Below are 57,671 nucleotides of genomic sequence, written 5' to 3'. Positions count from 1 at the left end.
ACTACTTTTAGGACGTCCAGCATATATTTAGAGTTAAAAGAAATACGAAGTGGTTCCCCTTTAAAGTCTACCACATCTAATTCTTCGCGTACTTTACCAAGTTCTGTCGAACTCGAAGATATTTCAATTCCCCCATGATCTAGGGTTTGTAACCTCACGATGTTCGTTTTTTCTTCTCTAGACAGCAAATAAGCCCGATCAATGGATTCACTTAATTTTTTTGTGTCGATGATTAGTTCTGTTTTGTAGGACGTTGGAATAATCCTAGATGTATCTGGATATATGCCTTCCAGAATTCGAGAATAGAACAAAACATTTTCAATTTTGAATAAAACCTGATTGTCAGATACAAGAATATCAACAAGTGTATTCTGATCCGGCACGATTTTACTTAATTCGCTTAGGGTTTTACCTGCAATAACGACATTGTTGAATTTAACATCTCCGCCATTTAACTGTGCTGATCGGGTTGCCAGACGGTGTCGATCTGTTGCCGTAAATTTCAACTCGTTATCTTCTAAGTTCCACAGGATACCTGTCAGAATAGGCGTTGTTTCATGTGTTGATATAGAAAACCCTGTCTGTTTGATCATATTTTTTAATAGATCTCCAGGAATAGATAACGTCTGATTTCCTTCAATTGCCGGTAAAATGGGGAATTCTTCTGGATCTAGACCTACCATCTGAATCTCTGTTGCTCCGGAAGAAATAAAGGTTTGAAAATGATCTTTAACTTCCATGACAATTTCTTGTGAAGGCAGCTTTTTAATAATTTCTACAAAGAACTTAGCAGGGAGTACGACACTACCTGTTTGCTCCACTTGGACAACCGTCTGGTTATCATCCTCAACGGGTATAAAGGATTGAATTGAAATATCGGTGTCACTTGCAGTAAGGGTCACACCTTGATGATTCACATCCAGTTTAATACCGGTCAGAATCGGAATCGTAGTTCGACTTGATATGGCCTTGTACACCTGTTGGATGGAATCGTTCAAATAGTTTTTAAGAATGCTGATCTTCATATTTTCACTCCTTGCAAGTATTCGGTAAATTGGGTAAACAGATGACCTTTTTAACCCTCTTTATAGATGATTATTCTTTATAGATTTTATTAGTAATAGTAATAGGCGCAGTGGATATGTGGATAACCCTAAATTTATTAATAAAATCAAGCCTATCCACATGTGTATAGATTGTGCATAGGCTTGAACTTGTTCAGGATGGATTTTTGATTTTTTCTATGAGGTTATTTACCACTTTAAACAGATCTTGATCCACCTTAAGTAACTGAGTTATTTTGTCATGGGCATGAATGACGGTTGTATGATCTCTTCCACCGAAAGCTTCTCCAATTTTGGGTAATGAGAAATCGGTTAATTCGCGTGAAAGATACATAGCAATTTGTCTAGGGAATGCTACTGCCTTTGTACGCTTACGAGCTTTGAAATCTTCCATGCGTAGGTTGTAGTATTCTCCTACCTTTTGCTGAATATCCTGCATCGTGATCATCTTAGGACGGCTTGAAGGAATGATATCCTTAAGTGCTTCAGCTGCTAAATGCGTGGTGACATCTTGATTCGTAAGGGATGAATAGGCCACTACACGGATCAAAGCGCCTTCTAGTTCACGAATGTTGGAGTCAATGTGGTTCGCGATATATGTCATCGCTTCATTAGGAATATCCAAGTTTTCAGCCTTGGCTTTTTTGCGTAGAATTGCAGTCCGAGTCTCGAGATCCGGAGGTTGGATATCCGTAATCAAGCCCCATTCAAACCGCGAACGTAAACGTTCTTCGAGTGTTGGGATTTCTTTTGGTGGTCTATCGCTGGAAATAATAATTTGCTTACGCTCTTCATGAAGTGCATTGAACGTATGAAAAAATTCTTCCTGTGTAGACTCTTTACCAGCAATGAATTGTATATCATCTACAAGTAGAATATCAACACTACGGTATTTGTTACGGAAATTCTCCGTTCGATTATCACGAATAGAGTTAATAAATTCGTTCGTAAATTTCTCTGAAGAAAGGTAAACGACCTTACTGTTTGGATTATGCTCCAATACATAATGACCGATCGCATGCATTAAGTGAGTCTTTCCGAGTCCAACACCGCCGTATAGAAACAGTGGGTTATAGGCCTTTGCTGGCGCTTCAGCGACAGCAAGCGATGCTGCATGAGCAAACCGGTTACCTGATCCAATAACGAAGGTGTCAAAGGTATACTTCGGATTAAGCATGTGAGTCATGGATTCTTCATGAGACAATTGCGGTTGGGAAGACGATAGTGAAGGAATGGGATCCTCAATGACAGCTTCTTCAATCACAAATTTGACATCAAGCTGCTTTCCAACAACCTCAAAAAGAGTCGAACCCACTAATTTGGTGTAACGACTTTCCAGCCACTCGACAGCAAATGTTGTTGGAGCTGAGATCACAATGGAATGATCGTTCATCCGTGTCGCCTTTGTTGCTTTAAACCAGGTATCAAAGCTGGGCTTGCTTAATTTGCTTTGAATAATAGATAAAATTTGTTGCCATAATTCAGAAGTATGGCTTTCCACAGATTGTCACTCCTTTAAATCATCCAAATGTGGCGAGAGCCATGAGAGGAAATGTCGAAATATAATGAATAATGTTACATTTATCCCCAAAACTCAGAAAGGTGGAAACATAAAAAAATGGATAAATTGAAATTGTTCACAACTTTATCCACAGCTTGTTGATAATATTGAGGTTTAAATCATGTATACACAACCAAAAGTATTATCATCATAGCAAAATAATGGTGTGATATCAATGATTCAGGCTAATTTATCCACAAACTCAATAACTTGTGTATAGATTTTATTCACAACACAACATATTGTTTATAAAATGTTAAACTTTCGACAGCATCTTGTAAATTCCAATATAACTTATACACAGGTTGTGCCTTAAAAAATCGAAAACTTGACTATTGTGTACAAGTGGATAAGTTGAATTCACAAGTAAAACTTTTTGAAACCTGTGGAAAACTTTTTATGAACCCCTTATATAAAGAGGGAAGAAGAAAACGCATGGATCAGTTGACTTTTGTCCGTCTACATGGTTAAATGTATAGAGGCATTTTCTGTGAATATGAAAATGGTTAATCTATGTTTATAATTCCTGTAAGGGGGTGCAATACATGAGACCGACTTTTAAACCAAATGTGAGCAAACGCGCTAAGGTTCATGGTTTCCGTAAAAGAATGAGCACGAAAAACGGCCGTAAAGTGCTGGCTGCTCGTCGCTTAAAAGGCAGAAAGATTTTGAGTGCGTAATCTACGTGCATGAAGACCACCGCGGTGGTCTTTTTTTCTGTTAATAATGGAAGAAGGGCAAATAGATAGATTGAACTAAAGTTTGCGCTCACCAGTTCAATCATTTCTAAAGAAGATAATGAATATGGCGTTTCGCCTTTAGTTCGTTCTATATAGATCAGTTTAGTTTAGAGGATCTGGATGCTGCCTATAATATATATATGAAGTAATAAATAAATCGCATTGAAATTTGAAGTGAAATTGGGAGAAACTCGTGCAAAAAACTTTACGTTTAAGAAACCGTGCTGACTTCAGTCGCGTATATCGCCATGGAAGGTCATTTGCCAATCATCAATTTGTTGTCTATTGGTTCCGGAAGAAAGAAGTAGAGCAATTCAGAGTTGGGATTTCAGTTAGCAAAAAGGTCGGTAATGCAGTTGTACGCAATCGCATGCGAAGAATGGTGAAGGAAATTGTTCGTCATCATGATTCTGAGCTTATCGAACACGTGGACCTTGTATTTATTGTTCGCAAGGGCGCGATAACTATGCCATATAAGGATATGGAAAGAAGTGTGTTGCATGTGTTACGGAAAGCGTCACTTTTGAAGACTTCAAACCGCTGAGGTCAGGTTTCCTTGTCTATTTGAATATGGTATGATTTAGTATGAAATGGAAGTGCTAAGAGAGGGGTAATAAAGTGTCGCGATTTAAGACTAGCCGAGGAAAGAAATGGATCCTCCTCACCATTGTGATGATGTTCGCAATGACCATACTATCGGGGTGTGGAGCACCTGCTGCTACTAAAACCCTTGCAGATTTACAACAAGGGGGCTTTTGGCAGAGTAATGTAGTTTATTGGTTCGCTAAAGCACTCGATACCTTCGCCAATTGGTTCGGTGGACAATACGGACTAGCCGTATTAGTAATGGTTATTATTGTTCGTACACTTATTTTGCCATTAACGATTAAACAAGTAAAAAGTTCTAAGGCAATGCAAGCCATTCAACCAGAGCTCGCGAAGCTAAAAGAAAAGTTTAAAGACAATCCAGAGCAACAGCAAAAAGAAACAATGAAGTTGTTTCAAGAGAATAAGGTAAATCCTTTAGCAGGTTGTTTACCGTTGATTGTGCAGATGCCTATATTTATTGCTCTCTATAACTCTATATATGGAAATGAACTATTGCGTCACGGTACATTCCTATGGATGCAGCTAGGAGAACCAGATAACAAAGTTACTTTATTTGGAGTTCCCCTTCCTATTCTTCCTATTTTAGCTGCACTTACGACATTTATTCAGACTAAAATGATGATGAAGATGAATCCAACGCCAATGCAGGGGCCTATGCAGTTCATGATGATGGTTTATCCAGTATTAATTTTCTTCATGTCATACAATTTCCCAGCGGCATTGCCGTTGTACTGGTTCTTCAGTAACGTGTATACGATAGTACAGAATTATTTCCTTTATCGTAGTAGTGATAAGACAGCCAACGTTTCCGGTGTTGCCTTAGCAGGTAATGCCCAAGGAAATAAAAAAGGAAACAAAGGTAAAGGTAATAACTCGAAGGGGGCTAAACGGTCTAAATGAGCAACGTCATCGCTTCAGGAAAAACCGTTGAAGTAGCTGTTAATAAGGGACTTGCTCAACTAGGGGTAAGCCAAGACCGTGTTACGGTTAACATACTTTCGCAGCCGTCAAAAGGATTCCTGGGACTGATTGGTGTCAGGGAAGCGAAAGTAGAACTTACTTTGCTTCCAGAAGTCACACCAGAGCCAGTCGTGGGGACAATGATTTCATCCTCTGTAAGTAATGAAGCAGTTGATGGAGATCCATACGCCGCAGCAGTGAAGTTCATTTTAGATGTAGGCAGAAGCATGGGACTGGAAGTAGAGGTGGAAGTGCAGCATACGAAAGATGCTACAACGCTGCATATCTTTGGTCCTGACTTAGGCCTAATGATTGGAAGGAGAGGGCAAACGCTCGATTCTCTTCAATATTTAGCCAACATTGTAGCTAATCGTGTATCGACTAGTTACTTGAGAATTATACTAGATGCGGAGAACTTCCGTGAACGCCGCAAGAAGACATTGGAAGAGCTAGCAGATCGCTTGGCAGGACGTGTAATTCGTTCCCATAAAGAGGTCGTGCTAGAGCCGATGTCGCCTCAAGAGCGTAAGGTGATTCATGCCAAATTACAGGATCATAAAGTGGTTAAGACCTACAGCAAAGGTGAAGAACCGAACAGGCGTGTAGTCATTTCGTTAAGGTAAACGAGATGAAATAGATAGAATGAACTAAAGACGAACCTTAAGGTGTATGAACTTTAGTTCAATCTATATAGATAGAAACAATTAAAGACTAAAATAAACTTTAATTATTTCTATATAGATGCAATGACTCTCTGATACGTGTGCAGGAGTCATTGTTTTTTTATATTTTAGAAGAGAGAGAGTGAATTTAGATTATGTTGATTAGTGATACTATTGCAGCGATTGCTACAGCCGTTGGAGAAGCGGGAATTGCCGTTATCCGTGTTAGTGGTCCAGATGCGATTCCTGAAGTGGATCGAATTTTCAAAAGTCGTATTAAGCTGTCTGATGCTGAATCTCATACGGTTCACTACGGACACATTATAAACCCTCAGACAGAAGAACAAGTAGAAGAGGTACTTGTGACAGTGATGCGGGCCCCACGTTCTTTTACGATGGAGAATGTCGTTGAAGTCAGTGTTCATGGTGGAGTGATCTCCGTTACTCGAGTGATGGGTATTCTGTTGCAGCAAAATATTCGCCTGGCTGAACCAGGTGAGTTCACAAAGCGTGCATTTTTGAATGGAAGAATAGATTTGTCGCAAGCTGAGGCAGTTATTGACCTCATTCGGTCTAAGTCTGATCGAGCGTTTTCTATTGCATTAAAGCAGGTTAAGGGTGATCTATCCCAACAAATTAAGAAACAACGATTTACCTTGATTGAGACGATGGCACATATTGAAGTGAATATTGATTATCCAGAGCATGATGTGGATTCACTCACGTCCTCTTTTATAAAAGATAAATGTGGCGAGGTCATGGAAGGTATTACGAAACTGTTAAAGACAGCGGAGGAAGGTAAAATTCTTCGTGAGGGGATTACAACGGCCATCATTGGTCGTCCTAATGTAGGGAAATCTTCTTTATTGAATACATTGGCGCATGATAATAAAGCGATCGTTACGGATATTCCAGGTACGACACGTGATGTCATTGAAGAGTTTGTTACGATCAACAATATTCCATTGAAGTTGTTAGACACGGCCGGTATTCGTGAAACGCTTGATATAGTTGAGAAGATTGGAGTAGAACGCTCCAAGAATGCGGTAAATGAGGCGGACCTGATTTTGCTTGTATTTGATGCTAGTCAGCCTTTACATGAGGATGAATTGGTATTAATGGAACAAATCCGCGGTAGACAATGCATTGTGATTATGAATAAAATAGACTTACCGTCTATGATCGATATGGATGTTATTAAGCGTTACTTCAATGAAGAGAGTATCGTACAGATGTCTGTAAAGGCTCAAGAAGGAATTGATGCATTGGAAGATGCCATATCACAATTATTCTTCAGTGGAAGTCTTGAGTCGAATGACATGACATATGTAAGTAACGTTCGACATATTGCTCTATTGAATAAGGCGAAGCAATCATTGCAAGATGCGTATGATGCTGCTGATCAATATATCCCGATTGATATGATTCAGATCGATGTTCGATTGGCATGGGAACAACTTGGAGAGATTATTGGGGATACTGCAGGGGATACGTTGCTTGATCAAATCTTCTCGCAATTTTGTTTGGGTAAATAGAGGCTTTTTGTGATTAATTAGTCATTAAAGCTTAATGTTAATAGATAACATAGATACAAATGATACAATTATTTAAGGGAGGTAAGACCATGAGTTATGCAGGTGGAAATTACGATGTCATCGTAATTGGTGCAGGTCATGCCGGTGTTGAAGCTGCGTTAGCTTCTGCTCGGATGGGTTGCACAACATTAATGATTACGATCAATTTAGATATGGTGGCATTTATGCCATGTAACCCTTCAATCGGTGGACCTGCTAAAGGTCATGTCGTGCGTGAAATCGACGCGCTTGGTGGCGAAATGGGTCGAAATATAGATCGGACATTTATTCAAATGAGAATGCTGAACACAGCAAAAGGTCCTGCTGTACATGCTCTTCGGGCACAAGCGGACAAATTCTCTTATCAGCATACAATGAAGGAAACGATGGAGAAGGAATCAAATCTAACGATGCGTCAGGGTATGGTAGATGAGCTCATCGTTGAAGATGGCCATTGTGTCGGCGTAATTACGAAGACGGGTACCGAGTATCGTGGTAAATCGATCGTGTTAACGACAGGGACCTATTTGCGCGGGAAAGTTATCATGGGTGAGTTAGCTTATGAAAGTGGCCCGAATAATCAACAACCTTCTATTAAATTAGCGGAAAATTTGCGTGAGCACGGGTTCGATCTTGTACGATTTAAAACAGGTACGCCTCCACGTGTGCATAGAGATACGATTGATTTCTCCAAGACGGAAATTCAACCAGGGGATAGTAAGCCTAAGTTCTTCTCGTATGAGACAGAATCATCGATGAATTCGAATGAGCAGCTTCCTTGTTGGTTAACCTATACTTCAGTAGATACGCAGCAGATTATCACTGAGAATCTCCATCGTGCGCCTATGTTCTCCGGGATTATTGAAGGAACAGGCCCACGTTATTGTCCATCTATCGAGGATAAAATCGTTCGTTTCAGTGATAAACCGAGACATCAGATTTTTCTAGAGCCAGAAGGTAGAAACACGGCTGAATATTATGTACAAGGCTTGTCAACGAGTATGCCAGAGGATGTTCAATTATCCATGTTACGTTCTATCCCAGGGTTGGAAAAGGTAGAAATGATGCGTAATGGTTATGCGATTGAATACGACGCCATGGTACCTACACAATTATATCCGTCACTTGAGACTAAGAAAATGCCTGGATTGTTCACAGCGGGTCAAATTAATGGTACTTCAGGGTATGAAGAAGCTGCTGGACAAGGGGTTATTGCAGGAATTAACGCAGCACGTAAGGTTCAAGGGAAAGAACCCGTCGTTCTTAATCGCTCGCAAGGGTATATTGGTGTATTGATCGATGACTTGGTGACAAAAGGAACGAATGAACCTTATCGTTTGTTGACTTCACGTGCTGAATATCGTTTATTACTTCGCCATGATAACGCTGATTTACGTCTTACTCCGATTGGACATGAGATTGGTTTAATTACTGATGATCGCTATAAAAGATTCTTAAATAAAAAGAATACAGTTGAACTTGAAGTTGAACGCCTCACGGTTGAGAAGGCGAAACCTAAAGAAGTGAATGCACTTCTAGAAGAGTCCGAGTCCACTCAAATTCAGGATGGAACTACGATGCTGGCACTTTTACGTCGACCTGAAATTAACTATAGTGTCATTGAACAACTCTCACCTTCTCCATATGAATTAACCGATGAGATGAAAGAGCAAGTCGAAATTCAAATTAAATATGCAGGGTATATTGAGAAGCAATTGATTCATGTGGAACGTCTACAGAAGATGGAGAAAAAGAAAATTCCGGATTCTATAGAGTACTCCGAAATTCATGGATTGGCGATCGAAGCTCGCCAGAAACTTGCTAACATTCGTCCGATATCGATTGGGCAAGCATCACGGATCTCAGGTGTTACACCTGCGGATATATCTGTTCTACTGGTATATCTTGAACATTATAACCGTGTAACTGCGGCAAGGGGTTAAGCTATGGATGCTATACAACAGTCATTTACTAGTCGCCTACAGGAGCATGGAATTTCGTTGAGTGAAACACAATTGAACCAATTTGAAATTTATTTCAAAGAATTGGTGAGCTGGAATGAAAAGATGAATTTAACTGGTATCACGGAGAGGGATCAGGTGTATACGAAACATTTCTTTGATTCCGTTTCCCTTGCTTTTTTTGTAGATATGAAGCATGTGAAGACACTAGCGGATATTGGTTCTGGAGCGGGATTCCCTGGAATCCCACTCAAGATTTGTTTCCCAGATATTCAGTTGACGATTATCGATTCGCTTAACAAAAGAATATCTTTCCTCAAAAATATCGTTGAGCAGTTAGACCTCACGGGTGTTGAACTGATTCATGGAAGAGCAGAGGAATGGGGACAGAAACAAGGGTACCGAGATCATTATGATCTAGTAACGGCGAGAGCCGTTGCGAAGTTAGCACTGCTTAACGAATTTTGTTTACCTTTTGTACGCGTGGATGGAACATTCGCCGCTATGAAGGGTAGTGATCCTGCAGATGAATTGAAAGAAGCTTCGTATAGCTTCAAACAATTAAAAGGCAAGCTTACCAAAGTTGAAAAATTCACACTTCCGGTGGAAGATGCTGAACGTCACATTATCATTGTACAAAAGAGAGCAGCTACACCTCAAAAATACCCAAGAAGTCCAGGGGTAGCAGCTAAGTCTCCTCTAATATAGGTTGTACCACACAATGTTTCACGTGAAACATTGTGAATCATAAAGACTTTGTGTCCCAGATCATTGGGATAACAAAGTCTTTTATTTATATTTAGGAATAAACAATATATAGAAATTAATGAGTATGATAGAATAGGATTATATGAAAAATAATGATAGAATAGGATAGGTAGAATTTCTTACAACATGTGATGAAAAATCATCATTTTTTCAAATAATAGAACAACAGATTTTGGGTGTATGGAGCATTATTTTCTACGTTGAATGAAAGCGAATGGTCCATAAATGTACAAAGTGAACTAAACGGTTTTTACTTTGTATACCGATTAGAAGGTGCTGGCATTGCATGGTGGAATGTACTCGATTGAAGTAATCCACTTTGACTCGGTACTATTATGAAACTAGGTGGTAATATACGGAATGAAAGAACAATTTTCTAAGTTATTTGGCCTAACCGAGCGCACTAATGGGGATGAAGTGAAACAAATTCCAGTTGACGACATTGTAGGAAGCCCCTTTCAACCGCGCACTATTTTTGATGATAATAAGATTGATGAACTGTGTCAGACGATTAAAACTCATGGTGTGATTCAGCCTATCGTTGTTCGTTATCGCAATGATAAGTATGAGATTATTGCAGGTGAACGTCGTTGGCGAGCAGTTAAGAAGTTAGGACTTGAAACGATACCTGCTATTGTCCGTGATTTCAATGATTCACAAGCAGCTTCCATTGCATTGATTGAGAATTTGCAACGTGAGGGATTAACTTCTATTGAAGAAGCAGTTGCTTATCAGAAACTCATTGACTTACATCAATTAACACAAGAGAGTCTAGCTCAGCGCTTGGGTAAGAGTCAATCTACGATTGCTAATAAGATTCGATTACTACACTTGCCAGAAGCGGTGAAGCAAGCTCTAATGGAACGAAAAGTCACTGAGCGGCATGCACGCGCGCTTTTATCTTTAAGTCCTGAAGCACTGCAACTGAAGTTACTAGCTGAAGTCATTGCTAAAGAATTAAATGTGAAGCAAACCGAAGCAAGAGTGGCCTATTATAAAGAATCATCTATAGTAAAGAAATCAAAAAGAATCTCATTCACCAAAGATGTTCGTCTCGCTTTGAATACCATTAGACAGTCTATTGATATGGTATCTGGATCAGGATTGTCAATTAAAACAACTGAGAAGGATCACGAGGATCACTATGAAATTGTAATTCAAATTCCCAAAAGATCATGAAGCGGGGGAAGATGGAAGTGGCAATTTAAGCTGCTTTTTCTTAAAATATAAGAAAGTATAAGTTTCACTTGATACTCTATTCCTTATATGTCCGCTAAAACGAGTGCTGTCCTTGAAAAAGGGCGGCACAGCCGTTTCTACTTGTGAAGTAGTTAGGATTCAGTCCAACTAACTCAATAAACCAATTTCGATACCGTATAACCATATCTCACGAACTACACGAAGAGTCAATAATATATTGAGGTGAATTGAGTGTCTAAAATTATTGCCATAGCTAATCAAAAGGGCGGGGTAGGTAAAACAACGACCTCCGTTAATCTGGGTGCTGGCATGGCTTCTTTAGGGAAGAGAGTGCTTCTAGTTGATATAGATCCGCAGGGAAACACAACAAGTGGTGTTGGAATTAATAAAGCGGATGTTGCGAATTGTATATATGATGTCATCATAAATGAAGTTCATCCCAAAGATGCTATCATTCATACAGAAGTAGAGGGTTTACATATTATTCCTGCCACAATTCAATTGGCTGGAGCAGAAATAGAATTGGTGCCTACCATATCTAGAGAACTACGTCTTAAGAAATCGTTACAATTGGTAAAAGACAAATATGACTACATTTTGATAGATTGCCCACCATCCTTAGGGATACTAACCATTAACTCACTTACGGCTGCAGATTCTGTCATTATCCCAATTCAGTGTGAATATTACGCTTTAGAGGGTTTAAGCCAGTTACTTAACTCGATCCGATTGGTTCAGAAACATCTAAATACTTCTTTGCAAATTGAAGGTGTTCTATTAACGATGTTCGATGCCCGTACGAATCTAGGAATTCAAGTTATTGAGGAAGTTAAGAAATATTTCCAAGATAAAGTGTACCGTACTGTAATTGCAAGAAATGTTCGATTGAGCGAAGCTCCATCACATGGTAAATCGATCATAACGTATGACCCTCGCTCTAAAGGGGCTGAAGCGTACCTAGAGTTGGCAAAGGAAGTGATCTCATATGAGTAAGCGATTGGGTAGAGGGCTAGATGCTTTAATCCCGTCACTATCTATTAATGATGATGACAAGATTGTTGAAATTTCACTTGGTCAATTACGTGCGAATCCTTATCAACCTCGTAAGGAATTTAAAGAAGAGGCAATACAGGAATTAGCAGAGTCTATTCGCCAACATGGTGTCATTCAACCGATTATCGTACGTAGTGTTATTAAAGGTTATGAAATTATTGCTGGTGAACGTCGTTTCCGAGCATCTCAATATTGTGGAAAGGCAACTATTCCGGCGGTTGTTCGTAACTTTACTGATCAGCAGGTCATGGAGATTGCATTAATTGAGAATTTGCAACGTGAGAACTTAAACGCTATGGAAATTGCTGTTGCATATCAAGGGCTCATGGATCAATATTCTTTAACACAAGAAGAGCTTTCACTTAAAGTGGGTAAATCAAGATCTCATATTGCTAATTTCTTGCGGTTACTGGCATTGCCTGAAGAAGTTAAGGATTATGTTTCACGTGGAACATTGACTATGGGTCATGCGAGAGCGATCGTAGGGATTAAGGATCCAGTAGTCATTAAACAATTAGCAAAACAATGCGTAGATAATGAGTGGAGTGTAAGAGAGCTGGAGGAAACGGTGAAATACTTGGACCGTAAACCAGTAGAAACTCAAAAACCGACGTCTAAGAAAACGGATCCATATATTGATCATCTAGAAGAGTCACTTCGGGATCGATTCCATACAACGGTGAAGATTAAACATAATAAAGAAGATAAAGGCAAGATTGAATTGAATTATTACAGCAAACAAGATTTAGAACGATTATTGGAACTGTTGCAACAAGCATAGAGGGACAGACATTTCTATGATAATTCGATCATGAAAAATAGTGGTTGAGAGAGGGCATATCTGGTTTGTTTTCCATCATAGGAAAAGGATATGCTTTTCTGCTTTTAGAGGAGGGTTCTGATTGGATTCAATTATTTACTTAGATCATGCGGCTACCTCTTGGCCTAAACCTCCTGGTGTACTCGAAGCAATGCAGATCACTATGGAACAGTCAGCCGCTAATCCCGGAAGAGGAAGTCATACGATGGCTGTTAAGGCCAGTCGAGTGCTCTTCGAAACTAGGTTGCAACTATCGAAATTATTTCATATCAGGAATGCTAATGATATTGCGTTTACACCTCATACGACGATGGCACTGAATATGGCGATTAAGGGATTGTTAAAAGAGGGTGACCATGTCGTTGCTACGATGGTGGAACATAATTCTGTTCGACGTCCACTAGAATATTTGAAGAGAACACTTGGAATAACTGTTGATTATGTAAAGGTTAACGACAAAGGTGAATTGAACCTTAAGGATGTAGAAATGGCATTGAAACAACCAACATCATTAGTCGTGTGCAATCATAGTTCGAATTTATTAGGAAGTATCCTGCCTGTGGAGGAAATAGGTAGATTAGCTCATCATCATGGAGCTGTTCTTTTAGTAGATGCCGCACAAAGCGCAGGAATCCTTGATATAGATGTAGAACGCATGAATATCGATCTATTGGCTTTTCCAGGGCATAAAGGTTTACTAGGGCCTCAGGGGACGGGAGGGCTCTATATTGCCCCTCATATGGATCTGGATCCGTTGTTACATGGTGGGACTGGGAGTCAATCTGAGGAGAAGGAACAACCTTCTGTTCGACCTGATCGTTATGAAGCAGGGACACCCAACACTGCTGGAATTGCCGGGTTACGAGCAGGGGTGGAAAAAGTGATTGAGCTAACTCCTAAATGGATATATACTCATGAATGGAATCTTACACAGCGGCTTTTAGAGGGGCTAGAGCCCATCACTGGCATCTCTTTATTAGGACCAGACAAGGGAATGCCGCGCACGGGTATTGTTTCTTTCGTAGTGGATAATCATGATTCATCAGAAATTGCATTTCGGTTAGATCGTGAATTTGGAATTGCTGTGCGAGCAGGACTTCATTGTACGCCATTAGCCCATTATGCTGTTCATACAGAACAAAGTGGTGCAGTGCGTGCAAGTGTAGGGGTTAATACAACAGAAGTAGAAGTGGATTCTCTAATTAGAGCCATGGAAAGAATTATGTAAACGAGAATAGACTAGAACTTTAATATGTATAGCCTAGTCTAGATTAAGGAAAGGAAATGAATCATCAATGTCGGAACTTAACGGTTTAATTGAGGAACATTTGGCTATATTTATTGGAGTCATCATGTTTGTGGTGTTTATGTTGTTGATCTTGATGTTATCGCAATTATCCAAATTAAAAAAATTGCGCCGTAGATACGAAATGATGATGTCAGGTAGTGGAGTAGAAAATCTAGAGTCACTGCTGATCGATCTGAAAATGCAATTAGATAGCATGGAAGACGATCATAAACAACAGCGAGTGATATTGGATAGTACCGTGAATAAGCTACATTCCGTAAAAGGACATGTGGGTCTAATTAGATATAATGCATTTGGAGAAAGGGGTAGCGATCTAAGCTTCTCTGTGGCAATCATGGATGATCATTCTGATGGTGTCGTACTTACTTCAATATATAATCGGGAGAATTCCTATATCTATGCTAAATCGCTTGAACAAGGTGAATCTAAACACGCTTTATCGACGGAGGAGAAGGAAGCTATTACTCTCGCAAAGCAAAATATGTAGAGTGAGACTTCCATTCCTTAATCGCGGAGTATAGACTTGTTGCGATAATTTCAGATAAGCGCATCACTAGACTTAAACGTGTGTTTTGCAATACGAAATATTCCATGAAGCCGCCGACGTTAACGATGCCAGTCAGATGGATATCGCCGATCGGCGGTAATTGTTTATTTACACCCGCACCGGGCTTCAGAGGCCCATCAGCTACTTGTATACAGCCTATACTAGAGGATTGACCTAAACAGGCGTCTATACCGATGATAAAGGGTTGATGAAACAATTCATGAATAGAAGATATGGTGTCTTGTAAGTTAACGGCATGAACGGGTTCATCCAATGTGCCATAGATGCGGAAGAGATGACTATTAAAGCGAGATAAAGAAGTGCCTACGAGCGGACCAAGGCTGTCTCCTGTAGATCGATCGGTTCCAATACACACAATAATAACAGGCTGGCCCTCTTTGACTTGTGAGAGATGGAATAACAACCGATGAATGATAGCAGAATGGATTTCAGGGTCCGTATGTGGTATTTTTAAGCAAGAAAGCTGTTGTTGCGAGAATGGGTTGGTGAGAGGGCTCATATGATCTTCCTTTCCAGTATGGATCGTAGTACTAGTATATGGATGAAATGATTTATTTATACTCAGATCCCATGTATGGATATGGTAAGCGTAGAATAATGTCTATTTAAACCTATTGAATGCATAAGCGGACACTATTTAAGATAAAACACAGGGGGCTGTATGATGGAGGAATGGCTTCTCATTGCATTTGACTCCACTCAGCAGGCACTGAGAGCTGAAATGCTACTGGAGTATGCAGATATTGAAATTGACTTATTTCCTACACCCAAAGATGTTACTGCAGGCTGCGCACTATCTATTCTCTTTCCAGAGAAGGATTTGATTGTCGTGCAGAGCATCATTGAACAAGAGCGGGTAGAGATTCGTGGCATCTTTACAAAAAACAACTTAGAGCATTATGAAATCATCGAGATGTAAGGAGGAGGAATCTTGCAGAATTCAGGGACTGAAACTGAGAATGCGAAGAAAGTCATAGAGGAGGCGCTGAATTTTAAAGACAGGGCGTGGAATTGGCTAACGGATAGTGATATGTGGATGGTTGTTCTCTTAGCAGCCGTAAGAATAATTATTATATTTGTGCTGACTCGTTTGGTTATTAAAATCGTATATAAAGTCATAGACAAAACGTTGTCACATCAGGAGAATAGTAAGCTAAGAATGAATCCTCGACGCTTCGTGACGGTAGGGGGGCTGCTTAAGAACACCATAACGGTGGTATGTAATTTCGTTATGTTCTTGATCGTATTATCCGAGTTTAACTTTGACCTTGCGCCGCTGCTTGCTGGAGCGGGTGTGCTAGGTTTAGCTATTGGATTCGGGGCTCAAAGCGTGGTGAAAGACGTGATTACAGGGTTCTTCATCATATTAGAAGATCAATTCGCGGTTGGAGACGTCATTCAGACAGGCACCTTCAAAGGTACCGTGGAGATGATAGGAATTCGTACGACAAGAATCGTAAGCCATACGGGTGAAGTATACGTATTACCGAATGGAGCGATTACAACTGTTACAAATTATTCGTTATCGAATGCATTAGCGATTGTAGATATCCCTATTAAGAATGAACGTAATCTTGAGCAGAGCATCACACTTATACAACAAGCTTTAGTAGATACCTATGAGAAAACTCCTGAAATGATCTCTTCACCCAATGTGTTAGGTGTCCAATCATTAAGTACAAGTGAATATGCGCTTCGGATTGTGGCAGAATGCTTACCAGCGACTCGTGAAAGGGTAGAACGTCAAATCCAGATGGATGTAAGGCAAGCCATTGAGGATGAGGAAGCGTTACAATTAGAAATCATGAAACGTGAGGAGGGTACTGGGGATGGAACGTAAGGTATTTCAATTAGGTGATGTTGTACAAATGAAGAAGCAGCATCCGTGTGGAAGCAATGAAATGGAGATTATTCGTATGGGAATGGACATTCGAATTAAATGCGTCGGGTGTCAGCATAGTGTACTCATTCCACGTGTGAAATTTGAAAAAAATATGAAGAAGGTCCTTCGTTCCACGTTGCCACCAGATACATCAATAGAATCGTTGAATTGAGGTTTAATAGAGGGGATATGAGGGGAATGGAAAGCATTCCATTATTATTGATCTTTAAGAGTGCTTAATCTGGATGATGCCTAGATGCCTGACTTAAAAGACTTGCTACAGATTACTGTAGCAAGTCTTTTTTGTAAATATAAGAGGTTATAAGTTTCACTTGATAATCTAATTCTTATATTTCCGAAGAGATGGATATCCGCCTTCGGAACCGATGTAACTGTTTCTTCTTGTTTGAGAATAGGGTAAGTAATGTAAAAAAAACAAACGGATGTTGTTAATGTAATTAATGCATTAACCTAACAATAACATGACATTATACGTCATTTATTTGTTAGGTATGTTGTAGAAAGTAATCAAATACAGTGAAGTGTTAATACATTAACGTAGTCTTACGTTAACAAAGTTAATAAATCTAGATAGATTTGTTATCGTTTAGTAAAATATCTAAACGAGATGGGTCCTAGTAAAAGAAATAAGATTTGTCTGGTTGTGTAGAAGTATGTTGAATTAGACACACATCCAAGGTAAAATTATACAAGTAAAGAATGGATAGAGTTCATAGATTCCATTATATATGAGAGTTATGTCAATGTTTGAGGCTATTTGGCTGTTCAATTACAATTGAAAACATAATCATATTTTTACATAGAAGTTGAAGTAAGCTACATATAATGTAGCTTCTGATCGCTTCATGGATCAGGACAGAGATTGACTAGACTTGTAGTGTCATGATTTCAGTATGACCCTCATCCTAAAGCACATAGGCTTTAGGAGTACTGAAGAACACATAACAACGGAGAAGTGAGTGAGAATGAACCAATTAGAGGTCAAAAAGAAATGATTTAAGAATTAAGCGCGACCATAGACGGAAGCAGTTAGTCCTTTAATTTATAAGGCGATGTTCAGTGACGTATTGAAATTATTGATACGTGAATGTACCAAAGAGGGCACAGACAATTCAAAGGTAATTAATTTCTGTGTCTGTCTCAAGGTTTAGTCAATAATATGGTGTTGATAATTTTAAAGTGTGGTGTACTAGGTTAAGTATGAACATGAACGACGTTTGATCGTTTGCAATCAGTCATAAGCGGCTAATGTTATGACATCCTGAATTACGTCTGAGTAGATAAGGTGATAGAAAAGAAGCTGAAGCATGAGCATACTTTTTTGGATTATTAGTCTGCTTAAAGAAATATGAACATATTATAAATTAAAATGCTTGGAATATTATGAGATTTGGGTTATATTAATAAATAAATTGATTTTATTGTGTTAATATACCTTACATAAAAAATATACAAGGGACAAATATTTCCTTAAATTGACCTGTGGTCATTATTGAAATGTGTATATTGTTTCAGGGAAGTAATTATTGTTTACTAGCTTGTTTGCTTCAGTTAACCGAGTTGGTTAATGACAATTGGGGGATATATTATATTTATAATATATATTAGAAATTATTAAAAGGAGGAGAATTTGCATGACAAAAAAATGGAACTTAATGTTAGTGCTTTTGTTAGCGCTAACGGTAGTACTCTCCGCATGTTCAGGGGACAACAAAAAGGCGACCGCCCCTGAAACAAATAAAACAAAAGAGACGGTGGATACTACAACACCTGTTGAGACTCCAGCTGAGGGAGAGCAATCAAGTGGCTTAATCAAAGCAACTGATGCATCTCTAAATCCAGAATTGGCTAAGAACCGTAAAGATACACTGATTGTTGGTATGACAGATCCAAAAGGGGTATTCAGCCCACTGTTTATGGAAACGGCTTATGACTATTATGTAAACTATTCAGTTTTTGATTCTTTCCTACAAGTAAAAGCTGACGGAAGCTATGTGAACAGCTTGGCTGAGAAAATTGATGTATCTGAAGACGGATTGAAATATACGTACCATCTTAAACCGGGTGTTACTTACACTGACGGTAGCCCAATGAAAGCTAGCGATTACTTGTTTACAATGAAGTTGCTCCTTGATAAGAGCTATGATGGTGAATCTGATCCACTAAGTTATCATATCGTAGGTGCTAAAGAATACAACGAAGGTAAATCAAGTGACATCTCTGGTATCAAAGTAATCGATGACAATACAGTTGAAGTAAGTCTTACAGAATATTCTGCGTTGAGTCCAGTTGAATTGGGCACTGTATACATTTTGCCTGAATCTTACTATGGTAAGGGATACAAACAAGGTGATTTGTCATCTGTAAAAGAATTTAATAGTAAGCCACTTGGTAGTGGTCAATACAAAGTTACAAGTTACAAAGCTGGTCAAGAAATTGTATTGGCAGCTAATGAGAACTACTTCAAAGGAACTCCAGTAATTAAGAATGTTATCTTCAAAACAACAACAGATTCGACGAACATGGCGATGCTACAATCTGGTGAAACAGATATGGATAACATCAACGTTTCCGAAGATAACGTTGATGAATTGAAAGCTCTAGGATTCTTAGATATCAACATCCTTCCAAACAATGGTTATGGATACATTGGATTTAACCATAAGCTTAAGAAATTCCAAGATCCAAAAGTACGTCAAGCACTTACTTATGGTTTGAATCGTGAAGAAATTGTAAAAGGCATCTACGGACCTTACGCGGATGTAATTAACATCCCTGAGTCGAAAGTATCTTGGGCATTTACTGATGAGAATATCGAAAAGTATGACTTCGATATAGAAAAAGCAAAAGCATTGCTAGACGAAGCAGGATGGGTTGTTGGAGCAGATGGCCTTCGTGAGAAGGATGGAGAGAAATTCAAAATCAACTTCTCCGCTACTGCTGGTAATCCAGTTGTAGAAGCATTGCTTCCAATCATGACCGCTAACTACAAAGAGTTAGGAATTGAAATTGTTGCAGAAACACTAGACTTCAATGCAATCACCGATAAGAAAACTGCTGGCAATTTCGATATGTACTTCGCTGCATGGGGCTTGACACCAGATCCTAACAACACAGTGTACATTACAAAAGGTGCACAAAATGATGTTGGGTATTCTAATGCCAAAGTCGATGAATTGATGGCTACTGGTAAGAAAGAAATGGATACTGAAAAGCGTAAAGATATTTATAAAGAAATGTATCAAGAGATGAACAAGGATATTCCTGTAATCTTTATGTACCAAAGAACAAACATGACAGCGGTGAATGCTAGAGCACAAGGATTCGATATTTCGCCGTACAAGGATTTCCCTTTCAGCTTACACCAAGTTGAATTGCAACAATAAAGTATGTCAGATATGCTCAGCTCATAAGAGCTGAGCATATCCACTTATAGCCAGGGGGAATAGGAATGAAGCAGTATATCATTCGACGGCTGTTGCAGATGATTCCTACGCTAATTGGCATTTCTATCATTATTTTTGCCATTTCAGCGATGGTTCCAGGGGATTACATTACAGCGCGAGCGAATCCGAATATGTCTATTGAGAAGCAGGAGCAACTTAGAAGCATATACGGACTGGATAAGCCAGATTATCAACGTTATTTTATATGGGCAGGAAATATGGTTAAGGGGAATTTCGGGGATTCTATGCAGCACAAACAACCCGTAACGACTGTTATTAACACATATGTATGGAATTCATTTATTATCGGAATCTTCGCGTTGTTCTTTAGTTGGTTTATTGCGATGATCACCGGTATATTTTCTGCTAAATTTCAGTATTCTTTCTTCGATAAGATAGTCACACTATTAGTATTTATATGTATGTCACTACCTTCCTTTTTTATAGGTCTATTGCTTATCAAGTTCTTTGCACTAGATATGAAACTGTTTCCGGTTGGAGGAATGATTACATCCGGGTTAAATGCTAGAGGATGGGAATATTTCATTGATGTACTTAAACATAGCTTCTTACCGATTATGGTACTGACTATGCTGTCTACAGGTAGCTTAACACGCTACTTCCGTACAAGTATGTTGGAAGTCATTCGTCAGGATTATATACGTACTGCGAGAGCTAAAGGTCTCAAAGAACGGACAGTTATATTTAAGCATGCATTTCGGAATGCGATGATTCCTGCGATCACTCTACTTGGGTTTGAACTGCCAGGACTGTTTGGTGGAGCTATGATTCTAGAGCAAATATTTGTTTGGCCTGGTGTCGGTCACATATATCTTAATTCTATTAATATGAGAGATTATCCCTTTATGCTCGGGTTTACAATCTTTCTAGCTATGCTGACCTTGTTGGGTAATTTGCTCGCCGATGTGCTCTATGGAATTGCAGACCCCAGAATTCGTTTAAAGTAGGAGGAGATTGCGTTGTCTGCTGATGTTATGCCTATAACGGAAAATAAAAATACCAAAGCTAAGGCTGTTGATACACCGTGGAAAACGGCAATGCGCCGCTTTACCCGAAATAAGCTTGCGGTAATTGGATTTATAATGATTGTGTTCATGTTCATACTTTGTTTTATAGGGCCTCTTTTCTCACCACATAATCTCTTCGACTATAGTTTGAAGAATAAGAACTTGGCACCTAACGGTACTTATTGGTTGGGTACAGACAAGCTAGGTCGCGATATTCTGCTTCGTATGATGTTGGCCGGTCGAATTTCTTTATTAGTTGGACTTGTTGCTACGTGTATTACGGTTATGATCGGTGCGACATTGGGTGCAGTAGCTGGTTTCTATGGAAAATTGGTTGATAATTTGATTATGCGTGTTGCTGATATTTTCATGGCTCTTCCATCGCTACCGATCTTGATTATTCTTGGAGCTGTTCTATCGGATCTGAAGGTACATCCTTCTAGTAGAATATACTACTTGATGGTTATTATCGGGGTTCTAAACTGGACAACTCTAGCACGGCTTGTACGGGGACAAATTCTAACACTTCGTGAACAAGAATTTATGCAGGCGACTGAAGCGCTAGGTCTAAAGGACAAACGTAAAATATTTAAGCATCTTTTACCGAATACGATCCCGGTCATTATCGTGGCTGCAACGCTTAGTGTAGCTGGTGCGATTCTATCGGAGTCAGCACTGAGTTTCTTGGGTATTGGTGTCGTACCACCTACGCCATCTTGGGGTAACATGATCTCTGCAGCGAACAATCTGATTGATTTCCGGAAGAGACCGTGGTTATGGATTCCGCCAGGTATGTGTATTCTGATCACATCTGTAGCGATTAACTTGATTGGTGATGGACTACGCGACGCACTGGATCCTAAAACAAAGAAATAATAATTTAATGGATAAAAAGTACAAGTGATGGATGCAAGCAGCGTGAGCTGCTTCCTTGAACAACGTCGGTTGGCGCCAATAAAACCGATATCTTCAAGATGGGAGATGCAATATGGCAAAAGATTTAGTAGAGTTCCGTAATTTGGAGACACACTTTCAGACAACAGCAGGTACAGTAAAGGCTGTAGATAACGTTAGTTTTATCATTCGTGAGGGCGAAACATTATGTGTTGTCGGTGAGTCAGGTTGCGGCAAGAGTGTAACAGCGATGTCACTTATGCAATTAATTGAATCACCACCCGGGAAAATTGTCGGGGGCGAGATTTTATTCGAAGGTGAAGATCTACTCAAATTAAGTAAGAGGGAAATGTCCAGAATTCGTGGGAATCAAATATCTATGATTTTTCAAGAGCCGATGTCCTCATTAAATCCGGTACTTACCATTGGAAATCAAATTAGCGAACCGCTGATGTTGCATATGCTGTTAGATCGTAAAGCAGCTAAGAAACGTGCGATTGAACTGATTAACCTTGTAGGCATTTCACGTCCTGAAAAAATATTTGATTCGTATCCACATGAATTAAGTGGTGGAATGCGTCAGCGGATTATGATCGCCATTGCTCTAAGTTGCGATCCTAAGTTGCTCATTGCTGATGAGCCAACAACTGCACTTGACGTAACCATTCAGGCACAAATACTAGATCTTATGCGTGATATTAAGCAAAAACTCAATACGTCTATTTTGTTGATTACACACGATTTGGGTGTAGTTGCTGAGATGGCTGACTATGTTGTTGTTATGTATGCAGGTAAGGTGATTGAAGAAGCACCAGTCTTGGAACTGTTTCAAGACCCTCAGCACCCTTATACGAAGGGATTGCTTAAAGCGAAGCCGATTATCAATCAGAAACAAGAGCGTCTTTATTCAATACCAGGTCAAGTTCCCAATCCAATTGATCTTGAAGATAATTGTCATTTCCACGATCGCTGTGAATTTTGCATGGATATTTGTAAAGTTAAGCAACCACCATTTAGATCGCACGGCAAAGACACCCATAAATCAGCCTGCTGGTTATATGAAGAAGAGAGGGAAGTACTTTGAAAGAAGTCTTAATGCAAGTAGACAATTTGAAGAAATACTTCCCAATCACTGGTGGGGTCTTTCAGCGTACGGTTGGTCATGTTAAAGCGGTTGATGATGTATCTTTTCGTATTCATAGAGGGGAATCACTTGGTCTAGTAGGTGAATCTGGCTGTGGAAAGAGTACCATTGGTAGAACGATTCTTCGCTTGAATGAAAAGACGGAAGGAACAGTTCTATTTCAAGGGAACGACATCTATAGCCTTCCAAAAGAGGAATTACGTCGGATGCGTCCGAAGATGCAAATTGTGTTTCAAGATCCATTTAGTTCACTGAATCCTCGGATTAAAGTTGGCCAAGCGATTGGTGAAGCTTTGTATGATCATGGCGTTACCGATTCGAAGATAATACGCGAGCGTGTATTAGAGACGATGAACATTTGTGGTCTTGCTAGTTATCAGTATGATCGTTATCCTCATGAATTCTCTGGTGGACAAAGACAGCGTATCGGGATTGCTCGTGCATTGATCATGAATCCAGAGTTTATTGTAGCGGACGAGCCTGTTTCTGCTTTGGATGTATCCATCCAAGCGCAAATTATTAACCTGCTTAGTGATTTACAACGTGATAAGCAATTAACGTATTTGTTTATTTCCCATGATTTGAGCGTGGTTGAGCATTTATGCGATCGAGTAGGTGTCATGTATCTTGGCTCCATGGTAGAGATGAGTAGTACGGAAGAGCTCTTCCGTAATCCACTACATCCTTACACAAAAGCATTGATGTCTGCAATACCCATTCCTGATCCAACGTATAAGAGGGACCGGATTGTTCTACAAGGGGATATCCCGAGTCCAGCAAATCCGCCATCTGGATGCAAATTCCATACACGTTGTCCTATTGCATCAGATATTTGTAAACAACAAGCACCGGAGTACCGTGATGTTGGTAATGATCATCTAGTTGCATGTCACTTCGTATAAAGTGGCAACATTGGTATGTTGGATTGATATCATAAAACTAGAAAACCGTCAGGGAATCGTATTTCTTGCGGCTTTCTAGTTTTGGCTTTAGAACTATTGTTCGAGCTTACCAGCTGAAGAAAACCTTGGATACGACTAAGGGGTTCTGATGATGTATTATTTGTGATTAGACCTTCTACAGTAGCCTGTAGGAGGTCTTTTTATTATGGAGAGGCGAAGATGAACTAGTGGTAAAAGGAGAAGATTAATATGATATATAATGTTGTTGAGAGGAAAGACTCCAAAACCTAATCAAAAAAAAGACAACCATCAATTCAAAAATCAAATTGAAAGTCGTCATTTCAAAACTAAAAGGCTATGCTCCGAAAGGATGACATAGCCTTTTATGCTTACATATACTACTATTCAGTAGTGTATGGTAACAATGCGATTTGACGGGAGCGTTTGATAGCAATTGTCAATGCACGTTGATATTTTGCACTAGTACCTGTTACACGACGCGGCAAAATCTTTCCGCGTTCGCTAACAAATTTCTTGAGCAAGTCAATATCTTTATAGTCAATGTGAGTAATTTTGTTGGCAGTAAAGAAACACACTTTCTTACGTTTATTACGTCCACCACGGCGTGCCGGTCTCTTATCGTTATCGGCGCCTTCTCTTGGTTTAAAAGCCATGCTAGTCAGTCCTTTCCGTTATTAAAATGGCAAATCATCATCCGAAATATCTATCGGTTTTCCGTCATCGGAAAAAGGATCCTGATTGTTGTTTTTATTGCGTGAGGTTTGATTTCCACGTGTTTCGCCTCCATAAGAAGGTTCTTCACGTGTAGCATTACTATTTCCAGCACTTCCACTATCGCCTTTGGATGATTCCAAGAATCGAACATTATCGGCAATAACCTCAGTAACGTATACACGTTTACCTTCATTATTCTCGTAATTCCGAACTTGAATGCGTCCTTCGACTGCAGTTAAGCGGCCTTTACGTAAATAGTTAGCGCAAGTCTCTGCAAGTTGTCTCCAGGTTACGACCGGAATGAAATCCGCTTCGCGCTCCCCGCCTTGTGCCGTAAACGGACGGTCTACAGCGAGCGTAAATTGCGTTACTGCCACCCCTGAAGGTGTATAGCGCAATTCAGGATCCTTAGTCAATCGGCCGATCAGTATGACACGATTCAACAATTTAAGTCCCCCTCCCTCAAGCGATTTAACTACAAAACCGAAAATGAATTAAGCTACGTCATTGGTAATGAGATAACGAATTACTTCGTCAGAAATCTTCATTAGACGTTCAAGTTCGTTAATAACTTCTGGTGTACCGTTGAAGTTAACCAAAACGAAAGTTCCGTCATTGAATTTCTTGATCTCATACGCAAGACGGCGTTTACCCATTACATCATGCTTTGTAATTTCTCCACCGTTGGAGATAATGCCTTGGAATTTTTCGACTGTAGCTTGAACGACATCTTGTTCAATGTCAGGACGAATAATGTACATCACTTCATATTTGCGCATATTTTTTCACCTCCTTATGGACTCACGGCCCCTGATTTGACTCAGGAGCAAGGAACGAGCGTAAACTCGCACCTGATTAATATATCAAATAGTCGTGTTATAAGCAAGCTTTGCTTTCCGCTTCGCCCCAAACCCAATAGATGGACACATGATTCTCCCTCGCTGGTACACACTAATGGAGCAATACATTTTCAAATTCAAGGGAGGATGCACAAATGGGCGAAGGAACAGAATTTAAACCTGGAGACAAGGCACCAAACAATGGACATTACATGGAGTTTGGAGACATTGGTCTAGAGACTACAATTGTTGACCCGAAGCACGTAACCTTACGTAAAGGTGAACGATTCCCTGAGACGAGCAACAAAGATCGGATATGGAAAAAGAAACACAAAGGGAAATCGCATTAACAATTAATTATGATGATCATGTATAAGAAGGACTTAGCTGGATCATACTATTTTCCAAGCGGTGCAATGAGAGAGGTGTGGTTCCGTTGGACTTCAGAGTCAGTGGATATAACGCCTTACCCTTCAAAGGGCGGTAGTTATTCCGCGAGAAATATGCAACTTGTTATTTAAAACGTAACTTTTGTTATATTTTTGAACAAATCACCGGAAATCTATAAACGCTACATTAAAGGGGCGCTGGCCAATGATGGCAATTCACATTAAGCAAGCACGCGGTTTGCTTCAGGCGTAAGTTTTTACCTTAATTGTATTTGTAGAAGAATTCCAAATCATCTAGCACCGCTGTCAAGAGGGATCCGAAAGGGTCCCTCTTTGGCTTGTAACTATGCAATAAGAAAAAGCATCTATTTACCAAACGATGCCGTTCCTCAGCCTAGAGTCTTCAATCGGGTGTAATAATATCGTTGCAAACAAAAAATCTCCCACATAAATGTAGGAGATTTGAATTAGTTACGTTATTTGAATAAAATAGTAATGGCGGAAAGAGTGGGAGTCGAACCCACGCACGCCTTGCGACGCCTAACTGATTTCGAGTCAGCCCCCTTGGACCACTTGGGTACCTTTCCGCAGCAAAAATAATATTAACATAGCCGTTGTAAGTACGCAAGGGATGGATGCATTTTATTGTTTTTCTGTTCAGTTCGTGTTCACTTTTTAGAATGGTCCAATATAAGATCGTATTCTAATCGGGAGAAGCTGTACTATTTTTAATAGAAGAAAGACCTCAACAAGGATACCGCAATCCTGTAAAGTAAGAGAGGGAGGAAGGGCGAAAACGTAGGGAATATCTAGTCTTCAGGGTAAGTATGTGACACTCATTCACTAATGAAAATAATGGGGCAAGGCGAGTACTGGAAGCATATAAAAGTTTCTTTTTATACATTTAACGTATACAATAGTTGGGTATACCCTATTAATTGTATATTACTAGATTCGATAATGAGTGAACCTGTTTAATGCGGAAGGGAGGCTTGAGCTCAGCTATTGCTTCAAGAGGTTTTATTAACAATCACGCTATTTATTTATACTCCACATAGAGAAGGAATTAGATTAATGAAAAAGAGAACCAAAAAAATGGTCATAGCAGCGGTAGTGCTAGTCTTAATCGCATCAGGGGCTTTTGCATTCCGTAAACCGTTGGCTATGCTTGCATTTGATATATTTCTATCTGATCAGGTAGAGCATGCGCTCGAAGAGAAGTCATATAAGCCGTTAGAAGGGGATCCAACCACTCCTAAGGCAGAGACGATTGCAGTTCAGACTAAACCGTTCTCTATATTACTATTGGGTACAGACCAGCGTGAAGATGAACCGGCGCGTTCAGATACGATGATATATGCGGTGCTGAGACCTAAAGAATCAAAAGTATTATTGGTTTCCATTCCACGGGATACCTATACGGAGATTATAGGCAAAGGAAAGAAAGATAAGATCAATCATGCCTTCGCTTTTGGTGGACAACAGATGGCGAAGGATACGACAGAGGCCTTGCTCGATCATACGCTAGACTACTATGCTACAATTAATTTTATTGGATTAAGAGATGCGGTGGATGAACTTGGTGGCGTAGAACTTCCAATTCAGAAGGATATCGTCAATAAGGGTGCAGACCACGAGAAATTTACAATCAAAGCTAATCAGTCTATTTATAATGGTACAGATGCTTTGAATTATGTACGTTATCGTGAGGATAGTGATTTCAATCGTACCAAGAGACAACAGGTCTTCTTAGATCAGGTAGCTAAAAAGATGATGAATCTGAATCAAGTCACTAAGATTCCTCAATTACTAGATATCATGGGTACTAACCTACAGACGAACATGCAACCTAAGTTCATCATTGACTTAGGTAAACAACTGCTAACAGGAAGCGAAATGGAGATTACAAGTTTTACAGTTATGGGAGAAAGCATGCGATTGAACGGGATTTCCTATGATCGTGCAGACGAAAAAGATCTTAAATTTGCGCAAGACTTAATAGATAATTGGATGAATACCTCCACACCAACATATCAGTTGCTGATGCCAGAAGATCAGGATAAATCGCAGTAACTTACTTAAACCAGCAGCCCAGCCGAGAAGGGCTGCTGGTTTAGCGTTATAATGGAACATTTAAGGGTTAGAAACGTATCAAGGAAGAGGACTCTGTATCAAGACCTAGGGAGGAATAGTTTCATATGAATATTGCATTTTTTCTGCTTCCTAAACAGGACGTAGTATGTTTGACGCTTGAATCGACGCTAAGGCAGACGTTGGAGCGCATGGAGTTCCACAGATTTACTTCTGTACCGATGTTAGACAATAATGGCGAGTATGCTGGCACCATTACAGAGGGCGACTTATTATGGTATATGAAAAATTCAGAGGGGAAAGTTACTTTTGAGAATGCTTCAAAGTTCCTGATCAAGGATATACCTATTAAAATGAGTAATAAGCCCGTATCGATAGATGCCAATATGGAAGACTTGATTAATCTAGCCAAAGTTCAGAACTTTGTCCCTGTAGTGGATGATATGAACCGGTTTATTGGCATTGTACGCAGAAGTCAGATTATTGAATATTGCGAAAAATTTGTATCTAAAGAATCCATGAATTTCAATTCTTAATACACATAACTTCGAAGATGTATGGCATTCCTGCCAGAACCCTTGGGTGTAGCGAATACCTTTTTGTGATATAATCGAGAATAAAGCTTTTTCTGGGAGGTTAATGTGTCCAACATGCCAAAGGATTTGGATGTAGCCAAACGTGCTAAAGTGATTGAGTGGCTAAAGACCGAGGTGGTCGATCATGTATCCCGACTATTTAAGGCGTTATGGGAAGGTAGTACAGCCCGTGTAGGTGACAGTATAGCTAGCTTGATTATGAGCTCGTACATTCTGGGACGAAGGCTTGGCGTGTCATATCGAGAGATCGATGAGCTGCTGATTGACAAACTCAAAAAGCATAAGCAAGAAGGACATCAGCTAGAAGATTGGTATCAAGATATTTCAACACTTGAAGAACATTTGCGTAAGAGGTGAATTGATTTGAAATCGCGTTCTACAGCGTTACTATGGACGGGAGCTTATTTACTCCTCATCCTCTCGTTACTTACTAGCTTATCGATGATCACAGCGTTTTTATTAATTGTACCAGTGATCGTATTGTATAACATATTGAGCATGAAAAAGTTCCTTACTCACGTCGTTCCGGTCTGGTTGATAGCTTTCATTATTCATCCAGTATACTTATTATTAGCTTTGTATTTTGTCATTCCAGCCATAGTTATGGGTAGATGTTATAAGAAACGTGCATCCGCTTTACGGACGATTGTCATTGGAGCAGCTACGATCCTCGTGGAGATGCTCTTGTTACTCTTTATTGGCACGGTGTTGTTCCAATTCGACTTGTCAGGGTATGTGCAGGATATGGTGAATGTGGCTGTGAAACCGATGCAGGAAATGGTTGGAAATAGCGCGCTCACGAAAGATTTTGTGTTGACGAAAGAATATATGGATAGCCTGATGAATATGACTGTGCAAAGGATTCCATTCGCATTGATTCTTAGCTCCTTCATGATCTCGATCATTACACATGCTATAGTCCGTCCTATTCTGGGACGTATGGGTTATACTACGACGAGGTTAAAGCCTGTAAGAGAATGGATGTTTCCAAGATCGTTGATCTGGTATTATTTGCTCGGTGTTATTATTGAGATCATGGCGTTGAGCTCAGAAAGCAGTTATTTAACGATGATATCTGCAAACTTGGTTCCCACGTTGAATATATTCTTTTGTATCCAAGCCATGGCGTTTTTCTTTTTTGTAACGTATCACCGCAAGTGGCACCCTGTTGTTCCATTTTTATTAGCTATTCCTGTATTTTTGTTCCCACCGATGGCGATTATCGGTATTATAGATATCGCATTTCCACTGCGTCAGATGATGACGAAATCAAAATGATAGGATGAGAAGTCATGCCTAAATTTCTACAAAAACGCTGGCACGGCTACCATAGCGTCTGGGCGTTCATGCTTCTACTTCTGCTTGTCATCTTTGTAACATGGTACAATTGGCCACTTGGCATTATCAGTCTGTGCATCGTAGGGGTACTCAGCTATTTGATGTTAAAGACAGAAATGGCGTTTCGCAAAGATTTACTCGAATATATCAATGGCCTGTCTTTCCGTATTAAAAGAGTGGAAGGCGAAGCCGTGAGTATGCTCCCATTTGGAATTATGCTGTACAGCGAGGATCGTACAATCGAGTGGAGTAACCGTTACGTAAACGTAATGTTTGGTCGTAAGTCATTGATTGGTTCTGCTCTGCAGGATGTTTTCCCTCAATTTCCTACATCATTTGGTGATAAGAAAGAGGGTAGTAAGGATCACCCTTACAAGGAACATCAGATGGAAGTATTGATTGAAGATCGATATTATCAACTGACTGTCATCCCTGATGAACGTCTTATTTATTTAGATGAAATATCAGAGCTTGTTGTACTCAGAACGCGGTATGCGAATGAGAAGCTGGCCTTGGGTCTCATTAATCTAGATAATCTTGATGAAGCATCACAAGGTATGGATGATCAACAACGTACGGCTCTAATTGCCAAGGTTGCTAACGAGATAACAGCTTGGGCTAAGACCTATAAAGTATATTTACGGCGTCTCTCATCCGATCGGTATCTTATGATGTTAAGTTATAAGTCCCTTCAGGAGTTAGAGAAGAGCCGGTTCGTCATTCTAGACGAGGTACGAGAAATGACTGCTGATCTGAAAGTGCCAATGACGCTTAGCGTGGGCCTTGCCTTTGGACCTGAGGATATTTCCGAACTTGGAGAACTTGCTCAGACCAGTCTTGATATGGCGCTCGGACGTGGTGGCGATCAGGCAGCTGTGAAGGCAGAACAACGCTTATCATTCTATGGTGGCAAATCAAACGCTGTAGAGAAACGGACGCGCGTTCGTGCTAGGGTTATTGCCCATGCTCTTCGTGATCTCATGCAAGAGAGCGACAAAGTGATCATTATGGGGCATAAAATGCCGGATATGGACGTCATAGGTGCTTCTATAGGGGTGCTTAAAGCCGCACAGATGTATAATGTTGATGCTTATATCGTACTATCTGGAAGCAATCCTTCGATTGAACAGATGCTAATACAAGTTGAGAAGAATGAGAAGTTAGCTGAGCGATTTATATCGCCAGAACAAGCTTTGCAGATGCTTACAGAGCACAGCTTATTAGTAGTGGTGGATACGCACAAAGCGTCCATGACGATGGAGCCAAGGCTCGTGCATAATGCTACCCGGATTGTGGTGGTGGATCACCATCGCCGTAGCGAAGAATTTATTAACGATGCCGTACTATTCTATATGGAGCCTTACGCTTCCTCGGCTTGTGAATTGGTAACGGAGTTACTTCAGTATATACATGATAAAGTACAACTTAGTCCGCTAGAAGCTACGATGTTGTTAGCTGGAATTATTGTGGACACGAAACATTTTGCACTTCATACGGGTTCGCGAACCTTTGAAGCTGCTGGATTTCTACGCCGAAGTGGTGCAGATACAGTGATGATCGAGCGGATGCTCAAAGAAGACCTTCAGGAGTATCTGGCTAAGGCAGAAATCATCAAGAAAGCCAAGATAGTCTATGGACACATCGCAATTGCGGTGACAGAAGCAGGTGTTGTCATCCCTCAATTGTTAATAGCGCAGGTGGCAGATACACTTCTGACGATGACAGATGTGGTAGCCTCCTTTGTGATCAGTGAACGGCCAGATGGTGTGATTGGTGTAAGTGCTCGTTCGCTTGGACGGATGAATGTTCAGGTGGTTATGGAAATGTTGGGTGGTGGCGGTCATTTGACGAATGCTGCTGTACAACTGAAATGTTCTGTAAATGAAGCTGAAACTCAATTAATGAAAGTACTAATGCAAATTGAAGAGAAAGAGGGTCTATTCGAATGAAAGTTATATTTATGAAAGATATTAAGGGTCAGGCTAAAAAGGGAGACGTGAAGGAAGTATCAGAAGGATACGCAGCGAATTTCCTATTTCCTCGTGGATTAGCACGTTCAGCAACAGATGGCAACATGAAGACGCTTGAGAATCAAACGTCCGCAGAGCAAAAACGTAAACAACAGGAAAAAGATGAAGCATCCGCACTAGGTAAGAAGCTTGAGGAAATGATTATTGATCTTAAAGCTAAAGCGGGAGAAGGCGGTCGCCTTTTCGGAGCGATCACAAGTAAGCAGATCGCAGAAGTGCTTGCAACTAAAGGTGTAAAGATAGATAAACGTAAAATAGAGTTAAATGACCCTATTCGTACCTTGGGTGTAACTCAAGTGCCTGTGAAGCTTCACCCAGAAGTGAAAGCTACACTCAAGGTTCAAGTAACGGAGGGTTAAGATGGGCGGAGAGGGCTTTTACGATCGAATACCTCCTCAGAATCTGGAGGCAGAGCAAGCTGTTATAGGTGCGATACTGCTGCATGATGAAGCTATCATTACTGTGATGGAGCGTGTACGCACGGAGGATTTCTATGATAAGCCACACCAACTAATCTTTGAAGCCATGTTACAGCTTGGAGAGAGCAATCAACCGATTGATCTCATCACGCTGACTTCGTTACTCCAAGACCGTGGGCAACTTGAGGAAATCGGTGGCGTTAGTTATCTAGCGAAGCTTGCTCATGCTGTGCCTACGGCAGCCAATGTGGATTATTACGCTCAGATTATTGAGGAGAAATCGATGTTACGTCGATTAATCCGAACTGCGACTCAGATTGTCAGCGAAGGCTACACGGGTGGCGAAGATGTCTCTGGCATGCTCGGGGATGCGGAACGTAAGATATTGGAGATTTCCAATCGACGTAGCGGAAGCGGGTTTGTCTTAATTAAAGACGTGCTTATGGAAGTATTCGATCGCGTGGAAATGTTGCATGAGAACAAAGGTGGCACGTCCGGTATCCCAACAGGGTTTGTCGATCTAGATAAAATGACGAATGGTTTTCAGCGAAATGACCTGATTATCGTAGCGGCTAGACCTTCGGTTGGTAAAACCGCATTTGCCCTTAATATAGCGCAGAATGTTGCTGTTCGTGCCAAAGAAACGGTAGCCATATTCAGTCTGGAAATGTCAGCGCCCCAGCTTGTACAGCGTATGATTTGTGCCGAAGCCAATTTGGATGCGAATGCTATGCGGACTGGGGAATTCAAAGATGATGATTGGGCGAAACTTACGATGGGCATTTCGTCATTGTCCGATGCACAAATCTTTATCGATGATACACCAGGGGTGACCGTGGCAGACATTCGGGCCAAATGCCGTCGATTGAAGAAAGAAAATGGCCTTGGTATGATCGTGATTGATTACCTTCAGCTTATTCATGGCCGCGGTAAGGCTGGCGAGAACCGTCAACAGGAAGTATCCGAGATTTCTCGTACATTGAAACAGATAGCTCGTGAGCTAGAGGTGCCTGTGGTGGCATTGTCTCAGTTAAGTCGTGGTGTTGAGCAGCGTCAAGATAAACGCCCGATGATGAGTGATTTGCGTGAGTCTGGCTCGATTGAGCAAGATGCGGATATTGTCTCTTTCTTGTATCGCGATGATTACTACAATGCGGATACGGAGAAAAAGAATATTATTGAGATTATTATCGCGAAGCAACGTAACGGTCCTGTAGGAACCGTTGAACTCGTATTTCTCAAGAATTTCAATAAGTTCGTTAATTATGAGCGAGCCCACTCTGACTCTTTTGCAGGATAATATCGTAATGCGGTCAACAGCTTGCCAATATAACAATCCATTTCCGAACAATCGCACTTATCAACGTGCGATTGTTCGTTTTTAATTTGACTTTAAAAATGAGGGCTGTTAAACTATTATTGCTGTTAGGTAGACTGAAACTAAAAAGGCGAACCCTTATATATTCATGATTTTCTCTAGACATGATGGGGGACTGCAAACTGTAGGTTAAGCTATGTTTAGTGCGGAGAATGGTTTGGGATAATTAATCATATGCTAAGCCCAATAAGAATAATAATAGGTGTATTAGCACCAAAAGGGGAATGAATATGTCAACAGTAGTCGTTGTGGGAACACAATGGGGAGACGAAGGCAAAGGCAAAATTACGGACTTTCTGGCGGAGAGCGCAGATGTAGTAGCTCGATATCAGGGAGGAAACAATGCCGGCCATACCATTCTGATTGACGATAAAAAATATAAGCTGAGTCTAATTCCATCTGGCGTATTTTATGAAGATAAAATCTGCGTTATCGGTAACGGAATGGTCATTAATCCAGCTGCTCTTATTGAAGAAATCACATACATCCATGATAATGGATTCACAACAAATAACTTGGTAATTAGTGACCGTGCACATGTCATTATGCCGTATCATATGGTTCTAGATGCACTAGAAGAAGATCGTAAAGGTGCCAATAAGATCGGTACAACACGTAAAGGGATTGGCCCTTGTTATATGGATAAAGCAGCGCGTAACGGTATTCGTATCTCTGACTTGCTAGATGCAGAAGAGTTCGAATTAAGACTTCGCCACATGATGCTTGAGAAGAATCATGTACTTGAACAAGTATATGGTGCGGAAGCTCTTGATGTGGAAGAAGTACTGAAACAGTATCTAGAATATGCAGAGTTCATTCGTCCTTATGTAACGGATACATCTGTTGTATTAAATGATGCCATTGATGCGGACCGTAAAGTATTGTTTGAAGGTGCTCAAGGTGTCATGTTGGATATTGACCAAGGAACCTATCCTTATGTTACTTCTTCCAACCCATCTGCTGGTGGTGTATGCATCGGTTCCGGTGTAGGTCCATCTAAGATTCAACAGGTCATTGGTGTAGCTAAATCCTATACTACGCGTGTGGGCGATGGTCCTTTCCCTACGGAATTAAACAATGAAGTTGGAGACTATATCCGCGAAACGGGTCATGAATATGGAACAGTTACTGGACGTGCGCGTCGTGTAGGTTGGTTCGATAGCGTTGTTGTCCGTCATGCTCGTCGTGTGAGTGGTATTACAGGGTTATCTCTGAATTCACTTGATGTATTGTCCGGTCTTGAGACGGTTAAGATTTGTACGGGATATAAATTCCGTGGAGAAGTCATTACTACTTATCCTGCTAGCTTGAAGCAGCTTGCTGAATGCGAAGCGGTATATGAAGAGTTGCCAGGCTGGAGTGAAGATATTACAGGCGTTAAGACGCTTGAAGAACTTCCAGAGAATACACGTAATTATGTTACTCGCATTGCAGAACTTACTGGAATTCCGATTGCGATCTTCTCGGTAGGACGTAATCGTGACCAAACGAATCAAGTTACGCCAATTTACGAATAGAAAATATAAGACGGATTGTCATGCCATATGAATGGGTTTGGTAATTCGTCATAGAGAATAAGATTTTATGAGCCTGCTTGTCACTTCTGTGATATGCGGCTTTTTTTGTGCACGAATAAGGAAAAATATGGGTTAAATGAGGTCCTTCTGGTCAATACTATCAATGAGAATGAAATCAAGGATATCGGATCATGGGCAGTAAGGAGGACTAGGGATGAAATTTATGAGTTGGTTGGGTAAGATGGTACTGATCGTCGTCATGGTCAGCACGTTGACTGTGTTCACGACAGGCTTGGTTGTGAATGCCTATATAAAGTCAATGTTAGCGAGCTTTAATATACAACTTGAGGGTCAACCTTTTGCTTGGGGAAGTGTGCTACAAGGTCTGATGGGAAAGAAAGATGCAGTTACCGAAGTAGAGGATAAAGATAGTAAGGAACAGGTCACTAAGGAAGACAACGATAAGGTTGCGGGATCGTCAAGTATAACTAAGGAATCGGATACGACGAACAAGAGTGAATCAACTGGGAATGGTGAAAATCCCTCAGAATCAGATAAAAGGGAATCATCCGTAGATGAAGAGGCACCTGTCGATGCACTGCCAGTGATGGGAGAGTCCCAAACAGAGGTCGCAGGTGTAGGGGTAGGGCAAGAGGATCAACAGGTTATCGTGTCACCAGATGATCTTGTTCGGAAGAAAGATGACTTACCGGTGGGAGAAAAGGAAGAGATATTCAACATATTAATGACCAAGCTTCCACAAGAGAAAGTACAAGAGATTACCGTCGCTATGGAGAATGGTCTGACTGAACAAGAACTTAAGCAAGTGGAAGAGATTATTTCTAAGTATTTAAGTGAAGATGAGTATGCCAAGTTGATGAAGCTACTGAAATCATGAAAATAGTGGAAAGGATCACGAAATTGTCATAAGTTAATCTTTAATGTAAATATAGGGAAATGACAAAAAACTCGCTTAAACCGCGGGTTTTTTGTCATTTCTCAAAAGTTGAAATGATTGTAAATGTTATGTTAAAGTAAACAAGTAGTTCTAAAGGTTAAAATTTTGAAACCTTTTTACTTAATATATTTTACAATACATTACTTAGAATTCATTTTATTGGGTATTATAAGCATTTGGAAATGATGCAACGCTTTTTGTAAAGGAGAAAAATCATGAAGGATTTCAACGGTATACGCTGGATAGGGAAGATGTGGGACAAGTTCATACCTATTCAAAAAGATGAGAACACCATGAAGTCACCTACCGAACATTCTACATGGTTACGAGATTTGATTGGGAATAAGGAAAAGAGAAAAAAATGGATTACGATAGTCGTATCTGGAGTCCTCCTCATTGTAGGGCTTGTTTTCGCAGGTAATCAATATGTAACTGCGAACAAGATTGCTTATTACAATGTGTATGTTCAGGATCAAAAGGTCGGAAGCGTGCAGAATCCAACAGAAGTTGAACAATTATTCAGCCAGAAGAGGCAGGAATATAAGAATAAATATCCTGATGTAGAAATGACACTGCAGACAGAAGGTATTACAGTTAAGGCTGAACAAGCCTATAAAGCTAAAGTGGATAGCAAGGAGACTCTCAAGAAACTTGATGGGATGTTAACGGGTTATGCCACAGGGGTAGAGCTTAAGATAGACGGAAAAGTCGTAGGTATTGTTAAGGATCAGGAAACGGTAGACGACATATTGGAACAGGTGAAACAACAGTACGTGCCTGCTGCTGAGGTGAAGCCACTACAACTTAAAAATATGAGTAGAGCTGTTATGGCATCGACGAGGAGTGTAGCGGATGAACCAGAATCGACTATGAAGTCGGTCAAGATTGCAGAGAAGATAGATGTTGCGTCAGTTAACACAGATCCTACTAAGTTACTTAGTGCTGACGAAGTAACTAGTCTCCTGACGAAAAGTAAAGACGCGCCTATCGTTTATACGATAGCTGAAGGAGATACGCTCAGTTCCATCGTTAAGCGATATAATATTCCGGAGAAGAAGATCTATCTAAACAATCCGGGTATTAAGGAGAAGTACCTCAAAATTGGAGATACGTTAAAGCTGACCGTGCCGAAACTTCCGGTGACAGTTAAAACCGTTGAACAGGTATCTGAAGAAATTGTAACGGCTCCTGAAATGGAAATCAGAAAGACTTCTGAGCTTCCGGCCGGTAAATCAAAAGTTGTTCGTCCTGGGCAAGATGGGCTTAAGGTCATGGAATATCTAGTGACTAAAGAGAACGGCGAAGTCGTAGACGAGCAATGGCTCGGTCAAGAAGTAGTAAAAGATTCCGTTACCGAAGTTGTGTTGCAAGGAACGAAGATTGCGGGTCAAGGATCGGGGCAATTCTCTTGGCCTGTGAGCGGTGCAACCATTTCGAGTACGTATGGTTCACGTTGGGGAAGACAGCACAAAGGAATTGATATGGTGTCAGGTAATCGTAAGATTATGGCAGCTGATGAAGGTGTCGTTACCTTCACAGGTAACATTAGTGGTTACGGTAATGCTGTTATTATTAACCACAGCAACGGGTACACAACGCTATATGGTCATATGAGCAGGATCACCGTGACGCAAGGTCAGACAGTAGATAAAGGTGATGGTATTGGCGTTATGGGTAACACGGGACGCTCAACAGGTACTCATTTGCATTTTGAAATCAAGAAAAATAATGTGGCCCAGAACCCTATGAGATATTTGAATTAACAAATAGATAGATTGAACTAAAGTTTGCGCTCACAACTTCAATCATTTCTAAAGAAGATCATGAATATAAGGGTTCGTCTTTAGTTCAATCTATATAGATAAGCTTTGTTTAGGATAGCGGAAAGAGCATGACCCTACGATTGGTATGGTGGGGGATGCTCTTTTTGCTCAAATATAAGAAATTAGTTGTTACTAACGCTTATATATCAACGTTAAACGTCGCTATGCCGCTAAAGGACGGCATAGCTGTTTATGCTTGTTTATGTGCTGATACTTATGAGGTGTGACGGGCTATCAGGTGTGGTAAAATAGGAAGAGGATTGACAATCAATGGTTGAAATATGAGGTGGGATACATTCATGCAAGGAACAATTCTAGTAGTAGATGATGAACAACCCATTGCTGATATATTGAAATTCAACTTAGAAAAAGAAGGATATGACGTCATATGTGCTTTGGACGGCATTACGGCCGTTGAATTGGCTATATCAAAGAAGCCGGATCTGATGTTACTCGATCTCATGCTACCAGGCAAAGATGGGATGGACGTATGTCGGGAAATTCGGGCAGCTCATTTGCATTTCCCTATCATTATGCTTACGGCTAAAGATGGAGAAATTGATAAGGTGCTCGGATTAGAGATGGGTGCGGATGATTATGTGACGAAACCTTTTAGCACACGGGAGTTGTTAGCCCGCGTTAAAGCACACATGCGAAGATTGACCAAAACGGAAACACCAACGGAGAAACAAGGCATACAACTCTTTGAGCTGTTTATTGATACAGATATGTATTTGGTATTTAAGAGTGGTGAGCCACTTGATCTAACGCATCGAGAGTATGAGTTGTTAGTGTATCTCGTGAAACACGCGGGTAAAGTGATGACCCGGGAACATTTGTTACAGGCTGTATGGGGATTTGAGTATTTCGGGGATGTACGTACCGTGGATGTAACCATTCGACGATTACGGGAAAAAATTGAGGAGAACCCTAGTAAACCAGAATATATTCTAACACGCAGGGGCCTTGGTTATGTCATGCGAAGCCTTAAAAACGGTGGACTCTAATGAAGTTCGCCTCTTTCTTCCGCACCATTCAAGCCAAACTTATTATTGTGTATATGCTGCTGATTCTTATCGCCATGCAATTGATCGGCGTCTATTTCGTGAGCGCTATGAAGAATTCGCTAACTAGCAATTTCACGAATGATCTGCAGGAGCAAGCAGAGCTATTGTCAGTGATGGCCGCGGAGAAATTGGGTGGAGACGTTGAAGCGGGTAAGAATTCTGTGGAAAGCTTAGGTGTTATCGTCAACAACCTATTCAATCTCAGTGGCGTAGAAATTCAGGTGCTTGACGCCAGTGGTAAGGTGTTGATTACGTCATTACCTGCTCATGAGGATTATGTAGGGCGGAAGAACACACAGACAGTAGTGAGCCGTGCTCTTCAAGGCATTAGCGATAATGAAGAATATATGATTGATGAGGATAATGAACGTAAACGCGTGGTTGCGAAGCCCGTTATTTATAATAGCAAAATTGTAGGTGCGATCTATATTGTTGCCTCCATGAATGAGTTGCACGATACGATGGGGCGGGTTAACAATATTTTTATATCAGGCATGTTGATTGCACTAGGATTAACCGCGATCCTTGGCGTTATTCTAGCGCATACCATTACGCAGCCAATCAAGGAAATGACACGTCATGCTACGGCGGTGGCAGAAGGAAGATTCGATCAGAAGATGCCTGTGTTCGGGAACGATGAAATCGGACAATTGAGTGAAGCCTTTAATTACATGACAGGTCGCCTTCGGAATGCGCTCTTGCAGAATGAAGAGGAGAAGGAGAAATTAGCTTCAATTCTTACGAATATGAGTGATGGTGTGATTGCAACGGATGAAGCGGGCCATGTTATCCTTATGAACCGTCGTGCGGGTAAGATGTTAAGGGTAGATGAGGAAGAATTGGATAATCGGGACATCACTGTGCTACTCGGATTTGATGCTGCGCAGACACAAGCCTTTGTAGAGGGCTCTATCAATACAGCACTATTGGAGTTAAATCGAGAAGAGGTAGCTATACCCTTTAAGGTGCGGGTAACCTTTACTTCGATACACCGGAGGGAGTTTGGTATTGCGGGTATGATAGCCGTACTACAGGATGTAACGGAACAGGAGAAGTTAGAAGCTTCTCGTCGTGAATTCGTTGCTAATGTATCTCATGAATTGCGTACGCCGTTAACGACTATTAAGAGTTATACGGAAGCACTGGATGATGGTGCACTTGAGGATACACAACTGGCACCACGGTTTGTAGGCGTAATCCAGAATGAGACGGAACGGATGATTCGCCTGGTGACAGATCTACTTCACTTATCAAGGTTAGACAACAAAGAAGCATCCCTTCGTAAAGAACCAACCGAGGTATTGGAAATGTTGGAGGATGTAACGGATCGGTTTTCTTTTCAAATGCAGCAGAAGAATATTCAATCAGAAATTAAGGTGGATAAGGGGCTTGGTAGCATATCATTTGATCGTGATCAGATCGACCAAGTGCTTGATAACCTCGTGTCTAATTCACTTAAATATACGCCTGAGGGTGGCGTGGTTACGTTAGAAGCTAGGGTTACTGAGGACGCTAACCTTATGATTTCTGTTCAGGATACCGGGATCGGTATTCCTAAGAAGGATTTGGACCGTATATTCGAACGATTCTATCGTGTTGATAAGGCACGCTCACGGAATATGGGAGGAACGGGTCTTGGTCTATCCATTGCCCGGGAAATTGTTAGCGCCCATGGCGGAGTGATCGCTTTACAATCGGAATTTGGACAAGGTACGAAGGTCAGCTTCACGCTTCCTTTGGTTGAAGATGGGGGTGTGTTGACATGAAGGAGAAGTTAAAGTCTATCGTACTCGTCTTGTTGGTCGTGAGTAGTCTAGTAGAAAGTTATTATCTCATGTACCGACTTCCAGGTAGTGATACGATCATCAGGTCTGCAACGAACTATATTAAGACGGATTATATGGGGCCGGAAACCAATGTGGAGAGTCTTATTTACCCGGATAAAATGATTATTCATATGGGAGAAGATAAACATACGATCTTTTATCCTGATTCGACCTTTTATAATCTGATCTTCTCATTAATTGAAGGACGGAGCTTTGATAGCTTCCAACGACGTTCTATACAGAATATAGATCTTAAAGAAATGCGCCAGAACAATCCTGGCATTGAACTGACGTTTGGATCGGGGGTCCCAGTAACGCTACTTCAGCGTGTGATGCAAATTCAGCCAGATTCATTATTTCAAACGGAGCTTATTGACCGAGTCTGGATATATAACGTTAATAATGAATCTAAAGCACATGCGTTGTTTTTTAGTACAGAAGGTGTTGTATATGAGGCCGGCAAAGCCGACCTTACGGTTCAGGATATACAACAACAAGTGGATTTCGGTACAACATGGACACCGTATATGACAATAAATGGGGCCTACTATGTGCCAGAGACACCGATCGAGATGGTCGAATCCACAGTAGACATGGGAGTATATACAGCAGAACAAATGCAACGAAGCTTATTTTTCGATTCAAGTATTACTCGTAATATCAGGGAAAAGGATGGCTCGGAAATATATACGGATAGTAAGCGAAGCTTGCAAGTTAGGCAAGAACAGAAGTGGATGAGCTATACGGATCCTGCAGCCATGCCTGCTGGAGAAAGTAATGTGGATAAAGAGGTGCTAGCTGCGGTTGATTTCGTGAACCAACATGGCGGATGGAATGGTAATTATCGATTAAGCCTTGCTGGGGGCGGGGTAGGTAAGAACGAAGTGGTATTTCAACAGTATTATGGCAACTATCCTATTCTGGAAAGACCACAATTTCAATACGGAACAATTAAGCTTGATCTGCATCAAGGCACAGTATCCGCTTATGAACGTTCTCTGATCTATATCAAACTTAAGGAACAAAACAAGCAAATCAAGGTGTTGTCAGGTGGCGAAGAGCTAAAATCGAAGCTGAAAAAACTAAGTGAACAATCTGCGATCGTGGACCTCTATCCTGCATACTTGCCAGCACGTACGGAGGAAGGGCTACATTTAACACCTGTATGGGCTGTTAAGCTTCGGAGTGGTGAAGTGATGGTGCTGGATTAATGAAGTGGAACAAGCTGATTGCATAAAGATGAAGTGGGATAGGGGGGACAGGGATGGATTGGGGACGAGCTAAAAATGTGTTGATCTACGCTTTTTTACTGTTAAATCTCGTACTAGGTTATCAGTTGTGGAACGATGTAAGGGAACAAGCAAATGCGAACTTGGATTATACCTCACTTGATGAATATACACAGAAAATCATGCAGGAGAAGAATATTCAACTGTTATGTCCGATTCCCCCACGAACCCCAGCACTTCCGAAGATCACCTATCGCTTTAAAAGTAGTGAGAATAGAGATCCCGTGGAGCTTAGTGAACCTCTAGATAGCAAGTTAGTCTTTATGGGTAACGATTTAACGAAAGCACTAGAGAAATATATACCTCAATTTAAGGATTATCGTTATGATCCAATGGAAAGTGAATATGGGGCCTTCGTATTTCACCCTTTAGTTGAAGAGGAATGGCCACTGTTCAATGATCAATTAAAGTTGAAGTTGTTGTATCGTGAGCAGAAGATCACTTCTTATCAGTTATCAGTGACTGAAATCCTTCCGTCTAACGACGAGGAACAACAAAAGGTGCTACATGCTTCAGACGCGCTGGCCAAACTCATTAACAATAACTATATTCCAGTGAATTCAGCTGTGAAAGATATTCAGCTAGGATATTACGGAGAGATGTTTAATTCCGAGAATCAGGTAGCAGCACCTGTATGGCGATTCACGTTAGAGAATGAAATATATTATGTACAAGGCATCAGTGGGGACGTTATTAGTTCCAAGACAGATAAAACAAAGGAGTAGGGCAACGCTTATGGGGATATCATTTACAGTACTATCGAGCGGATCCACAGGGAATGCAACCGTGGTTACGAATGGGGAAACAACGTTATTGATCGATGCGGGGTTCAGTGCACGTCGGATTGATGAATTATTGCAGGAACGTGATCTCACAGGAGGCGAGATTGACGGAATATTAATTACACACGAACATTCAGACCATATCAAGGGATTAGGTCCGGTGGCTCGTAAATATAATCTGCCTATCTATGCTAATGAGAAGACATGGGACGCTATGAATAAATCGGTTGGTAAAATATCAGAAGAGAATCGGATCGTGTTGGATAGTGGAGAAGTGAAGGATTTCGGTACACTTCGCGTGGAATCGTTCGGTATTTCCCATGATGCAGCGGAACCCGTAGGCTATAGTTTCTATGATGGCGACGATAAGCTTAGTGTGGCTACGGATCTGGGTTACGTTAGTGATAAAGTGAAGCGGGCCATTGCGGATTCGGATGTGTTGGTCCTTGAAGCCAATCACGATATTGAGTTGCTGCGAATGGGTCGCTATCCATGGAATACCAAGCGTCGTATCTTAGGCGATATGGGGCATCTCTCGAATGAAGCTTCAGGAGAAGCCATGAGTGAACTCCTTACTGGCAAGACGAAAAGGACGTACTTGGCACATTTAAGCCGAGATCACAATATGATGGATTTGGCTAAAATGACTGTGCGTGATGCCATGGAAGAACGCGGGTGTTTTTTCAAAGAGACCGATTTCAAGTTGTGTGATACCTACTACGATAAACCTACACCGTGGGATAAGGTGAGCAAGCCATAAATTGATCGAGTTCATCGGCCTTGATTGCCAATTCTTCACGTGTGAGAATCCCCTTGTCTACAAGAAGTTCTATGATTGTACTTATGGCAAGGGTATTACGATAATGCTCGTCCTTCATATCTCCTAGCTTGGCTATCATGTGAACAACATCCATAGATAAATTTACACCTTCCAAGTGCCATTCCTCCCCTTCTATAAACGGTAAAAATCCCATATTTAACTATTTAAAATAGGTCCAAAACATGATGTTGCTAAGCGCTACGTATGATACAATGAACAGTACAAAAACGTAATACTAATCTATAAATCTGTGATTAAGAGACTTGTTCTTAGTGTAGTCTGTTTCATCACAAAATATTCCTAAGCATTGCGAAAAATACTAGAATTATTAAAGTTTACCAGGGAAATCAGATAATGCTATCGTGGTTTATTTTTAATGCATGAATGAGTGCTTGTTACGCTTGAAAAAGTGGTTATGTGGTGATGTAAAAGTAATGAGATGAAATATGCAACTTTTTGGGCCTTTAAGGAGTTATATATACTATATGAGGGTGATAACAAGGGAGAGGATTTACTATGGGTTTGTTCGAAGATGAATTTTATTCGACCAAAGTGTCAAGACCGAGAAAAGAGCATACCAAAGTAAAACCTAACCCCGTAAGCTGGTCTAGAACCCGTCGTCGGGGAATGTCCACCATTCAAATTTCTGTGATTAGTTCGGTCATTGGAGCCGTGGTGGCAACTGTATTATTCAGTATGATTACGGACTTACCTTCCTCAACTCCCCATGCATCTGCCGTGAGTGCAGTAAAGGTAACGAAGGAGAATGATCCTTATGAACGGTTGATTCAAGCGGCAGCGAAGGTACGTCCTGCGGTCGTAAGCATTGCTAATTATAAGGACCATAAAAAGGATAATGTAAATTTAGATGAATCAGGTCTGGGCTCGGGTGTGATTTTCAAGAAAGAGAACAGATTGGCTTATATCATCACAAACAATCATGTCATCTCTGAAGCAGAAGAACTGGAAGTGTTGACGGTTGACGGTGATACGATAAAGGCTACGTTAGTGGGTACAGACACGGTTAACGATATTGCAGTACTTTCTATCGATGGTAAGAATATCAATACAGTCGCCGAGATCGGGGACTCTAGTAAACTTCGTTTTGGGGAAACCGTCATTGCGATAGGTAATCCACTAGGTCTTGGTGATTCGCTTAGTTCCGGTATTGTGAGCAACACCAATCGCGTACTTCCGGTATCTCTGAACAAGGACGGCATATATGATTGGGAGCAAGAAGTTATTCAGACGGATGCAGCCATTAATGAGGGCAACAGCGGTGGTGCATTGATTGATCTGAACGGTAAAGTCATTGGGATTAATACGATGAAGATATCCGATACGGGCGTAGAGGGACTTGGGTTCGCTATTCCGACGGGTCAAGTGATGAAGACAGTTGATGAATTGATGTTAACAGGTAAAATAACACGTCCTTACATCGGCGTATACACAGTGGATTTAAACAACTCATTCGCTCCTTTGGATGCAGATGAACGTAAAGATTTGAAATTACCAAGTGATGTGAAAGAAGGCGTTGTTGTGTTGGATGCTGTAGGTCCTGCGCAAGAAGCGGGATTGAAGCTGAATGACGTCATTACGAAGTTTGATGAAGAACCGATTACAACAACGATGGAACTTCGTAAGTTCCTCTATGATCGAAGTAAAGTCGGTGATGAACTGAGTGTAACTTTTTATCGTGCGGGTGAATTGAAGGTCGTTACATTGAAGCTTAGCGATAAACCAGCGGAATAGTATGGCGGGGATTAGTGGCTAGTGATACATAGCTGGTGAATTCCATGCAGATTGTGGATGTGTTATAGGCGAATTCGGGTTATAATAGATAAAAAACAGCAGAGTGTAGGACAGAGAGGATGCTTTCATTCATGTACGTTGTATGCAAAGATCATGTAGAGTTCGCGATTGACAGTTTCGTTGATGAATATGAAGATGCACCGGATATCGTGGATTTGAAGGAAACCGAGTTCTCCGACTGGGATCCACCAGTGAAATGTATTGAGTGTGAGCAGGCGGCGCAGTATTTGGTCGTATAAGTGAAAGGGCGTGAAATTTGACGCCCTTTTTGTATTTGTGGGGGATGGAAAGATGCAGTATTATTCGGGGAAGCTTCGTTTAGGGATCGTGCTTCGAAGAAGGAATTTTGTGGAGGGTGCTACGAGGGATGCTTCGAAGGCCGCTGCGAGAACGGATTGTTCTTCCGATCGCTGTTGTCCCCGGATTTCCTGATTGGATACCGCTTATCGCGGTAGAAATCCCGGGACAAAGGCGACCACTTCGTTTCCTCCAGAACAATTCCGTCCTCTACGCTGGTACCATGAAAAGCAAACACTCTACAGAAAGGCGAAACCTCTATATACTTCGCATGCTCTAAATGCGGTAGAAGCGCTAGTAGGCAAAGTTCGCTTAGTGATCTTAGTTCGATAGATAGATGCTTCGCATCGTTTGGAATCCCTACAATGGGGTAGGGGTCTAATTTCAAGGATGGATGGGTGAGTATGGGTAGGGCAAGTACAAGCAAGTGCACAAGCAAGTGCAAAACTAAGTGCAAAACTAAGTGCAAAACCAAGTGAAAGTACAAGTACAAGTACAAGTACAAAAGCAAAAGGCGAAAATCCTTAATCAGTGCTTGCTGATCGAACTAGAGGTTTGAATATTATGTTGGTAGCGTACGATCTTACGTTACGCATATTGAACGGATGTAATGTCCGGTTGGAGATTTCCCGGTTGAGTACTAGTTAAAGCGTAGAGGCAGAAGAAATAAGGGTGAAGTTCTTGAGTGTGAAGACTATGGTAATAATGAATGATGTAAATTCAATCATGAATGTCATGATTCTTAAAAATACATAACGGTATTGGATATCGTTGAAGGCATACATAAATGGTGGAGGTTGATTAAGTAGTGTTTATTCAGATTATTGGCGTGGGGAAGTTGAAAGAGAAGTATTTAGTTCTGGGGATTCAGGAATATGCTAAGCGGCTAAATCCATACATCAAGTTCCAGATGGTGGAGGTAGCGGATGAGAAGGCACCGGACACCTTGAGCGATGCTGAGGTGTCTATTGTGAAAGATCGCGAGGGCGAACGCATCCTCGCGCATATTAAGAGCGAGGCGCACGTCGTTGCGCTCGCTATCGGCGGCCAGCTATGGAGCTCGGAAGAGCTGGCCGCTGAGATCGACAAGCTCGGCACATATGGGACGAGCCATGTTGTATTCGTTATTGGAGGAAGCCACGGGCTCTCCGATGGGGTACTGCGTCGCGCCCAGCAGAAGCTCAGCTTCGGGCGCATGACGTTGCCGCATCAGCTGATGCGGCTGGTGCTGACGGAGCAGGTATATCGGGCGGTGAAGATAAATCGGGGGGAACCGTATCATAAATAGGACGAAATTTTGAGTATTTAAATACCTTTCTAAGGGAGTTTTTGACTCTGCAAAAATGGCAGGTAATTACTCCTTTAGTAGTTTTGAAACCAAAGGTTGCGATATCCCCAATCGAAGAGCAATTCCCTTTTGTTTAAGACCTTGCTCTCTTAACCGCTTCACCTCGTCTTTATAGTCAGATTTTTTGTCTAGTTGGTCATAAGTAGACATTGTCCTTGTTTCACCAATGTCAGATTGTTCGATAGAGAATGAATAAATTTTGTTGGAAATCCTGCTATTAGCATAGACCATGTCAGATAGTAATAATGAGCTTATGTTTGAGCCCTTCCGCCATTGATTCGGCAGAAGGGGCAATACTTTTCAGTCTCCTCATTGAAAATGAGCTCTACATCCTGGACTTGGCGCTTATCGTCTAATATAATTTTCTTAACAACTAAATGTAACAACGTCTTTAGCTGCGGAAAAGGAGCCTGCTGAAGCAAGTGATCAAGCCTTTCGATTAAGGAACGTACAAGTTCGTAAGAAATGGTCTCCGCTTGATCGTCCCGCAGCTCTAATTCCAGCTTTGACTTAGGGTGTAGCTCAGTGCACCGCATTCAGGGCAACGAATGATTCCGGTCAGCAAGTACTCTCCCTCGAATCGTTTTTTTGATCTGATGCAACCGCAATTTTACTACTGTAAGCCCATGTTTAGTTAATAAAGGACACGTTCAACTATTTGTATTATCAATACAAGCCTGAAGGAAAGCTTTTTGTTCAGCAGCTGTTAGGCCAGCATTTCGAATATTCGCATCTTTTCCGCAGCCATGCGTTTTGGAAGTCATCAGAAATATTCGATTTGTTTTGTTAGAATTTTAAATAATTTCAGAAGAGAAATAGCGCCTCCTCGTTTTAGTTGAAAAATAGGAGGCGTCATTTGAACCTATAGAATAAGAACAACAAGTGTACGAACATAGTTCGCTCAAAAGTAACCGCAAGGAATTTGGCGTACCAGTTTGTTAAAGTAATTCTAGGAATTTACAAACGAGAACGAAAAAAGCATGCCCGGATACTATCTTTGTTCCGGTAGATAGAGAGGATGGGTTTGTATATACTTTAGATGGAGTAAGAATTAACTAATTCAATCTCAACTGGAACTTCCACAGCAGTCATATTGACAGCTTTGGTTTTTTGTTTAAATAAACCATACGAACATCTATATTAACTCAAAAAGACAAGCACTGTGGCCTCAAAGATTAAATCCATTAAACAAGACGACTTTTGGAGCATGTGAGCAAAGCAACTAAAAAACGAACAATGATTTTCTTCTGGAAGATCGATCGTTATTTGGTTTATTCTAGCTCTTTTATGCATAATTCCAAGATAAGTAGATATACTGATAGTATCGGACAGCTGCTAAAGAAAGCCAAGAGCGAATTTACGCGCCCTTGGCTTTCTTTTGACCATGCAAACCCTAGACATCCTATTAAGTGTTATTTGTGCTTTCGAATCATTCGGCTCACTCTGCCTTGGGAAACTCCCAGTAGCTTCGCCCATTCCTTTTGCGAAGCATCCGGACAGGCTTCCATCACTTCAACTAAGTTTCCCCATGATACTTTTTCATTTCTTCCTTTTTTACGCGTTATTTCATTTAAACGTAAATTAAAACCGTCCACGGTTTCTAAGGTTGCAACCACTTCGGGATTATGTACTGTAAGTTTAGATTCATAGCATGCTTGAAATTCCGCAAGACAGGAAGAACATACAAGCTTCTTACGAAAGTAGATTAAATCCTCCATCGGGCCGCAAAACAAGCACTTTTGTGACCGGTATTTACGGACCATGATCTGCTTGGATTATAGTTTTTTTTATAATCACTATTACATCATATTTATATTTTAACTTACTACTTTGTTACTCCTCTCTCTGTTGGAAGAAGCTTTTCCAACGTTTTTTTCTCTTGAGTCTTTTGTTGAATAAAAAATCTTATAAAACCCGATACATCATTAAATATTTTGTATTTACCGTTTTTATCCTGGGCAATAAAAGTCAAGTCTCCCCTATCTGGAAGATTTATGACTTGGGTTGAGCTCAAAACACAGTGTTTTGCCCACCTTTTTCTTTTGGCTACAATCAACCATTCCGGCGCGTAAAAAACAATAGTTATTCTTGAAGGGAGTTCCAATTCTAATAAAGCATCTATTTCTTTAAAGTCAGGTGACCTATAATCCAAAAATAAGATCAAAGGATTTGATTCATTCACTAATTTTTTAATCTGTTTAATTTGCTCTTGAATTTCTCGATACTCCCTCCTCCTTATTCGAAATAGCATTATTGTGCTTAAAGTAAACCATAGCATTGTACCAACGAAAAATAGAATATCCATCATCATGCCTCGTTTCTTTCCCACAAAAGCTTCACAATTTCGATTGAAAAAGATAGTGCCATAACAAAAAAGATCAAAAGGATACTATGGTAAAAATCCCTGATTTCTCTATAGAAAGTAAAATCAATTAACAAAAGAGTAATAAGAACAAGGTTTCTATAAATAGGAAACCGATTCAGAAAACTGATAGATCCATAGCAAGCACAAGTTTCAAGACCAGTAATTCTTTTCTTTCTCCAGGTTAGAAATGTAAAGACAACAAGTAACCCAATACCCATCAAATGTTTTATACCGTTAGCTAAACCAGTCGCAAAAAAGAAAAACAATAATAACTCCACTATTAATACTATAGTTGCCCCCAAAGAAAGAAGCGAAGGCGATAGCACCCCATAAGAATATATCTCCAATTTAAAACCTTCATAACTTCTCAACTTCATGTAAAAAGGTATAAAGAATAATACGGCAATTGTCAAATCAAGAATATAAGTAATTGTAGCATTTATATTTAATTCACCTCCGTTTTGAGCTTCTCTTCCTGCAAACGAACCGTTAACGGATACCAAGCCTCTTCCTTCTCGTCAACAAAGCATCTGATATTAATCATTCCAGTTTCTACAATTACAGGCGTAATAACAAAATCTTTATCTACACCTGAAATTTGGTCATCTGCTCTATAGTTTCTAAGAACTGTCGTTGATGTTCTGCCTATTTCTTCCCCTTGGTGATTCGTGAGTAGAAAATGGGTATCCACAGCCCTGTCTTTAGGTATATTAAACATTTTTAATAATATATGTAATTCCAGAACGTAAGGTAGAACGGGAATCGTTATATGATTTAACACTCTTCCCAACTCATGACCTCTCAATTCCTCATTATTTATAATTTGGTCGCAAACGATAAGTTGAACGTTCAAATAGCATTCTCCTTTCACTGTAAATAGTAAAAAGAGAAGAGGGATTAATCCCCCTCCTCCAATTATGCTAGTAGCAGCAGCCAACTTTTGTTTGATTACATGGAACAGTACTTCCGTCTTCACATCCGAGTATCTTCGTGGATCCCATTGTTTTTGAATAAGTATTACCACCAGATGTACAAATGGAAGAATAGCAATATGTTTCGTTAGATAATACAATTTGGCATTTTGGATCAGTGCAAGTCATGATTTTTCACCTCCTTTCAATAAAAGATTAAAAAAATTATGCAGACGGGTTGTAAATATTATCTTTCATGATCCTATCAAATTCTTCAAAGTTATAAACAACCCCTTTGGTGATCACTTTTCCAGACTCGTCTGTGAGAATCATAAAGGGTAGATAAGTAACTGAATAATGCGCTTCCATATCACTCTGATCCAGCGAATACACAGGAAAATCCCATCTAAAATAGTCAATCATGCTTTTATGATCCTCTTCATCACCAGTAGAGAAGAGTACAAATGAACAAGACGTATATTTTTTAGTCATTTGTTCAATATGTGGGAGAAGATCAATACAATGTACACAGTGCATTGAGACAAACAGTACTACTCTGGGCATTGTAAGTTCAGTTTCCGTTAAAGTTCCAACAACTTTACATTCGGTTGGTACGTCAGGCAGTATAGAACCAATTAATGGCCCACTATCAGAAGATTTTCCTGTCTTATGATTCAACGACATTTTCCGTCGCCCTCCTTTTACAACTTTAGTCGTACCACTGTTTTTGTTGATACCACATTTCATGATAGAGTCCATTTATGTTAAGAAGATCCTCATGCTTTCCAGACTCAACAAGTCGTCCGCCATCCATAACAAAGATGCGATCTGCCCTCCGTGCTATCCCTACCCGATGAGATACCATAAGCACAGTTTTACCATGACAATGATCGAGTATTTCATTCATAATACTAACTTCGCCCACTGGATCAAGAGCGGAGGTAGGCTCGTCAAATACAACTAGTTCATGATTATCGGAGATAAATACTCGTGATAACGCTAATCTCTGCCACTGTCCACCCGATAAATTGACCGCATTGTCTTCTAACATTCCTAACTTGGTTTCTAATCCGTTTTTGAATGCGTTTGATAGCCCTACTTTTTCCAGAGCTGAATACAATTTATCAGTATTATTTACTTCAGCCACATTACCGACTGCTATGTTATCACGTACATCAGTCATGTACTTAATAAAATCTTGAAAGACAACACTTGTTTTATTCCACATATCAACACGATCAAGTTCATGAACACATACACCATCATAAAAGATAGAATCTCTTTCACTTAGATACAGACCTACCAATAGCTTAATAAGAGTTGACTTACCAGAACCGTTCCCCCCTAGAATCGCAATCATCTCACCCTTTCGAATCTCCCCGGAAATATTCATAAGAGCAGGCTCTTCCCGATTGGGATATCGAAAAGTGAGATTACGGATTTCTAGTTTATCTTGAAAACTGAAAGGCTTCGGCATAATTTGCCTAGACTCTTGAGTAGCAGCATGCACATTTGTTTCTATTTCATGGATTCTCTCTAGATGAGCCGCATTCTCCGCTAGCCTTGCCATTGATACAAACATCATCGTAATATTTCCTTCAGTCATACTTAGTGCCATTGTAATAGCCACATAATCCCCTATGGTAAGATTGCCCTTAATAATTAGTAGTGCAGTAATTACTATAACAACCCCTGAGCTTATTATGGAAAGCAATTCACCAGATGCTTGTCTTTTAAGATTCAACTTTTCAAGCTGCATCGATAACGTATTTGCCTCATCCTTCTTACTCATCCATTTTTGTCGGAAATAAGAAACTAATTGAAACACCGTTATTTCTTTCTGTGTCTGAGAACTGGTCAATAAATCAAAATAGTAAAAATACCCTCGTGATTGTCTTGTCAATTGTTCATTAATCGTTACTCTTTGCCGAACAGCCTGAAGGTCGTAGATCCCTTTTAAAACACCAACACATAGTGCTAATAAACCTATATAAAGATGAGAATACAACAGATAGGTTAAACTTATCGAAGCAATCAAACATTGCTTGATTAGTTGAGTCAAGGTAGTGTAAGAATCCATATATTTACTATTAATAAAAGACCAATAAGAGAAATCACCTGTATATTGGGGATGTTCTTTATTCACCAATTCCGTTTTAGCTACAAGGTTAACCAATTCGTTTTCACAATGTACTGAGAATGACATCTGCATTCGTCTAATTTTAAGAGTAGAATATGATTCAATTAAAAGCCTCGTAGTTTGAAACAAAATGAATAAGACGATACCTCCTAAGAGCCAGTACAAATTCTTGGTCGATAGTTGATCAACAATCCATTTACTAAAGAAGATATTTACATTCGATTGGAACGCGAGAACTAGTGATGTAAATATTGACAGCCAAACGATAGGTTTATTGAAGCAATAAACCTTATTAAAAGCTTGACCGGCATATTTCATCGTGTGTTTAAATGATTTCATTGTTTTATAAGGCTATTCTCATACACTTGGATCAATGGGTTTGCTAGCCGCTTCAGTTTCTCATAGTCGTTAAAAATACCAGCACCAACCACTTGTCCAATCCTATTTAAAACTAGTGCAAATGGAATAACACCAACATGTAACTGATTCTGTAGTTTGATTGGGTCAGATATGTAAAATGGAATGTCTATATCATAAACTTCGCGCTGCATCTCAACTACTTCATCGCTTCCTTCGAATAAAACACAATAATTAAAAGCTCTGAAATTCTCAACAAACTCTTGAATCGGCCCCATATGGCAAGCTGAGCAATGAGCGCTCATTAAGAAGACGACAGAACCATATTCTGTGCTTCTGAGCCATTGGAATGAGGTAGGCTCCGATTTAGCAAGTAAAATCAAATTTTCGGGGAAGTACGTTCCTAACTTATATTCTTCTGAAAATTGCTTTAAGAATCTCCTGTGATTATCGTGCGGTCGTTCAATCTCCATTCTATTTCCTCCAATGCTGTGAATTCGAGAAACCCCTTTCATTTTTCATACATCTTAAAGAGATTTGAACACGTCAATCTGATTTTTAAACGAATATGTAAGATTACCACTTACTTTACATCATATTACATTAAATTCTTGTTTCTGGGAATATCTTTTTTTTGTAAAAATTTATATTTTTAATACAATATATCTCACTTTGCATCATTTTACATAAAATATATTAATATATTTTTTTGGAGGGTTACATTGATAATGTTAAAGAAAGCAGGAAAATGGATAATATTTATTGAATGTAAAACTGTATAACTGTAAATAAGGGGATGATAGGGTGGGAATAACAATAAGCTTTGGCATCCAGAAGGGCGGAGCAGGAAAAACAACGACAACCGCAATTACTGCATTTCTTTTGGATAAAGCAGGTAAAAAGGTGCTCGCGGTTGATTTTGATAGCCAGGGGAATCTTACGCAGTTTCTGACGCAGCGTAATATATACGATTTCACGAAACGGACTGTTTTAGAAGCTCTTAAGGAACAAAATGTAGAACCATACATCCATCATGTTTCCGAAAATCTAGACATAGTGCCGGCGGAGGATCTCTTGATTACATTTTCTAGTTGGCTATATCAGAAATATCATGGAACAGATCCGTCCAGGGTTCTGAGAGATACATTGGAGTCAGTAAAAGGCGAGTACGACTCTATATTAATTGATCTTCCTCCTAATTTGGGTGATCATACTATAAATGCACTAACGGCCTCTGACTTCGCTGTTGTCATGCTGCAGAGTGAACCTTTTTGTCATGATGCACTCGATCGCTACTTAGAGATGCTACAACTTGTCAAGACGGAAACAAATCCAGATCTTGTACTGGCGGGAATTTTAACAGTTATGTTGGACGCTAGAACGACGCTCGACACGGTCATTTTAGATAGAGTACGTAGTGATTATGAGAATATTGTTTTCCAATCTGTAATTAAGCGCCCAGCCGCATAAAAGAATTTACTGTTATAGGCCTTCAATTAACGACCAAAGCTGATCAAGACGCTCTACAGCCCTATAGTAATTTCGTAAAGGAGTTGATCGATCGTGTCCAGTAAAATGGAAAAGATTAAAGGATTAATAGATCGTAAACAATATACAAACACAAATTTACAGGAAACTGTAAATACAGTAATACATAAAGATGGGAAGGAAGAGACTAAATCAAGCATCTCGCCGAAAAAGAAGGCCACGTATGAATTGGACTTGGATCTACATACAGAACTTAAAATATTTGCGGCTAAGCAAAATAAAAAAATGGTTGATATCGTAGAGATCGCCTTAAGGGAATATTTATATTCGCATGAATAGTCATAAAATGCTTGCACCTGGAAAAAGTAAGTTGTGAGGTACGGTGAGAGCAGAAAATGGCACATTGAGCATAAAGCCCAATGTGCCATCTTGTTTTAATCTTCTGATTCATTAATGAAATAAAGAAAAGTAATTAAGAATAAATAAAACAATCTCCACAAAAACAGTAACAGAAATATATATAAGGTTGTGGATGAACTCCTCCAGCGAAATACTCCGCAATTTACTGAGGCGGCGAAGGGTATCAGAGAGTGGCGAAACTGAGGGAAGGGAACTGACCTTAAAATCGGTTCCCGATGCCGATGCCTCCGAGCTGGAACAGCAGCTTGTTGAATCGTATGTACAACGATCGATCTCAGGATTACCGGTAAACTACTATTGAAATGAGGTATGCAATGTGAAAATTGACGTTAATCAGTTAGCAGTGCATCTTGCACATACTCCTTTTCAAGTAGAAGGAGTATATCGATATGCTAGAAATCCAGGTGTGCCTCACGCTGACTATACAGATTCTTTTCCTGGATTTGTGTTTCCACTTACAGGTAAGGTGCAATTTGAATTTAATGGAACGCCTTATATCTTTTCGCCAGGAAAAGTTGTGCATGGTGGTGCAAAAATGAAACTAGCTCAAAAAATGTTTGGTAAAACCGACTGGGAATATATTCTTGTTCTATACCGGATATGTAACTCAGAACTAGCAGAGTCAAGCTTTTCTCATCAGCATTTTGAATTATCAACAGGACCATCTCCTCGTCTTATTGAATTAATCATGCGTCTTTGGCATGTGTATAATCAGCGTGGAGGCATTTCGATGTTTCAGACCGAAATGCTATTTCGTGACGTACTGAATGAAGCCTTAGTATGTGTTGATAATAGGCAAAATAGTTGTGAATCGCATACTTTATTCGAACGGGTATCTAATTATATTCATGAATACTATTATCAAAGCCTTACAATCGCATCGCTTGCAGAACAACATAACGTTAATCGAAATCGACTTTCTTACATATTTAGAAGACATGCAGGTATGGGACCAGCAGAATATTTACTAAAATATCGTATAAACGCGGCGCAAGAAATGCTATTTACAAGTGATGCGCCTGTACAACAAATTGCGCAAACGGTTGGAATGGCTGACCCCTTTTATTTTAGTAGAGTGTTCAAGAAACAATGTGGCATTTCTCCTACTGAATATCGAGAGAAGTTCATCAATAATCCATGCTAATTTCAACAGGCATCCATTCTAATCTAAAAATTACTTTACTATAATAATGGTTAACCAAAGAAACCATTATGTTGGAGGAATTTCGTATGCAAAAGATTAAAGGACTGCTAGTCTCAATGCTATTATTAGCAGGCATACTAGCAGGTTGTAATGAAGCACCTGCTGAAAATAAAGGATCAACTAAAGAAGGCGCATCTACATCAGCAGTTAATGTAGATGCAACTGATTGGCCAAGAACATTTAAAGATGCCTTAGGTAAAGAAATTGTTATCAAGAAAAAACCAGAAAAAATAGCCTCAGTATGGTATTTTTATCCTGAAATATTAGTTGCATTAGGTGAGCCACCTGCTGCTTCGACTGAAAAAGAGTATCTATCTTCTTTATCTTATTTAAAAGGAAAGCTGGATTCAGCTGAAGAATTAGGCAATAAAGTGTCTCCTAGTATTGAAAAAGTTTTATCTATTAAGCCTGATTTTATTTTAGCAACAGAGCATCATGAAGCAGTGTATGATTCACTAGATAAAATTGCGCCAGTCATTACGTTAAAATACAAGGACATCTATGAAGATTGGCAATATGGACTCCGTACAGTAGCCGAGATTATTGGAAAAGAAGACGAAGCAGAAAAAGTAATTGATAAAATGATGAAAGAAATCACAACTGGGCGTGAAGTATTAAAGTCGATGGAAGGAGAGACAGTAGCACTTATATTGTCTTGGGATGGAAAAACTTTTAATGTTCTAGGTGAAGGAAATCCGGTCTATAAAATTGCGTTTGATAAAGAAAAGGGACTGGGGCTTACACCAGATGATACATATACAGGTGATAATAATGAATTTACTACGTTTGAAGGAATGTCAACTGTTCAAGCAGACCATATTTTCCTTATAGGTGACATTACAAAAGAGGAACAATTAATGAATGGCTTAAAACAAAGTAATGTATGGAATGCTATGAATGCCGTAAAGAAAGGCAATGTCTATTTAATGGATAATTCCGCTATTACTGGTGGGCCATTAGCTACTGAATACGCTATGCAAAATATATTAACTGCCTTGCGTAAGTAGATAATGGTTAGCTCTTGCCTGTTCTCTGTAACGGTAGCTTGAAGGCCAAAAAATAAGGAGTGATTACTATCCATTACCAAGCGATTAATCTAAATGAGAAACTATCTGAACTTAACGATCTTTGGTCTCTGAAAGTCATTGGTGAAATGAATGACTATCAATTTAAACTCATTAAGATTGCCGGGGAGTTTGAATGGCATAGTCATGAAGAGACCGATAAAGTATTTATGGTGATCGAAGGGGAGATGATCATTGATTT

The 57,671-nt window shown here is 40.1% G+C and carries 60 protein-coding genes and 1 tRNA gene (2 of these 61 cut by a window edge); 44 read left to right on the top strand and 17 right to left on the bottom strand.

Translation table 11 applies throughout. From position 1 onward, the window contains the following. Both dnaN and dnaA read right to left on the bottom strand, forming a co-directional pair. Positions 1-1,025: the 5' portion of a DNA polymerase III subunit beta gene (gene dnaN, locus PGLA_RS14735; RefSeq protein WP_068533983.1), read on the bottom strand. 115 nt of this gene lie to the left of the window's left edge; only the first 1,025 of its 1,140 coding nucleotides appear in the window; it begins with the start codon at positions 1,023-1,025; its stop codon lies beyond the left edge, outside the window. Positions 1,026-1,218: 193 nt separating this feature from the next. Beyond that, the gene (dnaA, locus tag PGLA_RS14730; protein WP_068533981.1) at positions 1,219-2,565 is read right to left on the bottom strand and encodes a chromosomal replication initiator protein DnaA; all 1,347 of its coding nucleotides are present in this window, start codon (positions 2,563-2,565) and stop codon (positions 1,219-1,221) included. Between the two features lie 605 nt (positions 2,566-3,170). Here dnaA and rpmH point away from each other — a divergent pair. The 12 genes from rpmH to PGLA_RS14670 all read left to right on the top strand — a co-directional run bounded on the left by rpmH (position 3,171) and on the right by PGLA_RS14670 (position 14,768). Continuing rightward, positions 3,171-3,305: a 50S ribosomal protein L34 gene (rpmH, locus tag PGLA_RS14725; protein WP_068533979.1), complete on the top strand. Its 135-nt coding sequence runs from the start codon at positions 3,171-3,173 to the stop codon at positions 3,303-3,305. Positions 3,306-3,558: 253 nt separating this feature from the next. Then, on the top strand, positions 3,559-3,909 hold the full coding sequence (rnpA, locus tag PGLA_RS14720) for a ribonuclease P protein component (protein ID WP_068533976.1): 351 nt from the start codon (positions 3,559-3,561) through the stop codon (positions 3,907-3,909). Positions 3,910-3,983: 74 nt separating this feature from the next. After that, positions 3,984-4,874, top strand: coding sequence for a YidC/Oxa1 family membrane protein insertase (locus tag PGLA_RS14715; protein WP_068533974.1), 891 nt, complete (start codon positions 3,984-3,986; stop codon positions 4,872-4,874). Further along, on the top strand, positions 4,871-5,557 hold the full coding sequence (jag, locus tag PGLA_RS14710) for an RNA-binding cell elongation regulator Jag/EloR (RefSeq protein WP_068533972.1): 687 nt from the start codon (positions 4,871-4,873) through the stop codon (positions 5,555-5,557). Before PGLA_RS14715 ends, jag begins: the two co-directional genes overlap by 4 nt. 197 nt (positions 5,558-5,754) lie before the next feature. Continuing rightward, a complete protein-coding gene (gene mnmE / locus PGLA_RS14705; protein WP_068534018.1) occupies positions 5,755-7,131 on the top strand; it encodes a tRNA uridine-5-carboxymethylaminomethyl(34) synthesis GTPase MnmE in 1,377 nt (458 codons plus the stop codon). An 89-nt stretch (positions 7,132-7,220) separates the two neighbouring features. Continuing rightward, positions 7,221-9,113, top strand: coding sequence for a tRNA uridine-5-carboxymethylaminomethyl(34) synthesis enzyme MnmG (gene mnmG / locus PGLA_RS14700; RefSeq protein ID WP_068533970.1), 1,893 nt, complete (start codon positions 7,221-7,223; stop codon positions 9,111-9,113). 3 nt (positions 9,114-9,116) lie between these two features. Beyond that, on the top strand, positions 9,117-9,839 hold the full coding sequence (gene rsmG, locus PGLA_RS14695) for a 16S rRNA (guanine(527)-N(7))-methyltransferase RsmG (RefSeq protein ID WP_068533968.1): 723 nt from the start codon (positions 9,117-9,119) through the stop codon (positions 9,837-9,839). A 420-nt stretch (positions 9,840-10,259) separates the two neighbouring features. Then, positions 10,260-11,078, top strand: a complete 819-nt coding sequence (noc, locus tag PGLA_RS14690) for a nucleoid occlusion protein (RefSeq protein WP_068533966.1) — start codon at positions 10,260-10,262, stop codon at positions 11,076-11,078. Between the two features lie 252 nt (positions 11,079-11,330). Beyond that, on the top strand, positions 11,331-12,092 hold the full coding sequence (locus PGLA_RS14685; RefSeq protein WP_068533964.1) for a ParA family protein: 762 nt from the start codon (positions 11,331-11,333) through the stop codon (positions 12,090-12,092). Continuing rightward, a complete protein-coding gene (locus PGLA_RS14680; protein ID WP_068533962.1) occupies positions 12,085-12,933 on the top strand; it encodes a ParB/RepB/Spo0J family partition protein in 849 nt (282 codons plus the stop codon). Before PGLA_RS14685 ends, PGLA_RS14680 begins: the two co-directional genes overlap by 8 nt. Before the next feature lie 121 nt (positions 12,934-13,054). Then, positions 13,055-14,200: an aminotransferase class V-fold PLP-dependent enzyme gene (locus tag PGLA_RS14675; protein WP_068533960.1), complete on the top strand. Its 1,146-nt coding sequence runs from the start codon at positions 13,055-13,057 to the stop codon at positions 14,198-14,200. 67 nt (positions 14,201-14,267) lie between these two features. Continuing rightward, a complete protein-coding gene (locus PGLA_RS14670) occupies positions 14,268-14,768 on the top strand; it encodes a DUF4446 family protein (RefSeq protein WP_068533958.1) in 501 nt (166 codons plus the stop codon). Here PGLA_RS14670 and yyaC read toward each other — a convergent pair. Continuing rightward, positions 14,743-15,348, bottom strand: a complete 606-nt coding sequence (gene yyaC / locus PGLA_RS14665) for a spore protease YyaC (RefSeq protein ID WP_068533956.1) — start codon at positions 15,346-15,348, stop codon at positions 14,743-14,745. The two genes, PGLA_RS14670 and yyaC, sit on opposite strands and share 26 nt — an antisense overlap. A gap of 165 nt (positions 15,349-15,513) precedes the next feature. On the opposite strand from yyaC, the gene PGLA_RS14660 reads away from it, so the two are divergent. The 8 genes from PGLA_RS14660 (at position 15,514) to PGLA_RS14625 (ending at position 24,166) form a co-directional block, all read left to right on the top strand. Then, a complete protein-coding gene (locus PGLA_RS14660) occupies positions 15,514-15,768 on the top strand; it encodes a putative Se/S carrier protein (RefSeq protein WP_068533954.1) in 255 nt (84 codons plus the stop codon). 12 nt (positions 15,769-15,780) lie between these two features. After that, entirely contained in the window at positions 15,781-16,689 is a 909-nt protein-coding gene (locus PGLA_RS14655) for a mechanosensitive ion channel family protein (protein WP_068533952.1), read from the top strand. Further along, on the top strand, positions 16,679-16,903 hold the full coding sequence (locus PGLA_RS14650; protein ID WP_068533949.1) for a DUF951 domain-containing protein: 225 nt from the start codon (positions 16,679-16,681) through the stop codon (positions 16,901-16,903). The genes PGLA_RS14655 and PGLA_RS14650 overlap by 11 nt, the downstream gene beginning before the upstream one ends. 1,483 nt (positions 16,904-18,386) lie before the next feature. Next, complete coding sequence (locus PGLA_RS14645; RefSeq protein ID WP_068533947.1) at positions 18,387-20,138, top strand: ABC transporter substrate-binding protein; 1,752 nt, start codon at positions 18,387-18,389, stop codon at positions 20,136-20,138. A gap of 65 nt (positions 20,139-20,203) precedes the next feature. Beyond that, positions 20,204-21,166 (top strand): ABC transporter permease, encoded by a 963-nt coding sequence (locus tag PGLA_RS14640; RefSeq protein WP_068533945.1) that lies wholly within the window; start codon positions 20,204-20,206, stop codon positions 21,164-21,166. Between the two features lie 27 nt (positions 21,167-21,193). Next, entirely contained in the window at positions 21,194-22,102 is a 909-nt protein-coding gene (opp4C, locus tag PGLA_RS14635; RefSeq protein ID WP_145939564.1) for an oligopeptide ABC transporter permease, read from the top strand. Between the two features lie 112 nt (positions 22,103-22,214). Next, on the top strand, positions 22,215-23,204 hold the full coding sequence (locus PGLA_RS14630) for an ABC transporter ATP-binding protein (protein ID WP_068533942.1): 990 nt from the start codon (positions 22,215-22,217) through the stop codon (positions 23,202-23,204). Then, on the top strand, positions 23,201-24,166 hold the full coding sequence (locus PGLA_RS14625) for an ABC transporter ATP-binding protein (protein ID WP_068533940.1): 966 nt from the start codon (positions 23,201-23,203) through the stop codon (positions 24,164-24,166). The genes PGLA_RS14630 and PGLA_RS14625 overlap by 4 nt, the downstream gene beginning before the upstream one ends. Before the next feature lie 401 nt (positions 24,167-24,567). Here PGLA_RS14625 and rpsR read toward each other — a convergent pair whose 3' ends face one another. Genes rpsR through rpsF form a run of 3 tightly spaced genes read right to left on the bottom strand, consistent with a single transcriptional unit; the run spans position 24,568 to position 25,680 of the window. After that, a complete protein-coding gene (rpsR, locus tag PGLA_RS14620) occupies positions 24,568-24,840 on the bottom strand; it encodes a 30S ribosomal protein S18 (RefSeq protein WP_068533938.1) in 273 nt (90 codons plus the stop codon). Positions 24,841-24,861: 21 nt separating this feature from the next. Next, on the bottom strand, positions 24,862-25,347 hold the full coding sequence (ssb, locus tag PGLA_RS14615; RefSeq protein ID WP_068533936.1) for a single-stranded DNA-binding protein: 486 nt from the start codon (positions 25,345-25,347) through the stop codon (positions 24,862-24,864). Between the two features lie 48 nt (positions 25,348-25,395). Continuing rightward, the gene (gene rpsF, locus PGLA_RS14610) at positions 25,396-25,680 is read right to left on the bottom strand and encodes a 30S ribosomal protein S6 (RefSeq protein WP_068533934.1); all 285 of its coding nucleotides are present in this window, start codon (positions 25,678-25,680) and stop codon (positions 25,396-25,398) included. A gap of 215 nt (positions 25,681-25,895) precedes the next feature. Between rpsF and PGLA_RS14605 the strand changes: the two genes are divergently transcribed. After that, entirely contained in the window at positions 25,896-26,090 is a 195-nt protein-coding gene (locus PGLA_RS14605) for a YjzC family protein (protein WP_068533931.1), read from the top strand. Between the two features lie 535 nt (positions 26,091-26,625). On the opposite strand, the gene PGLA_RS14600 is transcribed toward PGLA_RS14605, so the two are convergent. Next, a tRNA-Ser gene (locus PGLA_RS14600) sits at positions 26,626-26,716 on the bottom strand. A gap of 487 nt (positions 26,717-27,203) precedes the next feature. On the opposite strand from PGLA_RS14600, the gene PGLA_RS14595 reads away from it, so the two are divergent. From PGLA_RS14595 to PGLA_RS14525, 15 genes are all read left to right on the top strand, one after another. After that, on the top strand, positions 27,204-28,202 hold the full coding sequence (locus tag PGLA_RS14595; RefSeq protein WP_068534017.1) for an LCP family protein: 999 nt from the start codon (positions 27,204-27,206) through the stop codon (positions 28,200-28,202). Between the two features lie 125 nt (positions 28,203-28,327). Continuing rightward, entirely contained in the window at positions 28,328-28,756 is a 429-nt protein-coding gene (locus PGLA_RS14590; protein ID WP_068533929.1) for a CBS domain-containing protein, read from the top strand. Between the two features lie 114 nt (positions 28,757-28,870). Then, positions 28,871-29,173 carry a MazG-like family protein gene (locus tag PGLA_RS14585; protein WP_068533927.1) on the top strand — a complete coding sequence of 101 codons (303 nt, stop codon included), beginning with the start codon at positions 28,871-28,873 and terminating at the stop codon, positions 29,171-29,173. A 6-nt stretch (positions 29,174-29,179) separates the two neighbouring features. Continuing rightward, positions 29,180-30,094, top strand: coding sequence for a DUF2232 domain-containing protein (locus tag PGLA_RS14580; RefSeq protein WP_068533926.1), 915 nt, complete (start codon positions 29,180-29,182; stop codon positions 30,092-30,094). A gap of 14 nt (positions 30,095-30,108) precedes the next feature. Then, a complete protein-coding gene (locus PGLA_RS14575; protein WP_068533924.1) occupies positions 30,109-32,103 on the top strand; it encodes a DHH family phosphoesterase in 1,995 nt (664 codons plus the stop codon). Further along, a complete protein-coding gene (gene rplI / locus PGLA_RS14570) occupies positions 32,100-32,543 on the top strand; it encodes a 50S ribosomal protein L9 (protein WP_068533922.1) in 444 nt (147 codons plus the stop codon). The genes PGLA_RS14575 and rplI overlap by 4 nt, the downstream gene beginning before the upstream one ends. Before the next feature lies 1 nt (position 32,544). Next, positions 32,545-33,903, top strand: a complete 1,359-nt coding sequence (gene dnaB / locus PGLA_RS14565; RefSeq protein WP_068533919.1) for a replicative DNA helicase — start codon at positions 32,545-32,547, stop codon at positions 33,901-33,903. A gap of 308 nt (positions 33,904-34,211) precedes the next feature. Beyond that, a complete protein-coding gene (locus tag PGLA_RS14560; protein ID WP_068533917.1) occupies positions 34,212-35,498 on the top strand; it encodes an adenylosuccinate synthase in 1,287 nt (428 codons plus the stop codon). A gap of 214 nt (positions 35,499-35,712) precedes the next feature. Next, positions 35,713-36,396, top strand: coding sequence for a hypothetical protein (locus PGLA_RS14555; RefSeq protein WP_068533915.1), 684 nt, complete (start codon positions 35,713-35,715; stop codon positions 36,394-36,396). Positions 36,397-36,671: 275 nt separating this feature from the next. Next, a complete protein-coding gene (locus PGLA_RS14550) occupies positions 36,672-38,219 on the top strand; it encodes a M23 family metallopeptidase (protein WP_068533913.1) in 1,548 nt (515 codons plus the stop codon). Between the two features lie 359 nt (positions 38,220-38,578). After that, entirely contained in the window at positions 38,579-39,286 is a 708-nt protein-coding gene (gene yycF, locus PGLA_RS14545; protein ID WP_068533911.1) for a response regulator YycF, read from the top strand. Beyond that, positions 39,286-41,112, top strand: coding sequence for a cell wall metabolism sensor histidine kinase WalK (gene walK, locus PGLA_RS14540; protein ID WP_068533909.1), 1,827 nt, complete (start codon positions 39,286-39,288; stop codon positions 41,110-41,112). The genes yycF and walK overlap by 1 nt, the downstream gene beginning before the upstream one ends. After that, positions 41,109-42,383, top strand: a complete 1,275-nt coding sequence (locus PGLA_RS14535; RefSeq protein ID WP_068533907.1) for a YycH family regulatory protein — start codon at positions 41,109-41,111, stop codon at positions 42,381-42,383. Before walK ends, PGLA_RS14535 begins: the two co-directional genes overlap by 4 nt. Positions 42,384-42,436: 53 nt before the next feature. Next, positions 42,437-43,186 (top strand): two-component system regulatory protein YycI, encoded by a 750-nt coding sequence (yycI, locus tag PGLA_RS14530; protein ID WP_068533905.1) that lies wholly within the window; start codon positions 42,437-42,439, stop codon positions 43,184-43,186. 10 nt (positions 43,187-43,196) lie between these two features. Next, the gene (locus PGLA_RS14525; RefSeq protein WP_068533903.1) at positions 43,197-44,003 is read left to right on the top strand and encodes an MBL fold metallo-hydrolase; all 807 of its coding nucleotides are present in this window, start codon (positions 43,197-43,199) and stop codon (positions 44,001-44,003) included. Here PGLA_RS14525 and PGLA_RS14520 read toward each other — a convergent pair. Continuing rightward, positions 43,972-44,157, bottom strand: a complete 186-nt coding sequence (locus tag PGLA_RS14520; protein ID WP_245699931.1) for a hypothetical protein — start codon at positions 44,155-44,157, stop codon at positions 43,972-43,974. The two genes, PGLA_RS14525 and PGLA_RS14520, sit on opposite strands and share 32 nt — an antisense overlap. Before the next feature lie 422 nt (positions 44,158-44,579). On the opposite strand from PGLA_RS14520, the gene PGLA_RS14515 reads away from it, so the two are divergent. The 3 genes from PGLA_RS14515 (at position 44,580) to rlmH (ending at position 47,460) form a co-directional block, all read left to right on the top strand. After that, positions 44,580-45,815: a S1C family serine protease gene (locus tag PGLA_RS14515; RefSeq protein ID WP_068533898.1), complete on the top strand. Its 1,236-nt coding sequence runs from the start codon at positions 44,580-44,582 to the stop codon at positions 45,813-45,815. A gap of 131 nt (positions 45,816-45,946) precedes the next feature. Beyond that, positions 45,947-46,114, top strand: coding sequence for a CxxH/CxxC protein (locus PGLA_RS14510; RefSeq protein ID WP_068533896.1), 168 nt, complete (start codon positions 45,947-45,949; stop codon positions 46,112-46,114). 866 nt (positions 46,115-46,980) lie between these two features. Beyond that, on the top strand, positions 46,981-47,460 hold the full coding sequence (gene rlmH / locus PGLA_RS14500) for a 23S rRNA (pseudouridine(1915)-N(3))-methyltransferase RlmH (protein WP_068533893.1): 480 nt from the start codon (positions 46,981-46,983) through the stop codon (positions 47,458-47,460). Between the two features lie 66 nt (positions 47,461-47,526). Here rlmH and PGLA_RS28040 read toward each other — a convergent pair whose 3' ends face one another. The 9 genes from PGLA_RS28040 to PGLA_RS14460 all read right to left on the bottom strand — a co-directional run bounded on the left by PGLA_RS28040 (position 47,527) and on the right by PGLA_RS14460 (position 53,766). Then, the gene (locus PGLA_RS28040) at positions 47,527-47,751 is read right to left on the bottom strand and encodes a hypothetical protein (RefSeq protein ID WP_161487911.1); all 225 of its coding nucleotides are present in this window, start codon (positions 47,749-47,751) and stop codon (positions 47,527-47,529) included. Positions 47,752-47,771: 20 nt separating this feature from the next. Beyond that, positions 47,772-48,056 carry a hypothetical protein gene (locus PGLA_RS28035; protein WP_068533891.1) on the bottom strand — a complete coding sequence of 95 codons (285 nt, stop codon included), beginning with the start codon at positions 48,054-48,056 and terminating at the stop codon, positions 47,772-47,774. 876 nt (positions 48,057-48,932) lie between these two features. Beyond that, positions 48,933-49,238: a hypothetical protein gene (locus PGLA_RS14490; RefSeq protein ID WP_068533889.1), complete on the bottom strand. Its 306-nt coding sequence runs from the start codon at positions 49,236-49,238 to the stop codon at positions 48,933-48,935. 107 nt (positions 49,239-49,345) lie between these two features. Beyond that, entirely contained in the window at positions 49,346-49,798 is a 453-nt protein-coding gene (locus PGLA_RS14485) for a hypothetical protein (RefSeq protein ID WP_211269551.1), read from the bottom strand. 29 nt (positions 49,799-49,827) lie between these two features. After that, positions 49,828-50,388, bottom strand: a complete 561-nt coding sequence (locus tag PGLA_RS14480; RefSeq protein ID WP_245699921.1) for a MauE/DoxX family redox-associated membrane protein — start codon at positions 50,386-50,388, stop codon at positions 49,828-49,830. Beyond that, complete coding sequence (locus PGLA_RS14475) at positions 50,331-50,957, bottom strand: hypothetical protein (RefSeq protein ID WP_245699916.1); 627 nt, start codon at positions 50,955-50,957, stop codon at positions 50,331-50,333. Before PGLA_RS14475 ends, PGLA_RS14480 begins: the two co-directional genes overlap by 58 nt. Before the next feature lie 64 nt (positions 50,958-51,021). After that, positions 51,022-51,480 carry a TlpA family protein disulfide reductase gene (locus tag PGLA_RS14470; RefSeq protein WP_068533885.1) on the bottom strand — a complete coding sequence of 153 codons (459 nt, stop codon included), beginning with the start codon at positions 51,478-51,480 and terminating at the stop codon, positions 51,022-51,024. Positions 51,481-51,505: 25 nt separating this feature from the next. Then, positions 51,506-53,275, bottom strand: a complete 1,770-nt coding sequence (locus PGLA_RS14465) for an ATP-binding cassette domain-containing protein (protein WP_068533883.1) — start codon at positions 53,273-53,275, stop codon at positions 51,506-51,508. Next, positions 53,272-53,766: a hypothetical protein gene (locus PGLA_RS14460; protein WP_068533881.1), complete on the bottom strand. Its 495-nt coding sequence runs from the start codon at positions 53,764-53,766 to the stop codon at positions 53,272-53,274. Before PGLA_RS14460 ends, PGLA_RS14465 begins: the two co-directional genes overlap by 4 nt. 331 nt (positions 53,767-54,097) lie before the next feature. On the opposite strand from PGLA_RS14460, the gene PGLA_RS14455 reads away from it, so the two are divergent. The 5 genes from PGLA_RS14455 to PGLA_RS14435 form a co-directional block, all read left to right on the top strand. Beyond that, on the top strand, positions 54,098-54,763 hold the full coding sequence (locus tag PGLA_RS14455; protein ID WP_245699913.1) for a ParA family protein: 666 nt from the start codon (positions 54,098-54,100) through the stop codon (positions 54,761-54,763). 93 nt (positions 54,764-54,856) lie between these two features. Next, positions 54,857-55,120 carry a hypothetical protein gene (locus PGLA_RS14450; RefSeq protein WP_068533879.1) on the top strand — a complete coding sequence of 88 codons (264 nt, stop codon included), beginning with the start codon at positions 54,857-54,859 and terminating at the stop codon, positions 55,118-55,120. Positions 55,121-55,517: 397 nt separating this feature from the next. Further along, positions 55,518-56,345 (top strand): helix-turn-helix transcriptional regulator, encoded by an 828-nt coding sequence (locus PGLA_RS14445; protein ID WP_068533877.1) that lies wholly within the window; start codon positions 55,518-55,520, stop codon positions 56,343-56,345. Between the two features lie 86 nt (positions 56,346-56,431). Beyond that, positions 56,432-57,412, top strand: coding sequence for an ABC transporter substrate-binding protein (locus PGLA_RS14440; RefSeq protein ID WP_068533875.1), 981 nt, complete (start codon positions 56,432-56,434; stop codon positions 57,410-57,412). A 68-nt stretch (positions 57,413-57,480) separates the two neighbouring features. After that, on the top strand, positions 57,481-57,671 hold the 5' portion of the coding sequence (locus tag PGLA_RS14435) for a cupin domain-containing protein (RefSeq protein WP_026010820.1). 175 nt of this gene lie beyond the right edge of the window; only the first 191 of its 366 coding nucleotides appear in the window; its start codon is at positions 57,481-57,483; its stop codon lies off the right edge, out of view.

It is taken from the genome of Paenibacillus glacialis (genome assembly GCF_001637205.1).
Taxonomy (GTDB): domain Bacteria; phylum Bacillota; class Bacilli; order Paenibacillales; family Paenibacillaceae; genus Paenibacillus_AQ; species Paenibacillus_AQ glacialis.
The sequence above is the reverse complement of the archived record's forward strand: the minus strand, read 5'-3'. Positions and strand labels throughout refer to the sequence as shown.

What these genes read in the sequence shown, in the direction of transcription:
- rpmH (WP_068533979.1), top strand. Translation starts at nt 3,171, where the DNA reads ATGAGACCGACTTTTAAACCAAATGTGAGCAAACGCGCTAAGGTTCAT.
- jag (WP_068533972.1), top strand. Translation starts at nt 4,871, where the DNA reads ATGAGCAACGTCATCGCTTCAGGAAAAACCGTTGAAGTAGCTGTTAAT.
- mnmG (WP_068533970.1), top strand. Translation starts at nt 7,221, where the DNA reads ATGAGTTATGCAGGTGGAAATTACGATGTCATCGTAATTGGTGCAGGT.
- rsmG (WP_068533968.1), top strand. Translation starts at nt 9,117, where the DNA reads ATGGATGCTATACAACAGTCATTTACTAGTCGCCTACAGGAGCATGGA.
- noc (WP_068533966.1), top strand. Translation starts at nt 10,260, where the DNA reads ATGAAAGAACAATTTTCTAAGTTATTTGGCCTAACCGAGCGCACTAAT.
- PGLA_RS14680 (WP_068533962.1), top strand. Translation starts at nt 12,085, where the DNA reads ATGAGTAAGCGATTGGGTAGAGGGCTAGATGCTTTAATCCCGTCACTA.
- PGLA_RS14670 (WP_068533958.1), top strand. Translation starts at nt 14,268, where the DNA reads ATGTCGGAACTTAACGGTTTAATTGAGGAACATTTGGCTATATTTATT.
- yyaC (WP_068533956.1), bottom strand. Translation starts at nt 15,348, where the DNA reads ATGAGCCCTCTCACCAACCCATTCTCGCAACAACAGCTTTCTTGCTTA.
- PGLA_RS14660 (WP_068533954.1), top strand. Translation starts at nt 15,514, where the DNA reads ATGGAGGAATGGCTTCTCATTGCATTTGACTCCACTCAGCAGGCACTG.
- PGLA_RS14650 (WP_068533949.1), top strand. Translation starts at nt 16,679, where the DNA reads ATGGAACGTAAGGTATTTCAATTAGGTGATGTTGTACAAATGAAGAAG.
- PGLA_RS14645 (WP_068533947.1), top strand. Translation starts at nt 18,387, where the DNA reads ATGACAAAAAAATGGAACTTAATGTTAGTGCTTTTGTTAGCGCTAACG.
- PGLA_RS14640 (WP_068533945.1), top strand. Translation starts at nt 20,204, where the DNA reads ATGAAGCAGTATATCATTCGACGGCTGTTGCAGATGATTCCTACGCTA.
- opp4C (WP_145939564.1), top strand. Translation starts at nt 21,194, where the DNA reads ATGCCTATAACGGAAAATAAAAATACCAAAGCTAAGGCTGTTGATACA.
- PGLA_RS14630 (WP_068533942.1), top strand. Translation starts at nt 22,215, where the DNA reads ATGGCAAAAGATTTAGTAGAGTTCCGTAATTTGGAGACACACTTTCAG.
- rpsR (WP_068533938.1), bottom strand. Translation starts at nt 24,840, where the DNA reads ATGGCTTTTAAACCAAGAGAAGGCGCCGATAACGATAAGAGACCGGCA.
- rpsF (WP_068533934.1), bottom strand. Translation starts at nt 25,680, where the DNA reads ATGCGCAAATATGAAGTGATGTACATTATTCGTCCTGACATTGAACAA.
- PGLA_RS14605 (WP_068533931.1), top strand. Translation starts at nt 25,896, where the DNA reads ATGGGCGAAGGAACAGAATTTAAACCTGGAGACAAGGCACCAAACAAT.
- PGLA_RS14595 (WP_068534017.1), top strand. Translation starts at nt 27,204, where the DNA reads ATGAAAAAGAGAACCAAAAAAATGGTCATAGCAGCGGTAGTGCTAGTC.
- PGLA_RS14590 (WP_068533929.1), top strand. Translation starts at nt 28,328, where the DNA reads ATGAATATTGCATTTTTTCTGCTTCCTAAACAGGACGTAGTATGTTTG.
- PGLA_RS14585 (WP_068533927.1), top strand. Translation starts at nt 28,871, where the DNA reads ATGCCAAAGGATTTGGATGTAGCCAAACGTGCTAAAGTGATTGAGTGG.
- PGLA_RS14575 (WP_068533924.1), top strand. Translation starts at nt 30,109, where the DNA reads ATGCCTAAATTTCTACAAAAACGCTGGCACGGCTACCATAGCGTCTGG.
- rplI (WP_068533922.1), top strand. Translation starts at nt 32,100, where the DNA reads ATGAAAGTTATATTTATGAAAGATATTAAGGGTCAGGCTAAAAAGGGA.
- dnaB (WP_068533919.1), top strand. Translation starts at nt 32,545, where the DNA reads ATGGGCGGAGAGGGCTTTTACGATCGAATACCTCCTCAGAATCTGGAG.
- PGLA_RS14560 (WP_068533917.1), top strand. Translation starts at nt 34,212, where the DNA reads ATGTCAACAGTAGTCGTTGTGGGAACACAATGGGGAGACGAAGGCAAA.
- PGLA_RS14555 (WP_068533915.1), top strand. Translation starts at nt 35,713, where the DNA reads ATGAAATTTATGAGTTGGTTGGGTAAGATGGTACTGATCGTCGTCATG.
- PGLA_RS14550 (WP_068533913.1), top strand. Translation starts at nt 36,672, where the DNA reads ATGAAGGATTTCAACGGTATACGCTGGATAGGGAAGATGTGGGACAAG.
- yycF (WP_068533911.1), top strand. Translation starts at nt 38,579, where the DNA reads ATGCAAGGAACAATTCTAGTAGTAGATGATGAACAACCCATTGCTGAT.
- walK (WP_068533909.1), top strand. Translation starts at nt 39,286, where the DNA reads ATGAAGTTCGCCTCTTTCTTCCGCACCATTCAAGCCAAACTTATTATT.
- PGLA_RS14535 (WP_068533907.1), top strand. Translation starts at nt 41,109, where the DNA reads ATGAAGGAGAAGTTAAAGTCTATCGTACTCGTCTTGTTGGTCGTGAGT.
- yycI (WP_068533905.1), top strand. Translation starts at nt 42,437, where the DNA reads ATGGATTGGGGACGAGCTAAAAATGTGTTGATCTACGCTTTTTTACTG.
- PGLA_RS14525 (WP_068533903.1), top strand. Translation starts at nt 43,197, where the DNA reads ATGGGGATATCATTTACAGTACTATCGAGCGGATCCACAGGGAATGCA.
- PGLA_RS14520 (WP_245699931.1), bottom strand. Translation starts at nt 44,157, where the DNA reads ATGGATGTTGTTCACATGATAGCCAAGCTAGGAGATATGAAGGACGAG.
- PGLA_RS14515 (WP_068533898.1), top strand. Translation starts at nt 44,580, where the DNA reads ATGGGTTTGTTCGAAGATGAATTTTATTCGACCAAAGTGTCAAGACCG.
- PGLA_RS14510 (WP_068533896.1), top strand. Translation starts at nt 45,947, where the DNA reads ATGTACGTTGTATGCAAAGATCATGTAGAGTTCGCGATTGACAGTTTC.
- PGLA_RS28040 (WP_161487911.1), bottom strand. Translation starts at nt 47,751, where the DNA reads ATGGTCTATGCTAATAGCAGGATTTCCAACAAAATTTATTCATTCTCT.
- PGLA_RS28035 (WP_068533891.1), bottom strand. Translation starts at nt 48,056, where the DNA reads ATGCGGTGCACTGAGCTACACCCTAAGTCAAAGCTGGAATTAGAGCTG.
- PGLA_RS14490 (WP_068533889.1), bottom strand. Translation starts at nt 49,238, where the DNA reads ATGGAGGATTTAATCTACTTTCGTAAGAAGCTTGTATGTTCTTCCTGT.
- PGLA_RS14485 (WP_211269551.1), bottom strand. Translation starts at nt 49,798, where the DNA reads ATGCTATGGTTTACTTTAAGCACAATAATGCTATTTCGAATAAGGAGG.
- PGLA_RS14470 (WP_068533885.1), bottom strand. Translation starts at nt 51,480, where the DNA reads ATGTCGTTGAATCATAAGACAGGAAAATCTTCTGATAGTGGGCCATTA.
- PGLA_RS14465 (WP_068533883.1), bottom strand. Translation starts at nt 53,275, where the DNA reads ATGAAATCATTTAAACACACGATGAAATATGCCGGTCAAGCTTTTAAT.
- PGLA_RS14460 (WP_068533881.1), bottom strand. Translation starts at nt 53,766, where the DNA reads ATGGAGATTGAACGACCGCACGATAATCACAGGAGATTCTTAAAGCAA.
- PGLA_RS14440 (WP_068533875.1), top strand. Translation starts at nt 56,432, where the DNA reads ATGCAAAAGATTAAAGGACTGCTAGTCTCAATGCTATTATTAGCAGGC.